Below are 55,722 nucleotides of genomic sequence, written 5' to 3'. Positions count from 1 at the left end.
GTGTCGCTTGTGCTTTATTTGAATAGATACGAAATTTATATGCTTTATTGATCATCATTCATTTCACCCCCATTTCGATATGGTTCTATTATACAACAAACATACATTCGGTTGGTAGTGAAGTAACAGTTTATGTATGTCGAACAATTAAGATGGCTTTCTGCCATCCCTTGTCCGAAGCCAATTCATCTCCCACCTACTCACTTCGCGTTCCTTGAGGAAGGAGTCTTCTTGGCTAAAATGATAAAATTTTCGTTTTGGGGATACTTCAAAATATTAGCTTGATGGACATGGGACGGCACCCTAATATGCTTGAATTAAAAAGAAAAAAGGACAAACACTCCAATGTGAGAAGTTTGTCCAAAACCATAATCTCTTTGGTTTAACAATATAAGATTAAATTCCGCTAGGAATCTTTCGTTCTTTTTTCATATCCCACTATTTTTGCATGAGAACCAACAATAGTGAATTAGAATAATGAATTAATACTCGCTAGGACAGTAAGGATACCTATAATAATGACAAATACATTGCTCGTTTTCCCTTTATATTTAGCTAGTACTGGTACTTTATGAATCGCATACATTGGTAATAGACATAAGATAGCAGCAACTAACGGACCGCTAAGGGCATCAATAAGTCCAAGAATACTTGGATTTGTATAAGCAACAAACCAACATGTTAATACGACAAAAGTAAGGATCATTGTCTTAACTGTTTTTTCTCCTATATCTTTCCCGCGTGTTTTACTGGACTTGATAATCATGTCGCGCATTACCTCATACGCTCCTATATAATGGCCAAGGAAGGACTTTGTTATGGCCGTAAAAGCAATGATAGGAGCTGCAATAGTGATTACAGGCGAATTAAGCTCATTAGCGAGATATGATAGGATTGACAAGTTCTGTTCTTTTGCCATCATAAGATCATTTGGAGTCAAACTCAAGGTACTGCTCCAAACAAAGAACATAACAACAGCGAATGTCATGATATAACAAACTTTTTGAATTTGAGCACACTTGGCATCAGTAGCTTCTATTCCGTAAGTAGCTCTCTGTTTCATAACAAATGACGAAATCATAGGAGAATGATTAAACGAGAATACTATGATTGGTAGTATCATCCATATCGTTCCGAAATATCCTGTTCCTGTTGAAGCAGTAGAAACACTTGAAAAACTAAGCATTGACGTATTCCACTGTGGAATCAAAGATATTGCGATAAAAAGTAGAGAAGCTATGAAAGGATATACTAGCATGCTCATTATCTTTACAGTGATATCTTGACCAAAATTTAGTATAGCTATAAGACCGAGTACTAATACAAGCGATAAAATGGCCCTTGGAGGCCCCTGCATATGCAATTGATGCACGATAAAACTACTTGCAGTATTTGTAAGTGCAACCGAATACATCAGCACGATCGTATAAATTGAGACGAAATATACGATGTTAAAAATGATACTTGCCTTATTTCCGAAATACTCTCTTATTGTGCCTGTAATCCCCTCATCAGCAGAATTTGAAGCGTATATCATTTTAGCAAGCGCCCTATGTGAGTAATACATAACTGGATATGCAAGTAATGTAATGAGTAGTAATGATAATAAACCACCTGAACCTGCATTAATCGGTAAAAAGAGTACTCCTGCTCCAATTGCTGTTCCAAAAAGGCTCAGTGCCCAAGTAGTATCCTGTTTATGCCACTTTTTAGGATCTGGATAGTTCTCATTTTTTACTACAGTATTTTCAGCTTGAAATTCTATGTGTTTTGCAGTATTCCCGTTCATATAATAATTCCTCCTTGTGTCCTATTCTTACAGCTCTTTTTAAGACTTAAGAATATAGACCGTTCTTGAAAAATGATTTGCTTACAAAGTGCGCCACATCGTGTGCCCTTCTTCTAAGTTGATCAAAATCGAAAAATTCGCGAGGTACGACCTGATGGGTTTGGTTGCATTTACAATATATTATAATGATTTAGTAGTATATTTTAGTGATATTGGCTCTCAATATACAGACATCCTTAGGAGAACAATAGAGAATAAAATTGTTAACTATTTCACAATGTTTCCGATAACTGTTTATTGATTTGATTGTTTCTCTCCAAAGATTTTATTTTTAATCGCAACCCCTGTAGGTGTGGCCGCAATTCCGCCTAAACCTGTCTCTCTTAATTCACGAGGCATCTGTCTTCCAACTCTATACATCGCATCAATAACTTCGTCAGCATTGATGATATTATTTACGCCGGCTAATGCGATATCCGCTGCTGCTAAAGCATTTGCCGTCCCAATGGCGTTTCTCTTTACACAAGGAATTTCTACCAAACCAGCGACCGGATCACAAACTAAACCGAGTAAATTTTGTAATGCGGTTGAGAAAGCTTCAGAAGATTGCTGTGGCTTTCCTCCAGCAGCTTCTACCGCTGCTGCAGCCGCCATTGCTGAGGCACTACCTACTTCAGCTTGACATCCTCCGTACGCTCCTGAAATACAAGCGTTATTTGCGACTATCGTTCCAAATAACGCTGAAGTGAATAGAAAATGGATCATATCTTCATGACTTAACTGCAATGTATCCTTAATACTAAATAGGACTCCCGGGATCGTCCCACTCGCACCTGCTGTTGGGGTTGCACAAATAGCCCCTAATGCAGCATTTACTTCATTAACACCGATAGCACTTTGGATCCCTAACACCATCAAATCTCCAGAAAGAGTTTTCCTATTTTCTCGATAGTTTTTCATTTTCACAGCATCACCTCCGGTTAAACCGGTCGGAGAGAATACCCCGTCTCCCTCGATGCTTTTATTTATGGCATTTTCCATAGTCGTTAAATTTCTTTCCATTTTACTCCAAACTTCTTCATAAGAAGTTTTCGTTTGTTCGATTTCCTGTTCGATTGCTAATTCATAAATTGGCTTTTGGCTTTTATTAGCTGCATCTATAATTTCTTCTATGGTCATATACATATTTTTTCACCCCTTAAAGTAACTAAAGAATAATGATATTAGCTATATTGCTTAGATTTCCTAATTCATTCTGAACATTACCAGGCAATAGCGAATCCAAAGCGAATGCGTATAAATATTTTCCGTTTTCTTCTAAACTATGAAAGTTGTTAATTTCCACATCATATTGTTTGAAGATCCTTCGTAAGACAAATTCAAAGTCAGCTCTTTCGGAAATCGCAATAATAACTGGCAATGGCCCCTGCAGATCTAAGCTAAATCCGTCCATTTCAACATGTTTAACTTCAATTAATCCACCGCCGACCGAAATACCCATCGTTCTAATACTTCGGCTTTCATCCTCTACATATACATCTGCCGTATTTGGATGACCAGCAGGACTATCACCCGCTTTTTCAATAAAGGTAATGTCAATTCCTTTATATTCTGCTATTTTAATGGCATCTGGCACTTTGCTGTCATCAGCAGCAAATCCTAATATCCCAGCAATAATTGCAAAATCAGTTCCGTGTCCTTTATGGGTTTCAGCAAATGATTCATAATACCTTACCACGACTTTTTTTGGAAGACCTTGAAATAATTTATTGGCAACTGTTCCAATAGCCAAAGCACCTGCAGTATGTGAACTTGAAGGACCTATCATTACAGGCCCAATCACGTCAAAACAACTTTTGTATTTAACAACCTTTTTCTCTTTAATAGATGCTACATTCATGTTCATATAAGCACCCCCATAATTTATTATTTTTCATTGTAGTTGAATCTAAGTTATTAGAATGACCAATTGAAAATAAGTTCCCATCGATAACGCTTTCATTTTTATGTTGAATAACTTTCCCTCCTGATCACAGACCTTTCTTAGAGTAATCGTATCAGTATGTCCAATTGTAGAAGGTTACTTGTAAGGCCTTTAGAATTTTTGCACCAGAACTAGGTTTGATATTTTCTCTAGAGGTAATAGATTATCTCTCGACGCCCTCATTATAACTTGTATATTTATGAGTTTAATGTTTTTTTATTTTTAGAAAGATTGAATACACAGAATCTTGAATAGATAATAAATTACACTTGGTATGTAGCAATTATGTCCATTGTTTGAAGCTGTATTAGTTAGTAGAAAAGCAAAAATAACACAGAGTTTCTTTTATTAACACATTGATTATATTGGAAAATCATTATAAAGATACTTATACTTTCCTTTGTTGAAACATCTTATCTTAGACGTAAAGACTGTTACAATAAATGATTAATGTAGATGGAAAGGAATAAATTAATGAAATATAAAACCCCTTTTGGATATTAATGATACATTTTGAATTTTTATACGTTTTCAGAAAAAAGGAACTTCTTTTTATAAATCTTGGACATAGTAATATTATTACTTTACTGCTGTTCCGAACTAAAGAATCAAGCGATAAGGCTTCTAACCGCAAGGGCTGTGGAGATAGCCTAATAAATTAGAGTTCGATAGAACTTTTTACTTAGGAATCCCCCTCTGCTAAACGAAGTGAAAGTGGGGGTGTTCAATCTACAAAGAATTCTTTTACTTCATAATCCATATGAGTAGATACCTTAACAGAAAAACCCTTATTTTTATCATTAGAGATGTATCCATCAACAAAAACCTTTAAACCTCCCATTTCACCTGAAAATTCAGCATTTGTTATAGTAACATCAACATTTTTTTCTTTCTTAAAATATTCAATTGTAGCCTTCTTAGCTTTATCTTTAATTTCTTGTTGTTCTTGAGACGACATCGCCCATATGGGATTCACTGCATCTATGAATTTTATTACTGTACAAGAACCAACTCCTAAAATAAGCAAAAACGTAACTAATAGTATTTTTTTCATTTGTTATCACCTCTACTTCTATTTTGTAACCCATTATTTATCATCTCTTTCGCTATTCATTTAGTGATCAGACCAGATACCAAGGTTGATTCCAACTGAGGAATAGAAAAAATTACCATTTTTTTATTTTCTTCTATTATAGTATAAAACAGAATAGTAAGCTGAACTATTTTAATTCAACATAATATGTACTAATTGAAAACTAATAACTAAAAAAGAAAGAGAGTGTATGCACGAACTTACACTCTCTCTCTTTCATTTAGTTTGTTTCAATTCTATATGTGTTTGGCTTTTCTAATCCAACTTGAATTGCACCTTTTTGAGTGTATGAAATAAATGAATGTGCCTTAAATTCTCCGAAAGTATCACCTTTAGGACTATGTATAAATAAATGCAAAGAATCTAATCCTTTTCCTTTATATTGCTCTTGAATTTATTTTGTAATTTCTTCCAGATCTTTTTCGGATGTTTTTTCTGTAGTTACTCTAACTTGACGTTGCTCAGTCTTTTTAAACTTGATATCTTTAACTATTTTAAACTCTACACTTTCTTTTGCATTTTTCGCTGGAGCTGGTGACATAACTATCATTACAACAAATAAGATAAATGCTGCTAATGAGAAAAAGAACATGTTCTTTTCCTTACCCTTTTTCTTTACTTTAAATACAATTCCTGCTAGTAACAACAATAAACACGCTACAAAACTAAAAGCACCTATAACCGCCATTAATTACTCCTTCCGTCCAAGCAAATATTCTTTAAATATTCCTCTGCCTAAACTCAATTTAATATTTATAAATCCCAATGTGAAATTATAAAAATGTACAGTAAATATTACAAGTCTACAAAAAACAATTTGTAATTTAGTTGGATTAAACAAAGAGTGGGGTTCTATATTTAATAAGAATCTCGTTAGAGATACACTATATTTTTTTATAAACAATACCAACCTCTCTAAAGTTTGATATAATCATACAGTTATTAATAGCAATTAGGGAGATATAAAGCATGAACGATACAAATATGCCAAAAGAAATAGGAACGGCTAAGCGGACTCCATTCGCTACGATACCGAAGAAAGTCATCGGTATTGGTAAGATTGTAAAAAAACAATCAAAAGTGGAGCGTCCTACATTAACCCAAGACGAACAAGAAATTATTGAAAACAAGTTAATATGTTCATTCCTTTCTGAAGAGAAGATATTGATTACTTATTATAGAGATGGTCATTTGCTTACTAGATATATGACTGTAACTGACATGAATCCGATAAAGAATTTAATAACTTGCACTGATGCATCCTATAACAGAATTTTTCTTGATTTTATAGATATAATCGATTTAAGATAAAAAACATACATTTTTCCAAATATAGCGGGGAATATCAGACTTTGAATTAGAAAATCTGATATTAGGAAACAATACTATGAAGATTATGAGGTCTATTTTTAAAACTTTCTCTTTAATTGGTTCATAAAATCATCTATGGAAATAGCTTGGAATATACGTAAATGAGGAGAATGAATCTCGTACTTTTTATCTGTAATTATAAGGATTGAAGGAAAGAATTTAGAACCTTTCGGTTGCCAGGATTCATTATGCCATTCTTGGCTATGGAAATATAACTCATATCTGTTTATCTTATCTTGCATTATCTTTTTACTATAAACCGAATTTTGAACTTCAATAAAAAATGGGGATCTACGCCATATAGTAAAAGCATCTGGCTCCATATATTCTTTCCCATACTTTGATTCAACTTTGAATAGTTTAGGATTTTCATAATGAACGAGTTGTTTGTATACATCCACAATACCAAGGAAATGAGGGATTTTTTGACTTGTCTTTCTGATAGAGCTTGGCTGCGGAAAATAAATGTATGGGTGCTGCAATACGTTAGCATCAACATGGCCGTCTCTTCTTAATCGTTTCATAACCGTATTACAGCAAGTTACCGCATTCTTTAAGCCTTGAAAATGCAAGTCAATAATATCGTCACGGGACATGCATCTAAATCGATTCAAATCATTCAAAATTCCTTTATCTCTGCTCTTCATCATCTAACACCCCAAATAACGGAATTTCTTCTTGCGATGAATTCTGGAGTATTTTCTCCTCTTTAGACGCGCGATATGGTTCAACAATTTGTTTCGCCTTACTTAATTCCAAATAAGGAGCTTGCACTTTCTTTAATCCATTTCGTTTTAAGATCATTTGGCCCGATTGCTCTAAATGCTCTGAACCAGGAGTACCCATGATATTACTATTAATTGCACTATCACATTTAAAGCCGATTCTTACGGTCATATTGAGCTTTAACTTACCATCTAACACTTTCGCATCCGGCCGCTGCATACTAAGCATAAGAAACACCCCAAGGGATCGGCCGACTGCTGAAATTTTTTCAATTGTAGCCATACACTCTTTTTCATCTTGGAGCATAGCCACTTCATCGATAGCAAGTAGAATATATGGTTTTTGATGATCTGGATTTAATTTGTTGTACGCATCAATATGATCAACCTCATATTCTTCCATAAGTTTTCTTCGCTCTCTAATTTCCTTCCACACCTTTTGAAGCATTATTCTCATTTCAATTTCTTCCATACAAACTTCTTTTACATGCTTCACTCTTCGTAAGAAATGAAATTCAGAGTTTTTTAAGTCTCCAAGATACAAATGCAACGCATCAGGAGACATATATTGGATGAGTGTAGATAGTACAACACGTACCATACTACTTTTCCCGCTTCCCGTTTCCCCCGCTATTAATAAGTGTGGTGTATTGGAATCAACCATATCATACGTAATCGTTTTTCCAAATTGATCCCGGCCAACCACAACAGGAAGACGGTACCCTTTTAATAAGGGCTGCCATTCTTTATAGCGGTACTTGTAAGGTTTTGTTCCAGCATCTGAATGGAAGACATGTAGTACAAACTTTTTCACATCCCCTTCAATGGTAATATTCCGTCCTAATATTTGCTGAAAACAAAACCATTTCTTTTCAATCTTCTGTGGATCTAATCCGTTTGGTATGGTGAAAACATACCTCACACTTTCTGCTGAAGAAGAAACATTGTGGACCTTGGGATAAATAGGCATTTTCCCCCCACGTGTTTGATGTTCCGTATATAAACCTGCTTTTCCGAATACCTCCATAAGCTGATTCCTTAGCCTTTGTGTACGAAGCCACTCCTTTATAATCCCCATTACTCCCTTCCCCCCTTAAAACATGATTACAATACGAACAAATATATATCCAATCAAGCAAACCCCACTAATTCGCGTGCCGTGATACAAAACTTCACTTACAAATTTAGCTGCTGATATATAGTCCTGTCGCACCAAATATTTTTCTAACATGACTGCTCCAATTAAAATCATTCCCATAACTCCTAATCCAATGTAAGTGTGTAATACCTGATCCGGCATATGAAGGAATGCGAAAGGACTTAATGAATTGTATTTACGAATGTTCTTTTCTTTATCTTTGTATGATCGATCCATAAACTCGCGAAAAGGAATTGTTTCTTTCCTAGAACGCATTTAAATCTCCCCTTTATAAACAGAATGAACAAACTAGATGAAATATAGGGTTTATAAGCTTATTACCTTGATAGCATTACTTTGCTAGTTAACGTGGTAGGTACTTTACTAGTCCAAAGGCTAGTTGATTTGGTATCTACTTTGATAACGACCTTGATACATCATATTGTGAAAGGCTTGTACATTATTAACACTTTTGTTTAAAAAAAATGAGCCTTGGCAAAGATAGAATTATACAAGTATAAAAGAATGGGAGTGTAAAAGGTGTTCGGATTAGGAAAACCTTTATCAAAGTTTGGAAAATTTCTTAAGAGGAATGAAATTACTCAAACAGAATTAAAAGAATGGAGCGGAGTAAACCAAAATACAATTAGCCGCATTACACGATCTAATGAGAATAGGCCATCATTAGGTAATGGCCAAAAGATAATTAGAGCTTTAAAAAGAAAAGGATACCGTGTAGACTTTGAAGATTTTTGGATGTAAGAATCAGCTCGATAAATCGGGCTGATTCTTTTTTGAGAAATTTATCATCCTTTTTGACTTTTTAACACGGATTAAATTCAATACTAACCGGAAGAAAATCAAATTCCATGCAGAGGTAAACAAGCCAAAGTTTAACCTTAAACAAAAACACTGGTTAATGTTACTGTGGGTGTTCGAAATTACTACGATGATATCTCGTATCCTCTTTTAAGAAAAAGCTAACTAATTAAGTCTAACTTCTTATTTTTTTACAAAAAAAAAACTCTTTATAAAAGAACATATATTCGTATATAATAAGAACAAACGTTCTAATTATATAAGGAGGCGTAAAGGTGTATGACTACTCAATTTTGCCAAATTGAATTATTTTATGTGTAGATCTTCGTAGCTTTTATGCAAGCGTGTCCTGTATCAAGATGGGCTTAGACCCACTGCATACTAAATTAGCTGTAGTAGGAGATGTGAACAGGAGTGGCTCCATTGTTTTGGCTGCAACACCACCATTAAAAGCACTAGGCGTTAAGAAAATGGCAAAGTTGTATGAAATACCACGGCGTAAAGACATTCTTGTTGTAAACCCAATTATGGGAACTTATATCAAATGCTCAAATTACATAACAAAATTAGCTTTACAATACGTTCCAATTGAGGATTTTCACCAATACAGCATCGATGAATTCTTTATGGATATTACAAATAGTATCCATCTTTTTGCGAATGAGCCTTATGAATTTGCGCTGAAATTCAAACGTGAAGTATATGAGAAAACAAGAATTGAATGCACGATTGGGATTGGACCTAACCCTTTAATGAGCAAGATCGCTTTAGATGTGGAAGCGAAGAAGACAAAAGACTGCGTCGCGTATTGGAAATACGAAGATGTCCCCATAAAATTATGGCCGATACGACCACTTAGTAAGTTTTGGGGAATTTCGAGTAAAACAGAAGTTAAGTTAAATCGAAAAGGAATACATTCAATTGGAGACTTAGCGCAATACCCACTCAAATACTTAAAACAAAGTTTTGGAGTTATTGGTGAAGAATTACATTTACATAGCAACGGCATTGATTTTAGCCGTATTGCAGAAAAATACATACCAGCAACAACTTCTATTGGTAAAAGTCAAATACTCATGCGTGATTACACAATAGAGGAATTCCCAATTATTCTACTGGAACATATCGAGGAAGTTTGTTATCGAATGCGAAGGCAAAATAAACTAGCTCAAACTATCCATTTTTCTATTGGTTACAGCAAAAATTACGCTGGTGGTTTCAGAAAAACTCACACTATGAACCGACCAACCAATTTAACAATGGATATTTATAAGATTTGTACATACTTTTTACATGAGTTTTATACTGGGGAACCCATTAGAACCATCAATGTTTCTTTAACTAACTTAATCAATGAAGGCGAAGAACAAATCTCACTATTCGATAATGTAATACAACGAGAAAAAGAAATACAACTAACTAAAGTAATGAACGAAATACGCACTAAATTTGGAAAGAACAGCATATTACGAGGAATTTCTTATACAAATAGTGCAACAGCAAGATATAGAAACACATTATTAGGAGGACACAAATCGTGAGTGCGAGACGTTATCGACTAAGTAAAAACGTTGGTATTACAACGTTTTTAGCGACAAACGATGACTGTTCTTTAAAGAAATAAGCCAAGGCTACAAGAACAGGATAACTGTTCAGACAAGTGAGAGGAATGAAGGAGTAACGACCTGAAACTCTCCCAGTGAGATTCCCGACAGCATACGTTAGGCATAGCGTGATGTTGGAAGCAGGGTAAAACATGCAATCATTATCCGAAGTACCCTACAGGATAACCGAAAGCCATTCGGAATAATAAACCAAATGGAACTGATAAAGTATTGTATGCTGTCAGCCGACATGGTGAGAATGTGTAAACACTGACGAACTTGCGAATGTACGCCTCGATATTGTGACGGGTTAGAAATGACTCGGAGTCTGAAAATAAGACTTGTCTAATGGATTGGAATAATTCATGTTGTAACAATCCTAACGTTGTTATAGGCAACGGAGCTAGGCACGGGGTATAGCAAGCACCTAAACCGGAGGTCATATGACCTTTAAAACAATGATAGTCTGAACGGAACGTCGAAAGCTACTAACGTTGAGAGAAATCTCTATCGGCGGATATAGTTGAATGCGAAACGGATAACCGAGTGAAGTATTCTCAATAGTAGTGAGAGTAGTGGCACGACCCGAGAAGGTTCTGTAATGGAACTGGAGGAACAGCCACAAGCCTACATTGGAGGAACTGAATTTCCATCTAATCTTGCATGGATTCTGGTAAGACTCAAAAGGTCCCCAAAAATCAATATAAGAGTAGGTGATAGACCATGAATGGCAAATCTAAGCCCACGCTAAAGGATAAGAAACTTAGACACAATGAATACTACGGTATTCAAACTGTCCTAGACGGCTTATACCAAAAAGCAACCAAAGGAAATTCTTTCAATAAACTGATGCCTACTATCACATCAGACGAAAATATACTCCTCGCTTTTCGTAACATAAAAGGAAATAAAGGGAGTAAAACATCTGCCTGTGACAACATAAACATCAAGGATATTGAAAGAATGAATCAGAGCTATTTCTTGAATGAAGTTAAAAGACGCTTTCAAAACTACCAACCACAAAAGGTAAGACGAAAGGAAATTCCTAAGCCCAACGGAAAAACAAGACCTCTGCTCTGGGAATACCAAGTATGTGGGATAGAATTATCCAACAATGTATTCTTCAAGTTTTGGAGCCTATTTGCGAAGCGCAATTTTGTAATAGAAGTTATAGATTCCGTCCGAACCGAAGTGCAGAACATGCCATAGCAGATAGTACAAAAAAGGTAAACCAACAAAACCTTACTTATGTGGTAGACGTGGATATTAAAGGATTTTTCGACGAAGTAAATCACGCCAAACTCATGCGTCAAATATGGACAATGGGTATACGGGACAAACAATTACTCTTCATTATCCGAAAAATATTGAAAGCACCAGTAAAAATGCCTGACGGTACAACAATGTTTCCGACGAAGGGAACTCCGCAAGGAGGTATCCTCAGCCCTCTGCTCGCCAATGTTAATCTTAATGAATTTGACTGGTGGGTTAGTAAACAATGGGAAACATTCAAAGCCCAAAAGGTAAAGCCTAGATACAAAGATGGAATCTGGAGTAACGACAACGTAACATACGTCCTATCCAAAACATCAAAAATGAAACCAATGTACATCGTAAGATACGCAGATGACTTCAAAATCTTCACAAACACACGAAGTAATGCAGAGAAAATATTCGAAGCATGCCGAATGTGGCTAGAAGAACGATTGAAACTGCCTATCTCAACCGAGAAATCCAAAGTTACCAATCTGAAAAAGCAAGAGAGTGAATTCTTAGGTTTCTCTCTCAAAGCTACAAAGAAAGGAAAACGGAAAAACGGGAACACACGATACATTGCAGAAACACATGTATCACTAAAGGCACTGGAAAAGACGAAGCAAGATTTAGCAAAACAAGTGAAAAAAAATACAGAAAACCCCGAACTCTATTGAAGCAATCAAAGGAATTAATTTATACAACAGCATTGTCATTGGCAAGCATAACTATTACAGAATAGCAACGCATGTCAGCATAGACCTCGATAAAATGGGTTTAGAACTCGACTGCATGATGTATAACCGTTTCCCTAAGGCAATAAGAAGAGGAAAAAGCAACACTAATGGATACACGAATATAGGAAAATATGAAGGAAAAGACAAAGGTATAAAACCCTATCTAAAGTCAAAAAGGATGAGGTATCTCATGAGACGTCCTATCCTACCAATCGCCTATATTCAACACAAAAGTCCGTTGATGAAAAAGCAGGCCATTAACAAGTACACCGTAGAAGGACGAGCCTTGATACACAAAAACTTGGCAGACATAACCGAAACAGAACTTAAATGGCTAAGAGAAAATCCAGTCATAAATGGGCAGACAACCGTTGAATACAATGACAATCGAATCTCTCTTTACGTAGCTCAAAAAGGTAAATGTAGTGTGACAGGCGAGAAACTCCTGCCCTGGGATATCCATTGTCACCATAAGCGATTATGGAGTGAAACAAAGGATGACAGCTACAAAAACCTTACCATCATCAAACCAAGTGTTCATAGACTAATACACGCAACCAAGGAAAAAGTCATAAATCAACTACTCAATGAACTTAAACTCACTGAGGAACAGCTAGACAAACTTAACAAATTGCGAAAGCTAGTCAAAAACGAGGAAATCTGTATTGAATCACAAACTGAAGTGGGATTAAATCATGAACAACTAGCGTTGTTTGCTTAGAATTTATCATTATTAGATGGAAAGAACACTACAATATAGGTGGACCGCGGTATGCCGTGAAAGTGGCACGTACCGTGCGGATCGGGGGAAAAGTTAGAGATAACTTCAAAAACTTACCTATCGATATACAACGCTAATATGCCAAAGGGAAGAGGAATGATGAAATGGACGCCATTCGCTGCGATGCCTGAACAGTTTGCTGGTATCCGTGAAATCATTAAAGAAAAAAATAAAATAGCACGTCCAATATTAACATCAGAAGAAAAAGAACTGATTGAAAACTTATTATTATGCTCATTACTTTCCGAAGAGGAAATACTGATTACATATTATGAAGACGGTTATATACTCTCTAGTTATATGACTGTTGTTGATATTGATCCGCTAAATACCGCTGTCATATGTACCGATGCTTTTTATAAAAAGATGACACTACAATTTTCGAATATACTAGACGTAAAATAGAATAGATTTAAATGATCACGTTTGGATTGTTATAAAGGAGTGTATGAAATGCAAGAGAATCAGATAAGAAAGAATACAGTAAGAAAAGTTATTCATAATGATATAAATAACTATCCCTACCTAAATATACCTATGATCATTAATGAAAAAAACGGAATGATTTACGAGGTTTTAAGTGTTGGTTTTCATAATAATGATGCAGCAGCAATAATCACAACGGATGGCTTTGCTACTACTAGAGTAAATACACCGATTGTATCAGTAAACAACAATGATGGTAGCATTCAACTATACCGCTTACCTTTAGAACTGGAATATTGGGTACTTTCTTGTATGCGTGCTGCTTCAACAGGGAAAAATCCATTTCCATGTAAAGTTTCTTTTGGAATCATTGATACTAAATTTCATGTGGAATTCAAGTGAAAAAGGAGCAATATTTTTTGCTCCTTTTTATTTTTAAGGAGATGCTATTCGTCCTTGTGAATAATCTAATTTAATTCATATAACTTTGAATGGATAACTTCTACATCGACATCAAATTTTCCAAGTGTCAAAAGATATCGCTATGTTGCAAGAAATACTCAATCACAGCACACCACAAATCACATTGACTTACATTGGAATCAACAAAGAAGAAAAAGATAACGTTCTAGATATATTTTGTATTTAATTATGGACAAATGTATTCTGTCCAGCAGCGACCTGCCACGTTCCGAGTTCTTTGACCATCACATAAATGGCAAGACTGCCTTGCCCGTTTTCTATTATTGTCCCTTCAGAAGTTGTCGGGTATTGCCTAATATGTGTAACAGCTACACCCGAACGCACAAAGTTAATGCTTTCAACTGTATAGGAAGCATATGAGTTGCGAAGTGGTCCTGCCAAGATAATCTTGTGTACTTCATTGATTTGCTTCCAACCTGATAGCCGTTCACCAAGCACATTTACCCATGTAGCGTCTGAAGTAAAGTGACGATCTAATTCATCCGTATCATGTTGATTAAATGCAACCTCAATCTCAGTAATCGTTTGTTGAATGGCTTCAATTTCTTCCTACTGATTCTCTTTTAAACCGTGAACTTTAGACTTGTTAGACATATTCGTTTCTCTTCCTATGTTAGTTTGATATCTATAGTTTATTCAAGTAAAGTTTTAATAACATCCAACAATAGTAGTATCTTTCTAAAGGGGAATTCATACCACGGTAGGATGGTAAGAATTCTCCTTGTATATTATATACATGTCATGTTTACATAACTTCACTTATCAGTAGTCCATGTATTTAAAAATCTCAAAAAGTCCCTTCAGATCTTCTGAAGAGACTTTTTATTCATAAAACTATTAGAAAAGTTACTTAAAAGATTTTTTCCAATTTGAATAATAATAAATGAACTGAATTAATAAAGTTATTACTGCAATGCCAGTAAAGGTTACAAAATAAGTTAATCCCAAATCTAATAAATATATTACTATTAGCGTGTTAACTACAAGAGGAATTGATGCTAAAACATTATAAAAACGTTTTTTATAAAAAAGATGATCTTTTTCATTAATATAATTATCGACCATAAAAATCCTCCTTTTTCTTTTCTGAACTTCATGTATATTCACATTAATGCAACTCCTAAATTTTACCACATCGTGAGGTGTTATTAACATAATTATCGTTAGCAAGAAAAAGACTAATTCCTTTTCATATATTCAAAAATTATATTTAGTTACAATATGAACTTCATTTTATTATAGTTAATTGATCCTAAATATAAATATACGTCTTTCGTAAGAATCCGCCATTCTTCACTATTTACCTATACTTATTTTTTACTAATTTATTATGATGTAGATATTTATTTAAAATTATTTATACGAAATAAATAAAATGGATTTTTTAGGAAGAAAAAATGATATATCATTCTGTTTTCTTAATTCACATAATTTTCAAAATTAAAATCTATGGATGTTAATATTTGTTATATAATATACTTGTCAAAGCATTACCCCTGTAAGATAGTTTATTTCACCTTTTGTACATTATCTAAAAAAGAACTTGTAGTGATTTCTGCAAGTTTTTTTGTCTTTCTGGTTCTGGTGCAAAAATTCCATGAGATTTATTTAGTAACAGTCTCTGAGAGAACTTCCATATTAAAAAATGCGATATCAAGGAGTAAAGACTTCTATTAGTTTTTGCTCCTTTTTTAAAATTTGGAAATAACTTATATGGTAAAATTTGATCATTTTCTGCCTGTGTTACTCCACAATCGCGCCCTTTAATGGAAGATCGTTTAATAAGTTTCTGAGATATACGTCTGCTATGTTATTGCAAAAAAGTCCCAGTATGTTAAAAGCATTATTTCACTTCTTATTAATAATCTTCAAATTTATTAACTACTAGTTAGAGGCTACTAGTAAATCTATGTAAGAAGAGGTGTGATAAAGTATGAATCCATCATTAGCCTGAAAGTTAAGAAAGGAGACAGTCAAGTTCAACCTTTTACCTTCGGTTCCTAATATTTAGAGCTTTAGGCTGATAAAGTTCGAATCTAAACTAAAGGTTAATTACTTCCTTAATTCAGTAAAGCTCTGGACAAAAAACTCCCGAAATTTACGTTCCGCCACGGACATATAGCGCCCTTCAAGCCATGCGATTTGATAGGTACGCTGACAAATAGGATTATCAATATGCACTAAATGAAATGACGTCTCTATTTTTTCTATTAAGGTTTCCGGCATAAAAGCAATACCAATTCCCATACGGATGAAATAACTTACTGCAGAATGTTCGTCAACTTCACATATAATATTCGGAGTAAATCCTGCTTTTTGACAAAATTCATCCGTCATTTCTCGGAATGGATTCCCTTGCTTTATACAAATAAAAGGATCATTAGCCACTTCTCTCAAGTCTATGTTGCTCCGATTAACAAATCGATGTGTATGAGGAACAGCTAGTAAGATTTTTTCAGTGAGAAAAGACAATCCCTCTATCCCCGTCTGCTCAATAGGAGGGAAAGTGATACAAAAATCGATATCTCCATTTCGGAGCTGTTGCACCTTTTCCCTCTCTGAAGCTTGAGTGATTTGAAGTTTGATATCAGGGTGTAAGGATATAAAAGTACCTATTACATCAGAAAAGCATTTATGAGTTGTTGTTGCTAAAGAAACACGCGCTCTTTCCATTCCCGCAAGATCTTCAACTTCTCTTCTGCCCTCTTCAAGCAACATGAGTGCCTTTTCTACTTTCTTTAGATACGCTTTTCCAAATGAGTTGAGTCGAATCCTCCTTCCTTGGCGATCAAATAATGGTACACCCAAATCCTCTTCCAACCTAGCGATGGTTTTGCTGAGAGCAGGCTGCGCGATGCGAAGCTCTTGCGCAGCCTGCGTCATATGCTCCAACTTAGCGACTTTTAGAAAATAATGCAGTTGCAGTAGTTCCACGTTCCTCACTCCTTTGTTCATATACTCGAGTATATAAAGAGATATATTAAAATGTCTTTTTATTTATTAATAATCAATTATAGAATAAAACATGTAAGCACTAAAAGCTTTCAAAGATTTTAAAGGATTATACTGTTTTGATTATGAGTATTTTTTCTTAACTACTTCCCATTTTGGGAGGGCATTTTTAAAAAGTGAATATAGGGATGAAGGTATTATACCTATAGAGAGGAAGTGGAACCTTTGAAACTAAACCATATCAATCTAACGGTCACTGACGTTAACGCTGCTCGAAAGTTCTTAGAGAAATATTTCAACCTACAAACTAAGAGCACGCATGGCGATTCATTCGCTGTACTATTAGACGAAGATGGATTATTGCTCGCTTTAATGAAAGGTACTCAGGTCAGTTATCCGAAGTCATTTCATATCGGTTTTTCACAGGAGAGCGAAGAACGGGTGAACGAGATCTATCAACACTTGAAGAATGATGGATTTGATGTAAAACCGCCAAAAAGGGCCCATCGCTGGACATTCTATGTTAAGGCCCCGGGTGGATTTACCATCGAGGTTCTTAGTTGAATGAAGACATTCAATGATCGTTCAGTAGCAGAACATGTCAATTCGTAATCCTGAGATTACATTTTAAAATAATGTAAAGGGATGATTATCTATGAATAAAGATCAGACGATTCGATCAATTAATCTTTTCAAACAAGAAAAAGAGATTTTAAATTTCGCCTGTCTGGGTGGTAAAAAGTTTAATTACCTAATTCATGCTCAATTCCGCTCCACCATAAGCTGGAACCCCTACCCTTTAAGGAGGGATATAGCATGAAAGCCGCTGCAATTTCTACTTCTGGTCCTCCAAATGTTTTGAAAGTAATGGAATTTGATAACCCTCATGCTGGTGCAGGGCAAGTTCGGGTCCGGGTTAAGGCTGCTGGAATCCAGCCGTTCGATTTGGCGGTGCGTAGCAGTGGCTGGGCACCACCCGGTTTGGCGGTGCGGTATCCACAGATTCTCGGTAACGAATTCGCAGGAATTATTGATCAAGTCGGGGATAAAGTTACAGACTTCTCTATCGGCGATGAAGTACTTGGATGGGCTTTACTGGCCTGCTATGCAGAATATGTGGTGGTTAGTGTTGACCAGATTGTGCATAAGCCACAGAGTATGCCTTGGGAGGAGGCTGGTGCAATAACAGCTTCTGGTCAAACCGCTCACACCGCATTACAGGAACTTGGTGTTGACAAGGGAGACACCATATTGATTCACGCTGCAGCTGGTGGAGTTGGTACATTCGCTGTACAACTGGCCCAGACATGGGGAGCAACTGTCATCGGTACGGCCAGTGAACGCAACCATGATTACCTTCGATCACTGGGTGCGATCCCTGTCACTTATGGAGACGGCCTTGCTGATAGAGTTCGTGCTCTAGCACCGGATGGCGTGGACGTAGCCTTTGATGCCGCTGGGGACGATGCTCTGCGCGCATCGTTGGAGCTTGTCGAAAACAAAGACCGAATCGGCACAATTGTTGCTTTCGACCTTGTAGAGGAACTTGGTGTTCGCCCTATACGCAGCCAAAGGTCTGTGGATCGGCTTGCTCAGCTGGTAGAACTTTACTCCAAAGGGAAATTGCACATCCACATCAGGAAGTCATTTCCGCTACACCAAGCCGCAGACGCACATCGAGAGATCGAAAGTGGCCACGGCCGAGGAAAAGTGGTTCTTACAATTGGCTAAAGCGTACTACGGAAATGGATTTGGGGAATTTACGAAGAGGCTTCTCCCACTATTTGGTAGAAGCCTCTTTTTATTACTTTTTAATTTAATTCTTTTCTTATTCCCAATATCATCCTTACACTTTCTATACGTTTAATCTCCTTTTGGTTTATAACCTTCAGCTGTAAAATGACAATAACGTTATTTAATTTCAATATCTAAAACACGTATAACCCCGTTCTGACTTTAAGAAGGGGTTAAAATAAAGTCTTTTAATTTTTGATGTGAAATACTTTACTACACTTAAAAATGCAACAATAAAGTTGTTTAAATCTAAGTGTTATTGTACAAACGTGCTCTATTCTAAAATAGTCCTTTACTATTACCTCGTGAAACCCTTTTCACTTTTCTTGTTCTTTTCGTCTCCAGAGTAGTAGCAGAATTTCGAACAATTGAGGTAAGCATCACATAACTCGAGACAGCTGCAACTGCATATCTGCATAAATAATCGCTATCCTCCACAGTGCAACTTACCAAGCCTCGGTGAACTGTGAAGTTACGTTTTTCTAGTCGAACCCAGAACCTCTAAATAATGCTGATTGTACATAATCCCTAAGATGTTCCCAAAGGGATCGACCACGGAAGCAGTAATAAAACCCTCGCCACGCTCTGTGGGTGCCTCGTATTCTTTCGCTCCCATAGACAGCAGATTTTTGAAAGTTGCTGTTACATTATCGACGTGCCAGTACACTACAGCACCGGCCGGTCCGGTCGCTGGACCATCGGGCGCATAGCGGCTATCAATCAGCCCCAGCTCGTGCTGGTAATCGCCAAGACGAAACTCGATATATCCTGGACGTTCGAAGTAAGGTTCGATGCCCAACAGTTCGGCGTACCACTTCTTTGCTGCTGCTAGATCATCCGTCCAAAAACTGACTGTGGTTAATCCTCGTAATGTCTGTGTGTCACTCATATTCGATTTCCTCCTTAATGTTGAGTAGTACGTCCCGATGCTATACTAAATAACAGCTTCTGAATTAACTTCGATTTACTTATGAATATTCCTTTCTATTATTCAAGAAAATGTCCCTTTAACCGAATAATATGACTGACATTTTTAAACACCTTTATTGTAAATGTAACAATTTTATTTGTAATTAAACAATTGTATTATTACTTAACATCAGCTTTTAACGTTTTATTTGTGCTACTTCGTTTTTTTGGAAAGAATCCAGTAATCAATAACGCTATTATCCATGCCATTATGAGCATTATATTTATTCTATTGCTTACACTTAAACTTAAAGTACTCCACATGTAGGTGCGACAAAACAAGTACAGAGCAATATTAAAAAGTAGAAGCGTTCTAACTCCAACTCTGATGTAAGGCTTTTTCTCGTGCTTCAAAATGAAAGTTCTTTTCCCTTTGTTCAAACTAATTACAAATAGTAGCAAGTATATACCAAGTGTTGCCCCAATAACAACGGATATAATAGCATTGATTTTTCTTTGCTCTTTGAAGGCGAAGTAACTTTCAGGGAACTTCCCAGTCTCGTATTTTATCCATTCGTGGTAAATATCCTGCCTTAAGTCTTTACCATTCTCACCATTCGTGAGAATGATTAATCCATCCTTTGTATTCGGAATGTAGCCATAAAAGGAATGCCACCCTCGATTATCACCAGAATGATACATCATTTTCCATTGATTAGATAACTGAATCTCAAATATACCTAAACCATTCTCGCCTAATACCGGATTTTGCATTTCCTCCACACGTTCACTTTTGATAACACCATACCCCTTACCTTTATGATCATTAGTGTCCATACTTGCAAGTATGAAAGTCATCATATCCGTAACATTTGTTTTGAGACCTGCAGCAGCCTGTTCTGTATATTGATAATTCGGTATTTCCTGTCCAAAGTATCCATACGCCTTCGAAAGATTAGAATTCTCCAAATTTTGTCGGAATGAGCTAGATTTCATCCCTAATGGTTTCATAATTTGTTCCTCCATGTAACGGTCAAAGGGTTTCCCAGTCACCTCTTCAATAACAAGCTGTAAAATCGTATAGCCAATTCCAGAGTATATCGCTTCTGAACCAGGTTTCTTAATTATTTCAACCGGATCATTATGCCATCCTTTCCCAGACAGTGATTCTTTAATAGAATCAAGTTGTTCTCCAGGTATCACTCCTAAATACCCTTTATGTGTGGGTAATCCTGCCGTATGGCTTAGTAATCTTCTTATCGTGACTTCATTATTATCGAACTTCGAATTTGGTAATTTCCATTTGTTTAAATACTTGTCAACCGGATCATCTAATGATAAAAGTCCTTCGTCTGCAAGATGTAGAACTCCCCAAGCAGTAAGACTTTTGGACACCGAACCCGCCTGAAATAAAGTATTATCATTCACTTCTTTTCTCTTCTCTTTATCTGCATAACCATAATTAAGTGTATAAGCAATACGCCCATTATTTACAACTCCTATTGCAACCCCTGGTACATCATAGTTCTCCTGCCATTTAGGTACTTGCTTATCCATCTTTTTCTTAAAGTTTTCTATGCTCCTATCAGCCAATATGTTCGATTCTGCCCTTGCTACTTTCGTGGAAGTCAATTCACTCATAATGAATATGAAAATAAATATGCATACAACATTTTTAAGAAAACTAGATGTTCTTTTACTTTCCTTCATCCATCCCACTCCTTTTTTCAGAATTTTCTATCCGCTAACCAGGTTATCTTATTCAAACATCCAATTCTATCGATTTCTATTACATAACCTTACAAATTCGTAATAAACATCAACATCACTAATCGCTTTCCATCATCAGTAGATAGTAGTACTTATTTTTGCGGAGCATTATGACCATTAAAAATAAAAATAGAAGCCGGTCTCAATTAAGAGAACTGGCTTCTATTTGGGTAAAACTTCTTTTCACTTTACTTCACACATATACAGAGTCTTCACTTATTTATTCTACATCGTGCTTACATACTTGATAAATTCATCTTCATTTACAGGTTTACTGTAGTAATAGCTCTGAATTAGATGGCATGCATTATTTTGTAATACTTCTAATTGTTCTTTCGTTTCTACCCCTTCTGCTATCACTTTCATGCTTAAAGTATGAGCCAGTGAAATAATGGTATGAATAATTTCATTTCCATCAGTAGAATTTTCAATCCTATTAACAAATTCTCTTGGAATTTTTAAGGTATCAATTGGATACAAAGGAAGATATGCTAATGAAGAATATCCTGTACCAAAATCATCAATTGATAAATGTACGCCATATAATTTTAATGCTTTTAACTTCGCTAACGTTTCTTTTTCATCTACCATTGCTATCCGCTCCGTTAATTCTAAATCGATCGAACTAGCAGGTACCCCTACTTCTTCTATGGTAGATATGATTGTTTGAACAAAGTTCTTCTGTTCAAACTCGATAGCTGATAAATTTATCCCCATTTTTAGATTTGCATAGCCCGCAGAATGCCACTTTTTTAATTGTTGACACGCTTCCTGTAACGTCCATTTTCCAATTGGAATAATTTGCGAAGTTTCTTCCGCAATAGGTATGAACTCAAAAGGTGAAATAACTCCCAGCTCTGGATGTTGCCAACGAATTAAAGCCTCTGCACCAATAACCTTACTGGTCTTACTATCAACTTGTGGTTGATATAGTAAAAACAACTCATTATTTTTTAATGCATTTGGTAAATCTTGTTCTAATTTTAATCGTCTTGTTATTTTTTTGGATAATGTCTCGTCATACATGCAAACAGCATTATTACCTTCTTTCTTAGCACTATACATAGCAATATCAGCATGCTGTAAAAGTGTAGTGGTATTTATTCCTCCAAACGGATATACTCCTATTCCTATACTAAGGGATAAGTAAAAACTATGTTGATTTACTACAAATGGTTCTTCAGTTATACGAAATAGAGTTTCACACAAATCCAATAGCTGTTGCTCTGTATGGTTATGGACTATAATTGCAAACTCATCTCCCCCTATTCTCGCTAGAGTTATAGCCGGTGATAGACATGCCCTAAGACGTTTGGCAATTTCTTTTAAAACACTGTCACCAATTGAATGTCCAAGTGTATCATTAATCGTCTTAAAACGATTTAAGTCTATATATAAGAGTCCAAATTCAACCTGATTTTATATGCACGCTTAATGGATTTTTCTAATTCTTGCTGGAAGAATATTCGATTTCCAATCTCCGTCACTGTATCATGGAATGCTAGATAGTTTATCTCATCCTGCTGTTTCCTCATTTTCGTAATGTCTTTTACCATTACATAACTCCCAAAAGTTTGTCCTTCTATCATAATAGGAACAATGGTGACATACCAAAAATGTATGTCCTTCTCATTATTATTTTTCACACGTAACTGTAGCGAAGCCGAACTACATCGTTTACCTTGCTTTAGAGCTGCTTCCAACTCAGATTTATCTTCATCTAAAAAAATAGAGACGCATTCTTTACCTATTAATTCAGCACTGCTTTTTCCTAATATCATACTTCCAGCCTGGTTTATATTTAATACGATGCCATTTGGATCAATCGTTAAAATAGGATCTGGATGATACTCATATAAAGACTTAAATCTCTCTTGATTTTTGACCAAATCATTAGATTTGGTGATTAAATCAGCAGTTCTTTGAGATACTTTTTGTTCTAGTTGAGTATTAAACACTTTTAACGTTTCGGTTAAATCTCTGTTTTGCATTCGTACGATAGTATGACGAATCAGCACAAATACAAATGCAATACAATTTCCAGTAATCAGTGTAGATGAAGAAGTTTGCTCCTTAAAAGTAAAACCAATTAAGATTACAACTGCAAGATAAGGAAATATGACAAGAAGTTTCTTTCCAAATGTCGGATTGATAATGAAATAATTCCTTCTAGAAGATGCATTTTTTGGTATAGTAGCAGCAATGGCGATGAAGAAAAGGAAAACCCTATAAAAACATCTTAATAATGTGACTATACGGTCTGATAAATCATCTTGTAAGTAAAAATACAAGTAGTCCGTAATAGCCAATCCAGTTAATACTAGGATAAAAATATATAATTTACTTTTTGCATTAAAAATAGCTGGTCGAAAGATAAGGCTAATACCAAGTAAGAGAAGCAATAAATCTATAATCGGAAAAATAAATGAAAGAAAAAAATCTCCGACTGATAAGAATAAGATGTTTGCAGAAGGTTCATTAAATAGGTACCACTCTAGTGTAAAAATAGCAGTAACAACAATACATAAATCACAAAGTAAATAAGCTTTTTCCCACTTGTTACATTCCATAAAGATTTTATAAAAGAACGCAAAGAGAAAGAAGAATAAGAAAAACAACAAAAACACATCAGATATATTAAAATTTTGTATTGGTAATTCTACATTAAGTACTTGAAAAGCGGATATAAAATTCCCTATCAAGAAACAACCTACTGCAATTGTAATGCAAACCCAGAAGACTCCAAATTTAATTTTTCTGGATAATATAGAGTAAAGTAATGAGATAAATACAGTAGTTTCAACAACTAAGGATGATAGTCGGATATTAATATCAGATACAAAATAATGATTCGGAAAAACAAATAAAAATATAAAGCAAAAGCTTATATAGAATATTAGAGCTATTGTTAATAAGATAAATTGAAAATGTGAATGTTTGAGCAATATATTCACCTTCTTAAGTATTTCTTCATTTTTTATTAAATTTGTTTCAAATTATTATTCATATTATGACCATTTCAAAAGATTTCTTTCAAAATAAAGGTAACAAGTTGATTGAATTAATTGTATACTGCCTATATGAATCATATAGCTTAACTATTTTTAAATTGAAATTTTACGCAAAGATGATGGATGTAAGTGTGCCTCTATCTATTTTTTATAATCTTGAACAAGGACAAGAAAATCTAAACTATGTAGACATGAGAGTACTTACAAAATTTCTAATAGTAACTATATATAGATTTTTGTTCATAACTTTCCATAGTATTCATTAAGGACGCTAACTAAAACACCGACTTATTTATAATTCTTAATAAGTCGGCGCTAGTATACACTATAAAACTAAAAAAACATTTCAGATAACAAATCTACACTTTAGTAATTTATTGCTTCCACAATTTTAACGAATTCCCCGAAAGAATCCTCCTTCCTCAAGCGTGTGAAGGGCGTAATCCAACAGTAGGTGGGAGCTGATTTTCGATTTGGCATATACAAGTTCAATGTGCAAATATCATTTTAGTGGTTTTCTCCGGTTAGCTTGGTAAACATAAATGGCTAGTGAAATCATTTATCCCCATTTATAGTTTCCTCTATAAATTGCTTATTCCTAGAATTACTAAATTTCCTTTTACTAATTACAACCTATATTCAGATACATTATTTCCTTTCCATTCATAATAATCTAAAATCCCTTCATAAATAGCTTCTGCGGCAATTTGTCTGCCGTTTGCCGTAGATAATTTACTGTAATCGATACCATTATCTATAAAAGCAAGCTCCGTTAACACAGCTGGCATATCATTTTCTCTTATAACGTGAAGATCTCCATGTTTAACACCCCTATCACGTGTTTGAAGAGCATCCACTAAACGTTTTTGAATTTTTTCCGCTAAAACATGACTTTCTTCCACATGAGGATTTGTTTTTTCGAATTCAGAAGATTTATAGTAGTATGTTTCTGTTCCTTTTGCATTACCATTAAAAGCATTTGCATGAATGCTGATAAAGATATCACCCTGATTTTGCTTAGCAAATTTAACACGTTCCTGTAAAGAACTTTTTTGATCATGCCCTGGTCTAGTATCAGACTCACGAGTTAGTAAGACTGTAAATGGTGAATGTTTTTCGAGCAATTGTTGTAAGCGTAAGGAAGTGTCTAATACGATTTTACTTTCAGGCAATCCCTTTGTAGGCTTTCCAGGATCTGCACCACCATGTCCAGGATCAATAATTATTGTTTTATTTTCTAAAGGGTTTTTCGGACTATGTTGAAGCATATCTGTTTTTGCAGTTAGTTGTGCGGCTTCAGCACGTGTTATGAATCTATTTGGTTGCCAACCGTTATCTGTCCCAACTGAAATTTTCAAATCAATTAAAGTATTTGCGAACTTTTCACCCCAATGTCCTTTTAAATCTTCAAATTTACTTTGTCCATTGCTAGTGTTTATATTTTGTAGTTTATATGCATTCACTAGCATGGTAGCCATAGCAGCACGAGTAACTTTTCCAGAAGGATTGAATACTCCATTTCCTTCACCTTTAACTATCCCCGCTTTTTCAGCAGCAGCAATATAAGAGGTTGCCCAATGATTTTGAGAATCTTTAAAAGAAGGTTTTGCATTTGTATCAACTTGTATACCTAGGGCTTTTGTCATAATTGTTGCCGCAGAAGCTCTATCTAATGTATCGCTTGAACCAAAAGTTCCATCTGGATAACCACTTAATACTTTTTTATCAACTAAATAATTAACGGATTTGTCAGCCCATGCAGGAACATCTGGGAATTTGTGAGTATTTGCAAATACACTAGATGAGTAGGATAGTAGACTTCCAGCAAGAATTCCTGTAGCAATTAATTTGTATTTCAAAATTTAACACCTCTAAAAAATTATTACACGTAGGTAAATATATCATTTATAGCTAAGCTTATAAGTAATACGACCTAGCTTAAAGAATAAATTAGATTTTTTATCACTATATTACATATAAATAATATTTAATTAATTTAAACTATTATTTCGAAAAAAATCCACAGACATACACTTATAGTAAGAGACTATTCGATATATTTACCAACGTTGTGTAACCAGTATAGTTACTTATATACACGAGTGTCAATTAAAAAAAACTTACATTTCTGTAAGATAACCAAGTTAATAATATAGTAAGTAATTATTAACAAAAAACCGCCCCTTTCTTTATTATACAACCCGTCCAATAACAACCACTCTGCATCTCAACTATTATTTCGAAAGCGCGATTCTTGTCTTCTTCAAAGATCAATACCGTGACCTTTTCTTCTTTGCTGTCTATAAGATTAATCTACAAAAAACACAGATATAGTCTCAATTTCCCGGTAAAATTTTGATATGATACTATTTGCTAAATAATATCTTTGGAGAAGATGAGATGCGATAAAATAATGAATGTTCATATATAAGAGAACGAGCAAATAACTCATTTACTAATTAGATTACCTTATATCGGTATTTGATGTATGCAAAATTACATATCAATCTCTATTGAAAACCATTATCGTTGTAACTATAATAGTTTCAGGTGTTGGTATTTTCATTTCTTTTTCAAATTTCACAACATATTAAAGGAGGAATTAGCATTATGAAAAAAGTTATTTTAGCAGGGGCACTAGGGATTGGAGTACTGTCAGGTATGAATTTACTAGGGGCAGAAGCACCAAAAGCGAGTGCAGCAACTACGAATTTAGAAATTCAAGAAGTTACAAAATATTACTCTATGAGTTCTTATGAAGTCTCTCAAAAGGAATCATTTAATCTAAAAAAAGGAGAAGAACTTACAGTCTTTGCACAAAATTCAGGGTTCCCAATTTCTTATACGGTCTTTGATGCAGATAACCAAGTAATTGGCACATATAATGCTAATTCACCATATGGTCGCGTATTCAAAGCACAAAAAAACGGTAATATTTCTGTACAATTTCAAGCAGGTGCAAATTCTTCTTACATGAAGAAGATGAATTTCACAGCTAAATTTGCTGTTTCTAAACTTAACTAACAATAAAAATTTAATTATTCTCTTTAAAAAAATTAAAAAGGTATATCCTTTCAATAGGATATACCTTTAACTTTAGTGAATTTTATATTGACCTGATAATTGTTCTTGCGCCATACGAACTAAGCGTTTTGTAATTTCTCCACCTACTGAACCATTTGCTCTTGCTGTTGAATCTGGTCCAAGTGTAACCCCAAACTCCTGAGCAATTTCATGTTTCATTTGCTCAATAGCACTTGCTGCAGCTGCTATTAACATCTCGTTTGAATTATTATTTTCACGAATTTGCATTTCTTACACACCTCCATTTATTTTGGTAATATCATGCTCTTTTTCCAGTAAAATATACAAAAAATATTCCTTTATCCTTATAATTTATTGGCCTCTCTAAAACATTCTGTCCCCTATTGTACGTTTTTATTTCTCAACAAAATCAACTGAATATTCAACTTATTTTAGTTTCATTCTCAATACAGCTCTGATAAGATATGAAACATAACGAAATATCCCTTATTTGACACCTGTACCTCCCCGTACAGGTTTTTTTATTCTATTTTAGATTTAGCAGATACCTCTCATTTTCTATCATGATGACAAACACAACACTTTTCTTATTCCTTTTAAATTATGTGATTGTTAATAAATTATTTAATTCATCATCCGTAGAAAAACCGAAATCTAAGTTCAGATTTCGGTTTCTTTTAAATAGGTCATGAACGGCTTCAATGCCTTTCAAGGTTCGGAAATCATAACGAAAATTTTAAAATCCTGCAGATTTAACAGGACATCGCCTTAACTGTCTATGATCTTGTTCTATAAGATTGTTCAAATAAGCTCGAAAATTAATTTGAGCAAAATGAGATAGACATTTTTGATATTGAACGTGAGTCTATACTGTAATAACATGCTGAACACTCTAAGCAAAAGAGTATATTGTATCTACAAATCATAACTCTCATTAAATAGTAAATTCAAATAAATTAGGCACGTGGAAAACCACCTTTTGTTACCTCTCCTTTGACCTGCTTTAACGTCGCTACTATAAGAAAGCTAACAATCACTAATAAGAGCCATGAACTCACCTTCCCTAGATGAACGAGACTCCATGTATCGGTTTGGTTTGGGTATTGCCAAGCTCCAAAGAACGTTGCGATATTTTCGGCTATCCATATAAAAAATCCGATGAGCACAAAAGAAAGCGCGAGTGGCATACGGTAACGAGTTCCATTAACCTCGTATGTGACCCATGATTGCCAAAAAACAATAATTACAAGTCCAGATAACCACCAACGAACATCAATCCAATAATGGTGAGTGAAAAAATTCAAATAAATTGCAAATGCAAGAGGTACAACTATCAAAAATGGTGGCCACTTAACCAGTTCAACCTTTAATCTTCTCCACGCCTGACAAAGAAAGCTCGCCACACTTGCATACATGAATCCGCTATACAAAGGCACTCCAAAAATTTTGAAATATCCTTCCTCTGGATAAGACCAGGATCCCATATGTACCTTAAAAAGTTCAAGAGCAAGTCCAATAAGGTGGAACAATGTGATAACCTTTAGTTCATCAAGTGTTTCCAGCCCCGAGCTCACCATCCACCACTGCATCAGAAGACAGATGATAAGTAGCCAGTCATAACGTGGCAGGAAGGGAAGTGGCAGGAATTTTGTAAAAGCCAAAGAAGCAAAAATAACGAGAGGAAACAAACATGATAAGGCCTGCTCCCAACCAAAACGTACGAGTTGTTTTAGTGCTCTCATGATTTATGCCCCCATTTTCGAATGGTTAAATTCATAAGTAACTCCCCTTTTATAAAATCACTGAAAAAGAAATCTTTCTTTTCCTTTTAATGCTAAATGTCCCCACTTCATTAATCTTGGGTGTCTTCATCAATTCGATATTCTAAAATATCTCCGGGTTGACATTCTAATGCTTTGCAAATTACCTCTAAAGTTGATAGCCTAATAGCTTTTGCCTTTCCATTTTTCAATATAGAGAGGTTAGCCATAGTAATTCCCCCCTCCGAAAGCTCCGTTACGCTCATTTTTCGTTTTGCTAACATCACATCAATATTAATAATAATTGTCATATCCTCCACCACAGACCGTCAAATCATTTTCTGATTTTATGTTAATCGCTTCATGTAGAAGCCGTTGGAGGATAGTAGCAAAAACGGCGATAACCAACGAAGCAAAAATGATGAGGAGTCCCATTAATGCAATAGGAAGGTCAACTTTCTTCGCTATAAAATGAAAACGTGGCAAATTTAATACATACAAACCACTGATTGTAATCGCATAGCACTTTATGTTCTTTAACACTTTTATAGATAATTGCAAGAACGTTGTGTTCTCGTCAATGTAACGTAAAAGATTGAAAGCCTGATAGAGAGCAAAGTAAAAAGGTATAGCCGGTCCATACTTCACCATGAAAACGAGATATTTCATTGGAGCAATATTTGGATACAATTTTGCTGCGAAATTCAACATATTGGGGCACTAATAATATACATAAGTCAAGAATTGTTAGTCCTATAAAAAAACAGCTATCTTTAAAAAGAGCGTTGATACTCGTTTCATAAAAGCACCTCACTTAATTAGTGTGAATTTGATTTTAACACCATATTTATTGTTTATCAATAAATAATTATTTTTTTAAATTATATTTTTATTGATATGAGAATGTCTTTTAATTTCAGACAAAGAGAAAAAGCCTTTCTCATTACAAAAGAAGGCTCTCTCTTTCAACTATTTTCTTTTTCTTCCCTTAACAACAATTAAGACGCTAAGCCGATCACGGCAGCGTCTTAAATAGTAAATTTATTCGCAACTAATTTACAATCACATTTACTTGTTTTTTTATTTTCAAACTCCATTCTTCTTGTGATAAGTATCCTTGCTAGTCATGAACTGAAATGAGCTACCAGGAATATAGTATTTCTTACACTTCTTTTTTCTTTTCTCTCTCTCCTTTTCTTTAGCAATTTTCTGTAAATCCACTTTCCATTATCTTAATAAATCTTTTTTTCGCATCGGACTGTGTTCCCCTTGAATTGAATTAATCACCCAAGATATATATATTTAATCCAATTGTCTATCTTATTTGTATTACTATTTATTCTGTAATTTATATATAATAAAAGGACACCCGTTATGGTTGCTTAACTTTTCTATCGTTAAATAAAGTCAACATCATCTTCATTAATACTTTTAATAACAACGACATTCCTACTTTCTATTGGAAGCTTCGGCTTTTGTTTTCTTTTTATAACTGAAAATTCACCCTACTCATTTTCAGTTAAATCGCTTCAAAGTCTTTCATTATAATATATTGGTACTTTAAATACATTTTTACTTTATTTGGATATGTACAATTACATAAAAATATGTATTATTTGGTCTAAAAAAGTCTTTTCATGTCGATTCATGTAGATTAAACTTTAAATATAATGGTTTTATGTTTTTGCTTCACCCTCTTCATAGGAGAAATGAAGGGTTGTTGTCATTTTCGTAATAGTAAGCACTTACAAAACGTCCAATCATTTCGATATGTAATATTTCATAAAACATTGTTGGTTTATTTTTTAAAATATTCAGGGGAAATAGATCCAATGCAACAGAATAATTTATCAGACAGGGAGAAAATGATCGTATGTATCCAAAATTTATTGATAAAATAGCGTTTTCGAAAGCGCATAAAGAGTTATTAATTAAACTGTATAATAAAGAAATTTCAAGAAGCGAGTATAATCAATTGGTAGATGTTTTTTATCGTCCACAACAAAAATAAATATGAAGTACATGTTTATTTTTTTATGTCTATTATAATAAGAAAGTTTGTTTATATCATTTTTGGGGCAAGCTCATCTGCTAGGTTGGTAGGTATGTGGCGGTAGCCCTACTTCAGAATGTTATCTCAAATTTCTTGACACATTGTTTTTCATAGAAATCACGTCACTTCAAAAGGTGTATCCTTTGATACACAATGGTGATATTCAGTCTTTGTACAATTGGATTTTTTAAGTAATGTAGTAAAAATAATGAATGACACAGCGAAAATATATAACTATGTATTATTTGTATTTATCTTGCCAGCAATAATTTATTATTTATAAGCTTCTTATCAAGAAGGGAAAAACACTAGCTTAATGACAGTGTTTTTTCCCTTATAATCTACGGAGCAATATATATTATTTAGGAAAAAACGGGGTTAGTATGCTTAAAAAAAATAGAATATGCACAATTATATCGATTATAATACCGATTTTATTGATTTTATCCATTGTTAATGTTGCATACAAAATTATTTTAACTGAATTTTTTGGAGTCTCTATACTTTTACCTGTATTTCTTTGTCCAATTGGATTTATTCTAGCTATATTTTCCTATCAAGTAGATAAAAATAGCAGAGCGAAAATCGGGATAATATTAAATGTGGTAGTATTTTTGATTCCTTTTATTTGGGTAATTAGAAGAATTATGTAGTTGAAATATATTCCGGACATATCTCCTATATCACTAAATCTATGGAGAAATAAAAAAGGAAGAGAATTTTTATAATTCTCTTCCTTTTTTATTTACGAGAAATTTCGTTTTCAATTGTTGTTTAGTATTTCGAAAAATGCTGTAGAATTTTTCTCTATCATTATAACAGTATAAAAGTTGGTTCTAAGATGCAATATTGCATATAGGAATGTATCGATAACAACGCAAGCGCTTACCATAATGAAAAACATAAAGCTACATCACATCTTAAAGCATAAGTAGAGGAGGAAATAAAATGCATAAAATAACTAAGAAACAAATTCGCCATATAAAAAAACGCCATTCATCATTTCACAAATGACTCCTTGTTATCGAAATATATTTTTTTGTTTAAAAATCAACCCTTCATATGCAACATTACATATCACAATCTTTATTTGTTCTGCTATAATTTAAAGAGTAAATTATTCATCCATTAATTTACACCATCCATATCTACAGTTATGGAAACCCTAATTACATATAAAAAAGAGAGAAGAACATTGGTGAGTTCTTCTCTCTTTTTTATTTACCCTTCCGCACTAAATTAATTTTCACTTTATAACTTGTTTGCAATATTTACACATACCACGCCTCCGGTAATAGTACGCAATCGTAGCACCAAACAGAGCTACTCCCCAAATTGGCCATAATAACTCTGGACCTTCCAATGCCCATCCCCTATGATCTAGGCCCCCTTTATTAATAAACCCCCGGATGTACATCAAACCAGCCGAAGTAACCATAATGGAAACCAGTGAAGCAGGAATAATTGCTAATGACAAAGGTACACGCCTACCAGCAATAAATGGAAACCAACGCGGGAAAATTTCTCCCCAGGGCTGAATAAGTCCCAGCGTAAGAATTGCCCCTCCGAGCGCTACAGTAGCTAAAGATGCGCCCATTAACCAAATTCCAGGTGAATCACGTTCAAAAGAATCCAGTAATTCTTTGGTAGTTCCCAGTGGAATGCCTATCGCCCAACACCATCTTGTTATGGAATAACAGATAGGAATTATTATGGCAATGTAAGTGCACCATTTCCCCCAAGATGCTGCTGAGGACTGTGTTGTCCATTTTGAATGATTACTATTTCGACCACAATACGGACAAGCATTTCGTGTTTGACGTTGATAGACTAAAGCAGTCGCACTCCATAGAAACGCCCCTAGCATACTAATATATTGATTTACAATCGTCCAGTACATCATCTGTTCAAAAAATTTCACTCCATGCGGAAAATCAAATGGTGCTCCAATCAAAAAGATAAATCCATATGCTGCAGACGCTAAAACACGGTAGTCAATAACAGCAAACAATAAAATCGCTACTAACATATATACAAATATGAGTAATACGATTCGTAACAGGCCCTTGCCCCAGCCACGAATCATCATGACAGCTACAATGACCCCCATTAATCCAAAGCCAATCATTATAGGTGCACCAGTCTCAGGCCTCAAACCAGCTAGCATTGAGTATTCAGGTTGTGGATCCCCTATTCCAAATGGAAACCCCTTGCCTCCCAACGCCCAATACTGACCTAATATCACATACATCAACGACCAAATAACCGCCGTATACCCAATCCATTTGGGCCATAATGATAACCATCTAAAAATATGAATTCCAGTTTCGCTTTTCTTCTCAGTATTTGACATCGCGAAAGAACAACTCCTTTTTTTAGAAAGTGATATTGCTAGAACCTTCTACAATAATTACACTGTCCTCGCCTCCTTTGATAGTAAGAAATAGTCGCTAGCCCTAATGCTATTCCCCATGGAAGCCAAAATAGTGAGGGCCCTAATTCTCCCCAATTTCTAATATTGATGGAACCGTCCACTATTTTTGAAATGATAATTGGGCTTATTTTTAATCCTGCGAGAATGAGAAGAACAGATGCACATGTTGCTGGTATCACCGCGAACCAAATAGGAACACGTTTGCCACCCAAATAATAGAACCAATGAGGAAAATTTTCTCCCCATTTTTGGATAAGCCCCAATGTCAGAATAGCACCGCATATGGGTAATCCACCCAGAACAACCTCTATCATACGTTCTGCAAGTGATTGGCTACTAATTGTCATTGCTGCTGTATTGCTCATCCCCAATGGAATCCCTGCAGCCCACGTTAAACGAACAATCGCATAAGGAAGTGCCATAACGATAGCAATATAGGTTGCATATTTCCCAATTTCATTTCCTGCAATTGATATATCTTGAGTCTCTTTTTTCCGCCCACAAATCACACATGCACCTCGGCTCCGCCGCTGATAAGCTAAAGCTGTGGCTCCCCATAAAAATCCTCCTCCCATACATAGAAGTTGATTTAAGACAGGCCAATCGATGAGTTGAAAATGTAGCATGAATGAATAAGCGAAATTCTGTAATACTCGGACATCAGGAATCACAAATACTAAGGTGATACACATTATCCATGCGAAAATGAGCAGGATTGCACGTGGAATTATTTCTCCCCATATTCGGATTGTTGCCAATGCAAAGATTGATCCAAGCCACCCGATGCAAGCGATTGTTACTCCTCCCACATCTGATTGTATGTTTGCTAAAAATGATCCCATCATACCCCCTCTGGAATCATTCTCACCAAAAGGGAATCCTGCGCCTCCTAAAGCCCAATAAGCCCCCATAAACCCGTAAGATATGGACCAAACTGCAGTTATATAGGCAATCCACCGATTCCAATTTGATAGCAAAGAATTCCGCTTTTCCGCCCTGTCTTTCAATGTACCTTGTGAATCGTGATCTTTCGACCGTCGTATATGATTTAACTTAAAAACCATATTCTTCAACTCCCCAGTGTATATTGATGAATAAGTTCATATTATGATAAGAAAGCTAATTTGAAACGGACCTCTAGAACTGTTTATAAACAGTTCTAGAGGTCCGTTTAGTGAAGAAATTCCATAATCACATTTGTAAGGGAACAACCTGGAAATATTGAAAAACAAAATACCAATTCCATATAATGGAATTGGTATAAAAAATCTTCTAATCTATATTAAAAATTTTTTTCCTGATTCGGACGCATAAACCCTTGTTCCCAAGCAAAAACAGCAGCTTTTGTGCGATCAAGCATATGCAGCTTACTTAGAATGTTACTAACATGACCTTTAACTGTCTTTTCACTAATGAAAAGCCCTTCAGCAATTTCAGCATTCGTAAGCCCTCTAGCAATCAACCTTAATACTTCTAATTCTCGTTCACTTAGCTCAGAAAACGGATTGGGAGATGTCTGTTTCGTAGCACGAATCTCATTAACCACCCGTGCAGCAACCCGTGGATGCATAATAGATTCACCTTGTACACCTCTCCTTACAGTTTCAACCAATTGATTAGGCTCAATGTCTTTAAGTACATATGATATTGCACCTGCACGTAATGCCGGAAAAATGTATTCATCCTCATGATATGAAGTCAACACAATCACTTGAGAACGAGGACTAACTTGCTTAACTCTTCGAATCGCTTCTACACCATTGATACCTGGCATCACTAAATCCATTAGTACGATATCTGGCACAAGTTCAGTAGCTAAAGCCGTAGCCTTTTCACCATCTTCAGCTTCTCCAACTACATGAAAATCAGGTTGAATTGTGAATAGAGCATTCAATCCTTGTCTTACAATGGTATGATCATCAACTATTAAAATCGAAATTAGATCTCCCTTTCCCATGATCTATCACCTCTTCTGAATTACAATTTACATTCGGCTTGTTATCTTCTTGAATGTCTGATTGTTTACACTGAACAGTAATTTTCACACCTTTCTCCATCTCACTTTGGATATCAATATACCCCTTTAACGTATGAATCCGTTCACGCATAGATGACAAACCTATTCCTTGGCGATCCAGTCTTTGAATATCAAACCCGCAACCATTATCATGAATAGAAAGAGTTACAACTTCTTCACAATCTAGATGAATCATTACCTTATTCGCCTGACTGTGGCGTGCAACATCATTCAGTGCCTCTTGTGTGATGCGAAAGAAAGTCTCCTCAATAATGGGAGATACTTGTCGCTGTCCACTTATCTTCAAATTAACTATGATACTTGTTTGTTCTTGCCACTTCGCCACATAATCCTTTAATGCATATGCTAAATCCTTCCCCTCAAGTGCGATAGGACGTAATTCTTGAATCAATGCATTTAACTCGTGCTGAGTTTGATGTAAAACATTCTCTGCTCTTAACAAATGCTCTTTAGCTTTGCCTTCGTCTTTTCCGATAAGGGATTTGGTAGTGTTCAGCCAGATTGATGTAGCAAATAATTGCTGCTTAATACTATCATGTAGCTCACGGGCTAATCGATTTCGTTCCTCTAGTGTTGCTAAATCTTGACGGATTTTAAACAAGGTGCGTAGTTGTTTCGCCATCTGATTCAGCCTACGTGCCAACTGCCCCAATTCATCCTTTGAAGGATCTTGTACAAATGTTGTGAAGTTTCCATGACTCCATTGGTCTGTAGAAGTTAATATCTTTCGAATACGACGAACGAGACTTCGAGACGTTATAATTCCAAAAGTAATACCAACAATTGCTGCACCAATAAGGAAAGCCAACATACTAAATCCAAAAAACTGAAAAGTAGCCTCCCAAAAATTACTGAGTGAAAAATGTATGTTTTTTGCTTTAACCACTAATACCCCACGTACATCCTTCTCATTTGCTAATGGAGCAACAATATATAAAATCTCATCCTTATAGTAACTATATGTTTTAAATTTACGCGCTTCAGATGGTTTCAATGACAACGCTGTATATATATGCCGAGAAACTTTCGCAGGAAATTCCGCTTTATAATCAATAAACTGCGGCACATCTTCTCCAGCACTTGCAAGTATATTACGATTAGAATCAATGACCACAGAAAATCCATCGAATTCAGTTCCTACTTCAATGGGCCAATCATCTAATGCTTTCTTCAGTTGATTTTGATTAATAAATGTTCCGTTAAAGTTAGAAGATATATTTTGAGCTTGTATACTTATCTGTTGTTCAAACATTCGATCCGCATTATATTTCACTAAACTAAGTGATATAAGAAATCCCATCACTTCAAGTGTCAATAGTACCCCAATGGTTGTTAATACATAAAATAAAGTCAGTTTCCACTGTAAACGTTGGAAATGTCGGCCAAAACGAGATAAAAATTTCATGTTCTTTCCTTCCTACTTAAAAATGTAGTAACCATTGTATCATTCAACTTTTACTAAAATCTCCCCCTTACTAAAGGATACGTTTTGTAATTAAACATTCCTCCCCTCAAGTGGCTTCTGTATATAATGCATTTTAAATTTAATTTTTCTTGATAAATCAAAGATTTCCTGGCATACTCTTAAAATTATTTGTGCACGAATTAAGAAATATAAAAAAGACACTCTTATGAGTGCCCTTCTTAGCAACTAAATCTGCTGCAGTTAGCTCCAACTATGATTAATAAGATAAAGAGCACGACCAGTAAGGCGAATCCGCCACCGTATCCACAACCTCCGTCGCAACTACCACCATACCCCATATGAACCTCTCCTTTGAATAAGAGGAAAATTTTTAAGTCCATATTTAACTATTAAAATAAACCGCACCAAAGTTTTCATTAAATCTCTTACACCAAACAGAAACCGAACCATATACACTTACATCTACCCCTTCAGGAATTTCGTAGTTTTGGTCTCCTTTATTTCCCTTTAATTTTCCTAATTCAATATACTGATAGTTTTTCACGTCTTCATTATTTTTCAAACGATTTGTAGGAACTAATACAACTCGTACATCTGGCCCATTAGATGTTGCAAAATCAGAAAGTCGTAAAACACGTTTTCCATCCGCTAATTGATGAATTTTTGCCGTTCCAGTTGTTTCATGGACACCGTTTTGAAACTGCCCTTCGCTTATTACTCGATCACTTTGTTGCTTTACTTCAGCTGATTGTACCTCTGTTTGTGGCAATGCTTCATTGACGTGGTTATCAATAAATAATTTCTCTGGTCGGAACAATGACCATAAAATCCCCAATACAATTATCAAACCACCTATAAACCATACATATTGTCTTTTCATAAAGTAAAAAACCTCCTGTAACATACTGTGTAGTAGTATGTTAACAAGAAGGTCTTTCATTTTTCTAACGTAAATGTTACAAAAGTCTTTCAGCCGTCTTATTTTTTTCTGATGTGATGGGAAGAGTAAACCAAAATTCACTTCCTTGCTTACCATCTGCGCGATTCCTCACACCAATTTCCCCTTTGTGCATTTCAATCAATGATTTTGCAATAGCTAATCCAAGTCCGGATCCTCCAGATTGCGAACTTCTTGATCGATCTGTTCTAAAAAAACGTTCAAATACGCGTAATTGATCATTTGGAGAAATCCCCATCCCTTCATCTCGCAAAGTGAATTGGACCTGCTTAGTTTGTTTATTTTCCTCTACAGTCAATTCAATTGTTCCAGATACAGGAGAATATCGAATTGCATTATGTAATAAATTACCTATGACCCTTTCTATTTTACAAGGCATAATCAAAAGTCGAGGTAATGTATCTGGAACATCTAATTGCACATGGATTGTTTTGTCTCCTAATAAGACAGAATGTGACTCTAATACATCTAATAAGACTGTATCTAAATGTGTGAAACTTGGGTGAAAATCTACTTGCTCAAACTCTAACTTTGAAAGATCAAATAAGTCGTTAATTAATCCACTTAATCTTTCTATTTCTTTTAAAATCGTCGCTAAGTATTGCTTTTTCATTTCAGGATCTTCAATCAGGTTATCTTGTAATGCTTCTATCATCAATTGCATGCTAGCCATAGGTGTTCGTAAGTCGTGTGAGATATTGGTAATTAGCTCCTTACGGGATTTTTCCTGTTCCTCTAACTTAGTAAACCCCTCTTCTAATTTTTTTGCCATCTGTTGAAAGGCTGTTGCTAATTCTTTAAACTCCCGTGGTTCTTGCCCAATTATATACATCGTTTCAAAGTGTCTATCACTAAATTGTTTCGTCAATTTTATTAAATTTTGTATAGATCTCATGATAGGACGTGTCATTAACCAAAAAATAAACGTTGAAATAATAAATGCCACAAATGCGATCACTGTTAATAACCGCGTTTGTTCCGGTTCAAGTAACATTTTCGTCTCACTATACCATATAGCAATTACCATAATACTGGTACTTAATAAATTCATGAGTAACAATTGAATACGTAATCTCATGCTTCATTTCCTCCATTTGGCTCAAAGCGATATCCTATACCCCAAACCGTATGAATCCAACGATTCTTTATTGTATGCTTCTCGAGCTTTTCACGTAAACGACTCACTAGCACGGTAACTGTGTTTGATGCACCTTCATGCCCAAAATCCCAAATTAGTTCAAGAAGCTGCGAGCGAGAAAATACTTGTTTTGGATGCTTTGCCATGAGATAAAGTACCTCAAACTCTTTCACTGTTAACTCCACTTCCTTATCACAAACAAGTACATATCTTGTCTTTGGATATATTTTTAAATCTGGAAATTCTATCACTTCCAATAGAGATTCTTTCGCTTGTATCGGTACCTGGCTTCCTCTTCTAAGTATAATTTGGATCCTTAATACTAATTCACGAGGGGAAAATGGCTTTGTTACATAATCATCTGCCCCTATTGTTAAGCCTAAAATTCGATCCCTTTCCTCTCCCTTAGCAGTTAACATAATAATAGGGACAGTTGATTGTTGACGAATTTCCTCGCATAATTCCCATCCATCTTTTTTTGGCATCATCAAATCTAATATAATTAAATCTGGTTGATGTGTAAGAAATAAATCCCAACCTTCTTTGCCATTTACAGCGGTATATACCTCATATTCTTCTCTTTCTAAATACCGTTTGCATACTTCTCGAATATTTGCTTCATCTTCTACGATTAAAATTCTTTTCTTCATATACTATCCTCACTTCTTTTTCACCAATAACAAAAAAATTCTATTTTTCTGTAATTCAATAAATATATCTTTATAGGTAAAGATGTAAAATCTGATCGCATCAATAAATCAGAATTCCACATCTCGGTCTCGAAACGAATGAAAATTCAGAAAAATATTTATGTAATACAGATAGTAATCTTAACATTTGATTACTTATATGACTAGATAAACAATTAAAATAGTAGTATCTAAACGAAATAAATTAAAAGGAATGAGTCCGATTCAACATCGAACTCATTCCCTATTAGTATCCTAAATTTTTGCATCTAATTTTTCGGATCCAGTTCATTACCGGTTCTTTTTTCAAACTTAGCAACAGAACTGTTACCTATTACTGAACTCTTGATAGATTCCATGCTATAGTATCAGTCCCATTCTCTCCATTGCCATATTTCATATAATCAATTAAATATCCTACCTTTAACTTGTTACCATTAGATAGTATGTTCCATTGCTTATGGTATCCAGTGAAGTTCTTTGGGTATGCATGATTAAATTTAAAAGTACTTGCGTTCTGTTTTTGATCTAAATGGATATAACTATCTTGAAGCTTTAAATATGCATAATCTGAATAAATAGGATTCTGGAATTTAATTAATACCTCTTCATCCTTTTTAATTGGTTTTCCAGGTTTAGGTTGACCTACTCTTTCAATAATTACATTCACTTTTTCATCGTTAGATTTCTCAGCCCAAAGATACTCCCATTTATTCCCGGCGTGATGACTTCCCCAATAAGTTGTATTTCCATATGAAGCTACAGTATATGGAACTCCTTCTGTAACAAATTCACCTGAATTATCTACTACATAATCTTCAAATTCTTTATTAGCTTTAATTTCGGCATCAATATTTTGTGTAGGCGTTAGATTGTGTGCGTCATTGATATCAAATCTAACTTTTCTGTCCGCTGCAATTTCAGATTTAATAGGGTGTATATTTTCTCTAGACTCATATGTATATCCATTCTCGCGTTTAACTAGTGTTACTTTTTTTGAGGGACCACTCCATTTTGTCCTATAAGTAGCAGAGATTTCGTTGCTCACCCCAAATAAACCAGGTAAGATTGATGCCCGAATCTTTTGTGTAACAGGATCATAGCTACCTTCTACTAATGTTGGTTGCTGTAGTTTTGCAAAGGCACCGTGTACAGAGTCTTTATGTAAATAACCGCGATCTCCCTGCCCCGCTTTTAAAGCGTTCAATGCATCAGTTCCATTATTATCTGAAACCACTGATACTTGATTATTACTTTTTGCCTTGTTTACAATATGCTTTACTTTATTCGTATCTATATTAATATGTTGAAAAACTTCATTATAAGATAAAACTGGCTTATCAGCAAGGGATTTGTCTTTAGGAGTATACACCCTAAACTTTGGTATATTCCCCATATCTGTTTCTAATTGTTCTGTAGCTGCATTTACTCTAGATTCATATCTCCCTGAATCCCCCAAATGCATAACTTCTTCACCTTTTTCGATGGATAAATCCATTGTACTTGTAGGTAAAACTTCAATCGAAAGAATTTCCCCTTGTTCAACAGCTTTCAATTCATCCAATGATAAGACAATATTCGCATCTGCTTGTCCCTCTAAACTGTCAATTACTACTTCTGTTTTATTCCGTCCACCTTTTTCTGTACTTAAATAGTTTGCCTTATAACGATCTTGTGTTGCCTTTACGGTATTAATAATTTTGTTTCCTAAACGCATATTAAAATGAGGCGAAACATTTTCAGCGGATGCTGTGCCTACATTCTTATATTCCAGATGTACCCGTACTTTTGCTGCGTTCGCTGTATCCACAGTTGTTGCGGTAGACCAATCAAAATTATTTGTATAACTCTCTGTTTCAGTAGTTGTTTTTGAATATCCGTATCCCACGTTTGCTGAAACACTTCCGGAAGGAACAGGACCGGCTGCTGAGCCTTCTACACCACCTGAACCACTTAGACCTACATTAAATGAATGTTGTGTAGATACGCTTTTTTCCCATCCTCTGCTAACTGATCCACCATTATTATCCGTAATGGTTGCAATAGGAATTACTTCAATTCGTTTGACACCAATTTGTAAATTTGGCATATTGGCAACTATCGGATTGAAATTAGTATCAGAATCATTGTTATAATTCTCGACCTCATACATATCAGTAAAAGGGTCACCATCCGTATTTGCATTCATAGGATTCGATATAAATTTTGGTTTCCCTTTATCCTTCTCAGGATCCCATGCTTTCGCTTCATTTTTCCCAGTTTGTGAATTGAATTCAATTTTATATCCATTAATCTCTAAGTCGTTAAAAATACCATCTTTGTCCCAATCATTGTTTGCCATTTCAATGTTTTGTGTAATGAGCGAACCTATTTCCCCATCAGATCCGAGCGTGAAATTCTTATCTTCTTTTTTTGCATTTGCATTCTCTTTGAATATTTCAACTGTACTTCCTGGATTCGGCTGTTTTACATCTGCTAAAGCAGGAGATGCTAAAGTCAGTGCCATCGATACACTACCTAATACACTAAGTGCTGGCTTCAATTTTTTCATTGTTATTTTTCCTCCTTGGTAAGATTAATTTCATCATATATAACAAATCTTTCATTTCTCTCTCATAACTGTTAAAAAAATCTCTCGTAAATATTACAAAACACTTACAGAGTTTTGTAAGGCTATATAATTTGTATATGAAACATCAAAAAAGCAGCTAGCTAAAAAGCTAACTGCTCACTAACAATAGATTTAGTTTTTAGATGTGTCCTTAACTCGATAATCTTCTAAAGTGTTTACAGTAGAAGAAATCTGTTTCTGCTTTAAAATGATCAATAGTTGCTTGTTTAGCTGTTTTTTTAGTCTTTGGCCACGCTTCTTTACTAAATTCACCTGGTGTTCCGTAATCCATAATTTCATATACATAAGCACCTAGTGTTAGTAACATGGCACTTCCTAATACAAATAGAGAATTCCACTAATTTTTTACTCATGTTCATCCACAATTCCATTCTATAGTTTCTAACAAAATTTCAGTAAAAGAATGTATTAATTTTGAAGTGTACAAATAGGGAGAGTGACTTCAACTATAGTTCCCTTATTCACTTCACTCTCAATAAATACCTTTCCCTGATGTGTTTCGAGAATTTTATAACAGATCATTAACCCTAGGCCAATCCCATCTTCCTTAATACTATAAAAAGGTTCTCCGAGATATGGTATACGTTCTTTTGGAATCCCGCATCCTTGATCGATAAAACGAATGCTTATTTGATCATTTTCAAGTTTATCAATTTGAATCAGAATTTCCCCTCCCGTTGGCATGGATTCAATTGCATTTTTCAAAATATTAACAAATACTTGTTTTAATTGATTTCCCTCACATGGGATCAATGGAATACCAGGTATAAAATCTGTTCTAATTTGTATATTATTCATCAATGCTTGAGGTTGTAGTAGTATTAAAACTTGATCCATTAGCACACTAATATCATTAGGTTGTATCTTAACCACTTGTGGTTTGGCTACCGCCATAAATTCATTTGTAATACTTTCTATACGCTCAATCTCTGATGATACTATATTTATATACCCCTGATTATTCTCATTTTCCGTTGATTTTAGTAATTGCATAAACCCTTTCATTGCGGTTAATGGATTATTAATTTCATGAGCCATCGCAGTCGCTAATTGTCCTACGACAGCAAGTTTTTCAGATTTCCGTAATAATTCTTCTGTTTTTAACCGTTCAGTGATATCACGAGAAATGCTAAGGAAAACTTTTTTACCATTTAAGTTAAAAATACGAACACTAAACTCAGTTGTTATTACTTTTCCTGTTGGAAAGACATATTCATCTTGCAAAGTGAAGGAAGTTTGTCCCTCTCTAATTTTTTCTAACAACCTTATAATCATTGGAGAATCTTGTGGTACTACATTTGGAAATGGTAAAGAGAGCAGCTCTTCTCTACTACATCCAAATCTTTTACACCCCACAGGGTTTACCTCAACAAATCGACTTGGAACATAATCTTCATTCAGCTCTACTACATATACTGCGTCAGTTGCTTGTTCGATTAGTGCACGGTACTTCATCTCACTATCTCTTAATTGTTGGTGTAATCTATGCCGTTCTCTTTCTGCTTGTTTTCTTTCAGAAATGTCTCTACATATTGCTGATAAAGCTATCACATTAGCCCTTACATCTAGTATAGGAGAAACTGTCAGACTAACATCAAGAAGACTTCCATCGTTACGTTGTCTAACAGTTTCTAATCTAGTAACTACGGATTCCCCTGTTAGAATTTTCTGAATATTTTTAAGCGATTCATCCATTAAGAACCCTGGTACACAAGGTAATCTCTTACCTATGATTTCTTGTGATGACCACCCAAATATCTTTTCATAAGCTTTATTGGCTTGTAAAATATGCCCTTCTCGATCAGATATGGTAATAGCATCTACATTATGCTTTATAAATGATTCCAGTAATTCTTTGGTAGCTCTTAATTCTGATTCTACCTTTTTCCTTTCGGTTATATCGACTGTAGAACCAACAACTTCAATAACTTGTCCATTTCGTTTAATCGGCCTAAGCGCAATAAGAATAATAGTTTTATCATTCGGCCAAGGTAATTCGAATATAATTTCTTTCCCTTCCCAAGCCTGAAAATAATACTTCATTAATTGTGGAACTAAATGGGGTGGAATAATAGAAGCATCAATGGTACGTAAGCTTTTTCCTACCACCCGTTCAGGATAAATTCCGTTTTGATAATAAAACTGTCCATCACACAAAGTGTGTATAAAGTGCTTATCCACTTTTTTAAATTTAAAAATCCCCCCTTGAAGCTCATGTACGGTATCTGTGAGTTCTTGCTTCGATTTTTTTAATTCTTGATTCATTTTAGATAAGTCCTGTGTTAAATAATACAATCTCTGGTAAGCTTCCATAAGAAATAGCCCGATTAAAAGTCCTAAAGCTATATATAATAAGCCTTGAGTGTAAAGCAATGTAGTATTAAAGAACACACCAATTAACCACTTTATTCCGGCAAAAACAAAATAATATAAAGATGCACTTTTAAAAGGATGAAGGTTTTTAAAATATGTTTTAAAAGTAGCAAATAGTATACTCATACCTAAATAAGCAATCACAGGAGGCTCCCAATACCCTCCAATGTAAAAGATGCGCATTATAATAATGCTAATTAACGTAATCCAACCAGCAGTGCGACCAAAGTAAATAAAAGATAGAATAAGAGGAACAACTCGAAGATCGTAGGAAAATCCCATGTACGGAAAAGAAAAGAACATCAAAGTAACTGCGATAATCCCTCCATAGAATTTTTCGAAATATCGCCTGGAATTAATTGTAAATACTTGAATAAATATTGCTGCGCTAACTAATAAAGAAAAAATAGATAGATTGATGAAATAGTCTTTAATAATCATGTAATGTCCCTCCTTGCATTAAGTGTATTCGACAAAAAAGCAAAAAATCCTACAAAAAATATAATCGGTTCAGGTGCAAAAAATTCAAAATATGTGTAAGTAATCTCTAAATCTTGGACATACTGATACTGTTACTCTAAGAAGTTGCGGAGTCGGTATAAATATTAAAGAATTAGTACTCCTTATAAAAGATTCTTCTCGAAGGATATCAACATAAGATTAACATTTTGCAAAATAGGATCAAAATGCAGATCTGAATTGAGATTAACATATCAACAGGCATTAACATGTTAACCTTAAAAAGAATAAAAATGTCAACTTCATTTCAACCTCCTTGATATTAGCGTTAACAAGAAACTAACAATACATGGATAAACCTATGGTTTGTTAGAACGGGAATTGCAATAAATAGTTTTTTGTAACATGTAACTTATAGATTCCCAATCCGATTTTAGATATACAATTCAAAATTTAGCACTCCTTACAAAGATATTCTCCATACAGGGTGTTGATATAAGATTAACATTTCGCAAAGTAAAATTGGAATACATAACAGGAATGAGATTGACATATCAACAAGCATTAACATGTTAACCATTAAAAGAATATGAATGTTAATCTCATGTCAACTATATTCGATAGTAATGAAAACAAGACATTAACAACACATCTATAAAACTATGGCTTTATTAGGACGAGAATTGAAATATGGAAATCCACATTAGTTAAGAATCGTACTTTATAAATCACTAGAAGTTCCGATTGGAAAATTATTAAGAAATATAGACTATCAATCAAAGTTTTATCCATTATGGTGAATTCAATTCAATAGAATAATACATTGATATGAGCAAAATTACTTTATAATATACGACTTAGAAATTTTAAATCTACTCTTGGGCATATAATTGAAGGATCTATACTTTAAATGAAGAAATTCTCCCTATAAGTATTGACATGAGATTGACAGTGTGCGGAACCGAATTTGCACACATACCAGAAATGCACATTAACATATCAAAGAACATTAACATGTTAATGTCTCGAATAACATAATTGTTAATCTTATATCAACTAGTCTTAATTCTTTTGATAACAAGACATTAACAAAACATCAATAGATGGGGATTTTTATTAATGAAAGCATTACTATACCAAGAATCTATTAAAACACTTATATACTAAGTACTGCAGCTATTCAGCAACGAAGTGAATAGTACCTTGAATAGCCGATAGCTCAACTAACTATTAGTAGTTAACGTTCATATAAACCTATAATAGTTATTACCGAAAATTACTTTACTAGTCTTAGAATCAGTTAAAAAGAGACAATACACTCTATTAGCCACATAGATATCCGTTCTATATTCTCAAGTGTTATCAATGGAAGAGGCTAATACTACAATTATTAATAATATGGACTCTTTTTATCATATTTATACCTATTATTTTTGAAAGTTCAATGCTATATCCTCATAATTTATTTACAAATCGGTTATATTTACTTATCATTAATAGTATGTGAATAAAACTGTCAATCTCATAGCAACAATTTATAAGGATATGAAGACAAAAGTTACTTCATTAATCCTATATAACATTGATGCATTTTAAGTCCCAGTTAACAAAACATTGCCATTTAGCGAGAGTAAACGCCGCTTTGTTAATGTGCTGTTAACACTTCGGATTCAACATGTTAATGTCATCTTTCATGTTAATATCAGATAAGGAAGGGATTCCTATTAATATCGTCGAAAAACACTTAACATATCAATCTCATATTTCATGTTAATGTCATTTATCAGCACAATTACATACTGTTAAGGAGGTAATACTATGATTAAACAGGAAAATCAATCCGAACAAACCATGGTAGATGATGAGAACTCATTACACGAAGACGCTTTTGAAAAAGCCTGGCGAATAACAGAGTTTTCTAAGTTAGTAGGTAGACACCATAATACTGTTTATAATTGGTTTAATACGTTAGAAGAGAAGGGATTGCACGGGACTCTTAGAACCAATAATACAAATGAAAAGCTATATAATTCATTAGATTTAAATATAGCTCTTTTCATAAAGCAGAAAAGGGATGAAAAGTGGTCTTTAGATGCCATAATCGAACTTTTACCACATCAATTCGAACTAAGGCCAGTATCTCCTGAAAATCACTCTAACGAAATATTATCTCAAATTGATTTTCAGGACGCGGCTGAGACAATTGAAAAATTGGTGGAACAAAAAGTCCAAGCACATTTACAAAACATCGAAATAGAATTTCAAGAGAAATTTGAAAATGTATTAAAAGCATTACCTCAGCCTGAAGATCCAGTTGCTATGAAAGAACGCCAAAGACAAGAAAGAATGGATAACATAATAATTGAACATAGAGCCCGTAAAGAGTTAAGAAGACAAGCTGAAAAACTCTGGAATGAAAAACCTGAGGAAGAGCGTGTGAAAAAAGTTGGTTGGTTTAAAAAAGAGGAAGATTTAGCAAAAAAACACCTATTTATAGAGAATTATTTAAACGAAAATATGATAGAGTATATGAAATCTATTATGGCATCAGAATAAAAAAGAGGCCCGGGACATTCCCAGGCCTCTTTTTTATTATTTTGATGTACCAAACATTTTATCTGGATCCATAAATGCAGCTAATTCTTCATCATTCTCAGCATCTGCTGATGGCTCCTCATTACTTGTTCCCATATCGATGTAATCACCGAAATTAATACTGAAATCATCATCTTGATCTTGCATTTCAATTGTACTAATTTGGGATTTTTTAAACTGAATTTGGTTTTGCTTCTCTTTAAATTCATTGAATTCTTCAACTAATCCTTTGGACAAACGAGATGGTAATGCATCAGTTTTATAGAACGTGTAAACACTGCCCATAAAATCATTTTTACTAATTAAATACCCATTGAATACCGTACCGTTGATTGGTAATGTATTTGTAACCTCTACTTTTGCATCATCCATAAATGAATCATCAATATTCTTTTGTTCATCTAGAATTGCAAGCATTCCAAAATGATGCACCTTAGAAGCCTCTAGCTCACCATCATCGTTCTTTTTCATTAACTCTATAGGATGGTGGAAAGAGCTTCCTTTCAACGATTCTGAGAACATATCTACTATTTCTTTACTATTTTCTATTTGATTCATATTGCGAGAGATTTTATTAATAACTAGACAACCAGTTTTCTCTAATAAAATACGTTTAAAGTCCTGTGAGTCTAAAATAACAGATGTTCCTGCGCCATTAGAAGCTGTATTTAATTCATGGATGATTTCACCAATGCGCTGATTTGCATAGTCTCGTGAATTAGCAATACCTTTTTTCTCATTTTCGTTTAATCCCTTAAATTCATCATAGAAATGTTGGTTATCTGCGAAAACAACGAATGCAACACCTTTTGCTGGGTCATTTGCTAACTTCCAAATCTCTTGAGAGAATTTATTTACTTGTCTTAGTACATCAGGGCCATCGGCTCTTACAGGGAGTGTCACAACAATACCCATTTTAATAAAATCTTTACGCTCAATTGCATTACTAAATGCAATTTTTGCATACTTTTGTTGATTTGCTATTAATTCCTCTCTAGGAATTTTCATTGCCATACTTTTAAGTTCTTCAGCGATGACAGGCTTATTATGAAAAGCGGAGAATTCTTCAATTGCTTTAATAATTGTAGAAGTACCCGTTCCACCGCCTAAGCCAGCAAAAAATAGAACCAATTCATCTGTTGGTCTTACACGCTCTGTGATGAATTCTTTTAACTTTTCTTTCGCTTCATCATTTGATTCTAGTATTTTTACAGCACGTTCTGGATTCTTCCCTAGTCCGCCTAATTTTAGTGATACTTGATTACTTGTAGGCACATTTTTTAATTCGGCTAAATCACCATCGTTACTATTTAGGGCAAGGCAGTTGTACACAGATGTTCCATCCGTATGCTTATATTCAGCAAATTTATCTACCATTCTAGTTCCAGCCTGACCAAAACCAACCATTGTCATTTTTACTGCTACTTCGTTTTTCAGAAAGTTCTTCGCCATTATTTTATCTCTCCTTTTTCTTATCCATTGGTTTGTTTACGTCTTCCGAGTTCAATTAACACCTGTTGTCCTCTAATTGTTGAGATTAAAAATTTATAAGGATGCATAATCTTTTCAGTTATTAATGACATTGAAGATAATGTACTAACACTTACTTCAGCTGATCTTCTTGATATATTGGTTCGTTCAACCTCTAATGAGTACGATTTTCCCTTTAATTTCTTAACTCTCCTATCAATTACAACATTACCTACTATTTCATTTATTGAGATGCCTCTCATATATTTTGTCTCTTGGTATTGTTTATTTACCTCAGATCCTATGTAATGAAATACATTATAAAGTATTTCGTCTTCTTCAAGAATGTCTGCAAACATGTTCACAACTTCATCAGGAAATTTAATTACTTTATATTTTTCGCTCAATACCTCGTTCAAGTTGCCTCCCCCTTAAAACGTTGGTTAATTATTCCTACGAATATATTACATTATTATAAAGCGTATATCAAGTCATTATATACAGCACTTACATATAAAGCGTGTAAGTATTAAATTAGGCTGAGATGTTGATATATAAACACAAATTTATACGACGTATATGTACGATGTATGTTGTATATGTCAATTATAAGTTTCATGTAATTAACAATATCATTTATAAAACTATAAATTCATTATTTAATTTGACATTCTTTTAAATAATCCTTTATAAAAAATATCAAATTACAAACATTTCAAGTTAAAAAACTTCACAAAGTATCCATACGCTTTATTTATAAACTGTATTTATAAGCCCTATTTATAGGATGTATATATAAACCTTTAAAAACAAAGGTTTTATAGTTACTATATCAATTTCATATTAACATATTTAACACATTCTATTTCTGCACATCTTATATATAAACCTTATATATAAGATGTGCATGTAAAGGGTGTATATAATGAAAAAAGCATTGCTCTTTTCATATCAAATGGTTTGATATGAACTTACTAGTTTAATAAAGATATCTTCCTATTCATTTTTTCTACCATTTATATCTATTGATAAAGAAGCTCTGTCAATGTCATGAAATAAGTTCTCTTATTTGTTATTACCTTACATACTTACAAATTCAGTATCTCTAGTGTTAGGTTCTACACATTCACTTGTTAATCTCATATGTACACTATCTTTATAATTAACATGTAGGGTCATAATATTAATAAATTCAACTAAATTTATTATAATTTTATTTAAGTATAGATTTACTAATTGAATTATACATATCACTGTAAAACAGCTATCCACTTAACAAAGCAATAGATACATAAATGACAGTTAATTCTGATCAAGAACTTGGATTTGATGTATATCCTGATAAGAAAGAGGAAGAGGGGGATTTAAATATGAAAATAATAAATAAAGTTTTAAGCGATTTTGCTAAAGCTAATGCGGAACTACATGTGAGTAATTATTATGAGCTTACTCTTTTATCAGAAAATAAACAGGAAAGTATATATAAGCTTGCAAAAATGGCTACACATGCTACTAATAATGACACAATAGAACTCATACAGTTGAAAGAATGGGAAAAAGATTTCCTTATTTGTCAATACCCTGATGGGGAGACAGCTTGGTTTGGAACAATACCAAATGGATATGATTTACATGGATTGACAGCGAAGGAATATATAATAGAACAGTTATTGAATGAATTCGAACAAGAACTTGAAGAAGTTTATTGGGTTAAATTAAAAACAGAAGATTATTATGCATGCTGTTATGAGGAATATATCTTTAAAACGAATAGGGGCATTTATTTTTTTAGTATGCAAGTCCACGATTAAAAACATGAAAACGTTGCACCATTTGGTTAAAAAGGTATCTAGATGAAAGAGATGATGAGGGGCTGTATTCGTCGTGCTTTCACGCCTAAATATTCCGAGTTTCTCCGCAATAATATTTTCAGGTGCCATAGCTTTGCGCGAAAATTTTCTTTTGATACGAAGATTCTTCTGGAACGAGTCGCTAAAGAAATCACTGGGGCAAACGCGATACAGATTTTAGATAGCATCTGCGAAACACTTCGTGAAAAATGAAGCAATGCTAAGAGGAATAGAGAAAAAAGCTGGTACATTTTTCGGTAAGAAAAACTTTAAAGCGAGCCTTATGCAATCTATCACCATGCTTACTATTCAATAGGAAAAAATGCCTGTCACTCCCTGAGAAATGTCGAAGCTGCAAAATTCATTCGACATTTCCAGGATGATGACAATGGATTGTTTTTTATAATTCTATTTTCTGGTCACCACGTTTTTCTAGGTTTTTAGCAGTTTTACTTTGGGCAACATCCTTTTGGTCCTTAAAGGTGCCCATGAGAAAATCAAAGGCTGGATTCGTAACACCATACCAGTAATTTTCATTTTTAAAGTGATGCCATAAATGAACTTTTTTCATCCATCGTCCCCATGGTGATATTGGTTGAAGGGGGCGATGCGCAATATAATGCTTCCACTCATAAAATAATAAAAAGAGCATAATACCTGCAATAAATGCGTTTGTCATGACAAAGCTGGATGAAAGAAAATAAAAAATTGCTCCTGAAATTGCAATGTTTGGCACACTATACCATAAGGGTAAAAATAATAAATGTAATTCATTCGGATTTGTATGGTGGTCATAATGTAGACGCTTAAGCATTTTTAATAAAAATGCATTCTTTGGTGGCTTTAGATGAAAAATAAACCTGTGAGTAGCATACTCAGCTAAGGAATACATAATCATTCCAAAAATAAAGGCACCCCAACTTCCGATAGAGGTTAAATGTAAAATCATAAATCCAAAGCTAGTGAGGAAAAGACAGCTCATGATCAAAATATCAGGATAGGAAAAATATTCTTTAAAATATTTTAGTTTCATTTATCACGCCTCCAGCTTTCTTTATTTTTTTCTATCTTTCCAGAGAGCCAAGCTTTTCTCCAATGTTGTCTTACACAATCTTTCTGCTTCAATTGCATCTCCCTTTAATGCAGCTTTTAATAAGTCCTGATAATAGTTGAAGGATAACTCACGATGCTCTTTTACAGAAAAGTACCTTTTTGCCATATCTACATAAATAGAATCGAAGCTATTTAAAATGAGTAGAAAAATCGGATTGGCAGCAAGCCCAGCACACCTTTTTTGCAAATCCCAATCAAATGCTGCATAGCTTTCTGCACTATCTTCAAGTTGCTCTAGATTAGCAAGGAGAGCAACCACTTTAGGTTGATTAAACGTAACAGCATTACGAATATAAGTCGGAGTCAACGAACTTCTAAATTCTAATAAATACATAATAAATTCATCTGTAATGGTATGATGATTCTCAACCATATTAATAAGTGTCGTTAGATTACCATTGCTCCAATAATCATTAATAATCGATGGCATTCCTTTTCTCCCGGTTATCCATCCACTCCTTCCTAAACGTTGAAGCGCCTCACGAATAGTTGGGCGACCAACACCAAATTTTTTCGCAAGCTCTCTTTCCGGCGGTAAAGTACTTCCTACAGAATAAACACCCGCCAATATGGATCTAATTAATTCATTCTCAATTTTATCTGAGGAGCGTTCCTTTTCTTTCAAGCCATCTTCCCCTTTATTTTGTGGTAATACATGTTAAATATATTGGTAATACCAAAAATTATATAACGAGTTTGAATTTTCCGTCAATAAAAAGGAGCGAATTTTTATAAATAGAATTATCGAACAAGCCCTAAAAAAGAGGAAACCATTTTCAAAGTGGTTTCCTCTTTTTTGCTTACATAGACTCGATTATCATTTGTCTTTCATACCATTTGGTTAATTTATCATTAACACTGTTTGAGATGCGTTTCATTTTCTTATTACAGAATCTTGATAGTGTAGCAGGGGATAAACCTAACTCATCTGCTATTTCGCGCATCGTTCTATTTTGATACATATGTTGGTGCATAATTTTCTCTCTAATTAGCTCCTCAGTACTTACTGTACTTTGAGCTATCGTATTTGTAATCAAATTATTTTCTTGCATATCCGGAGTAGCAGTTACCTTTTTCTTTGCCAAACTCCCGATATTATCCATTAACTCTTTTGGTGGTAAAATGATGATTCCTAATTTTGAGTAATAATTCTTAAACCAATTCCGTTCTCCAATTCTTGATTCATCAATTTCCTCAGCGTACTCCCAATGTGAAATAACCTTTTCTTTTTCTAAATCTATTAATACATTTTCTAATTGCTCACGAATACGGTGCGGGCGTCCCTTAGCTATATTAATCCCCATAACAGACAATAGTCCTTTTTCTCCACCAATTGAATATGGTCTTTTTAAATTACTGTACTGTTGTCGAATTCTCCACTGCCAAGATAAGTAGCGAATTAGTCGCTTATGGAACTTGTGTCGATAACTATTATACTCCAATGCTTTTTTTGATAGTAACGCTGTTGTGCTACTAGATCCGTATAAATACATTGATAAAAAGCTACCCGGCTTTATTCTACAAGATTCAATACCTACATAATCATTGGTATTTTTATCTCTCCAAAGAACTACAGAATCTAAAACAAACAGTCTTTTAATTATTTCACGTTTCATTTCAAATTGCTCACCAGTTTCTGCACGATCATTTAAAACTACGACCTCATTATCATCATTTAAATAAATAAAGATACTTGCCAAGGCAGCTATACGTTGTGCAATTTTAATTTTATCTTCTGCGCGATAATACTCTATACCGTTTGCTGATGCTTTTGGTATATTACACATATCTAGGACATTTTCATAGCTGAAATCAATAAAATCATCTGGAGATTTCGCTTGATTCAACCACTGTATTGTAATTGTATCTAGACAGTCTGCAGTAAGATCATCCATGTTGCTAATAACACCATCGACTAGTATTGACCATCTTTCTGCTTCATTAGTGTTTACAAGCCTTAAATCTTCATCCTTGTGCGACGATAGCTGGGCAACTCCACTTGTATTTTTCGTTTCTAATGGTAAAACAGGTACTGCTCCTACTTCATCTTCTTCAAAGTGATTCTTGGCTATACCATCTCGTAGTTGATAATATACCGCATCATTGCTTACAGGATAGTAATCTTCTTGTAGTTCAATTGAATGCTCTTTTAACTTTTCATCAGTTGTATTAGATATTATAGTCGTTTCAACTTCTTCAGGCGTACCTCCAAATTCTTGCTCTATTATTTTATCGAGGACATTTTGAATCTCAATTTTATATTTATCTAGATTTGCGTATATATTCAATAATGAAATCCCTTGTTCTTGTTTCTGACCTAACCAAGAGACAAGAGCTGAAAAAGAAGGGGATATATTAGCTGAAGTTACTACTTTGTCATGATTTTTCTGTACTTCCTCATAATATCTATTCCACTTTTCCCATAGCTGCGTGTTCTTTTCATACATTGGAGCAGCAAGTAAAAGGGCATCGCTAAATAACACCAATACTTTCTCCATATTCCAAAACCTCCTTACAAAATTACCACCAATTAAAAATATAAATTATAGAACTTGAGACGTCATAGCTATATGGTGGCAACATAGTATATAGCTTGAAATGTTATCAGAATAATCTATATTGAAAAATGATTTACTTAACAGTATTTGTACTATCAAAAAAACATCCATGTACTTGTATTATATAAAACTGTGCTTATTTGTAAAATTACTACTTTACACCACAATCTCTGCGCCGGAAACCCATTTCATATTAAATAATGTAAATCGTACTTTTGAAGCGAAACTAGAATACCCATTTTCTTACAAATGAAATGAAACATTATGGCTGTATGATAACAATTACTTTCTTAACAAGAAACATCATTGAAATGTAGGTTTCATCTAAAAAACTTTGAAAGCCATTCTATACAACGATTCAAATACCTCTACTTTTATGAGACACCATAGCTGCATTGTGGTAGGTACTATTAAAAACTTAAAACGGTTTAGATTTATGGTGACAAGTCTGTTCTGAACAAGAAACGCCAATGGATTTCCGGGTTCCAGTT

Annotated in this window: 46 protein-coding genes and 5 pseudogenes; 13 read left to right on the top strand and 38 right to left on the bottom strand. The window is 34.3% G+C overall.

What is annotated here, in order from left to right:
- The 7 genes from ACYVEC_RS28845 to ACYVEC_RS28815 all read right to left on the bottom strand — a co-directional run.
- On the bottom strand, positions 1–58 hold a 58-nt coding region (locus ACYVEC_RS28845), incomplete at its 3' end, for a helix-turn-helix domain-containing protein (RefSeq protein ID WP_460509429.1).
- A gap of 411 nt (positions 59–469) precedes the next feature.
- Positions 470–1,789 (bottom strand): aromatic amino acid transport family protein, encoded by a 1,320-nt coding sequence (locus ACYVEC_RS28840; protein ID WP_275718805.1) that lies wholly within the window; start codon positions 1,787–1,789, stop codon positions 470–472.
- Between the two features lie 294 nt (positions 1,790–2,083).
- The gene (sdaAA, locus tag ACYVEC_RS28835; protein WP_063222626.1) at positions 2,084–2,974 is read right to left on the bottom strand and encodes an L-serine ammonia-lyase, iron-sulfur-dependent, subunit alpha; all 891 of its coding nucleotides are present in this window, start codon (positions 2,972–2,974) and stop codon (positions 2,084–2,086) included.
- A 22-nt stretch (positions 2,975–2,996) separates the two neighbouring features.
- Positions 2,997–3,695 (bottom strand): L-serine ammonia-lyase, iron-sulfur-dependent subunit beta, encoded by a 699-nt coding sequence (gene sdaAB, locus ACYVEC_RS28830; protein ID WP_063222627.1) that lies wholly within the window; start codon positions 3,693–3,695, stop codon positions 2,997–2,999.
- A gap of 802 nt (positions 3,696–4,497) precedes the next feature.
- On the bottom strand, positions 4,498–4,827 hold the full coding sequence (locus ACYVEC_RS28825; RefSeq protein ID WP_064774806.1) for a hypothetical protein: 330 nt from the start codon (positions 4,825–4,827) through the stop codon (positions 4,498–4,500).
- Positions 4,828–5,086: 259 nt separating this feature from the next.
- Complete coding sequence (locus ACYVEC_RS28820) at positions 5,087–5,224, bottom strand: hypothetical protein (protein ID WP_161940517.1); 138 nt, start codon at positions 5,222–5,224, stop codon at positions 5,087–5,089.
- A 36-nt stretch (positions 5,225–5,260) separates the two neighbouring features.
- On the bottom strand, positions 5,261–5,554 hold the full coding sequence (locus tag ACYVEC_RS28815) for a hypothetical protein (protein WP_063222628.1): 294 nt from the start codon (positions 5,552–5,554) through the stop codon (positions 5,261–5,263).
- A gap of 281 nt (positions 5,555–5,835) precedes the next feature.
- Here ACYVEC_RS28815 and ACYVEC_RS28810 point away from each other — a divergent pair, with 281 nt between their 5' ends.
- Entirely contained in the window at positions 5,836–6,177 is a 342-nt protein-coding gene (locus ACYVEC_RS28810; RefSeq protein ID WP_063222629.1) for a YolD-like family protein, read from the top strand.
- A 98-nt stretch (positions 6,178–6,275) separates the two neighbouring features.
- Here the strand turns inward: ACYVEC_RS28810 and ACYVEC_RS28805 are convergent, their stop codons facing one another.
- From ACYVEC_RS28805 to ACYVEC_RS28795, 3 genes are read right to left on the bottom strand one after another with little or no spacing between them, the layout of a single operon-like run.
- Positions 6,276–6,851: a replication-relaxation family protein gene (locus ACYVEC_RS28805; RefSeq protein ID WP_275718810.1), complete on the bottom strand. Its 576-nt coding sequence runs from the start codon at positions 6,849–6,851 to the stop codon at positions 6,276–6,278.
- Positions 6,852–6,867: 16 nt separating this feature from the next.
- A complete protein-coding gene (locus ACYVEC_RS28800; RefSeq protein ID WP_460509421.1) occupies positions 6,868–8,040 on the bottom strand; it encodes an FtsK/SpoIIIE domain-containing protein in 1,173 nt (390 codons plus the stop codon).
- 15 nt (positions 8,041–8,055) lie between these two features.
- A complete protein-coding gene (locus tag ACYVEC_RS28795) occupies positions 8,056–8,376 on the bottom strand; it encodes a hypothetical protein (protein WP_063222631.1) in 321 nt (106 codons plus the stop codon).
- A 264-nt stretch (positions 8,377–8,640) separates the two neighbouring features.
- Between ACYVEC_RS28795 and ACYVEC_RS28790 the strand changes: the two genes are divergently transcribed.
- The 6 genes and pseudogenes from ACYVEC_RS28790 to ACYVEC_RS28765 form a co-directional block, all read left to right on the top strand.
- Positions 8,641–8,862, top strand: a complete 222-nt coding sequence (locus ACYVEC_RS28790) for a helix-turn-helix domain-containing protein (protein ID WP_000467339.1) — start codon at positions 8,641–8,643, stop codon at positions 8,860–8,862.
- 362 nt (positions 8,863–9,224) lie between these two features.
- Positions 9,225–10,460 carry a Y-family DNA polymerase gene (locus ACYVEC_RS28785; protein WP_460509426.1) on the top strand — a complete coding sequence of 412 codons (1,236 nt, stop codon included), beginning with the start codon at positions 9,225–9,227 and terminating at the stop codon, positions 10,458–10,460.
- A gap of 786 nt (positions 10,461–11,246) precedes the next feature.
- Positions 11,247–13,235: pseudogene (ltrA, locus tag ACYVEC_RS28780) on the top strand (group II intron reverse transcriptase/maturase).
- 123 nt (positions 13,236–13,358) lie between these two features.
- Positions 13,359–13,700, top strand: coding sequence for a YolD-like family protein (locus ACYVEC_RS28775; protein WP_063223173.1), 342 nt, complete (start codon positions 13,359–13,361; stop codon positions 13,698–13,700).
- Between the two features lie 48 nt (positions 13,701–13,748).
- Entirely contained in the window at positions 13,749–14,123 is a 375-nt protein-coding gene (locus tag ACYVEC_RS28770; protein WP_063223174.1) for a hypothetical protein, read from the top strand.
- A gap of 130 nt (positions 14,124–14,253) precedes the next feature.
- Positions 14,254–14,370 (top strand): annotated as a pseudogene (locus ACYVEC_RS28765) (integrase); the annotation flags it as partial.
- Here the strand turns inward: ACYVEC_RS28765 and ACYVEC_RS28760 are convergent.
- The 3 genes from ACYVEC_RS28760 to ACYVEC_RS28750 form a co-directional block, all read right to left on the bottom strand.
- On the bottom strand, positions 14,367–14,747 hold the full coding sequence (locus tag ACYVEC_RS28760; RefSeq protein ID WP_063223175.1) for an SgcJ/EcaC family oxidoreductase: 381 nt from the start codon (positions 14,745–14,747) through the stop codon (positions 14,367–14,369). The pseudogene ACYVEC_RS28765 and the gene ACYVEC_RS28760 overlap by 4 nt on opposite strands.
- Positions 14,748–15,050: 303 nt before the next feature.
- Positions 15,051–15,269, bottom strand: a complete 219-nt coding sequence (locus ACYVEC_RS28755) for a hypothetical protein (RefSeq protein ID WP_063223176.1) — start codon at positions 15,267–15,269, stop codon at positions 15,051–15,053.
- Between the two features lie 987 nt (positions 15,270–16,256).
- Positions 16,257–17,138 carry a LysR family transcriptional regulator gene (locus ACYVEC_RS28750; protein WP_063223177.1) on the bottom strand — a complete coding sequence of 294 codons (882 nt, stop codon included), beginning with the start codon at positions 17,136–17,138 and terminating at the stop codon, positions 16,257–16,259.
- Positions 17,139–17,381: 243 nt separating this feature from the next.
- Between ACYVEC_RS28750 and ACYVEC_RS28745 the strand changes: the two genes are divergently transcribed.
- Together ACYVEC_RS28745 and ACYVEC_RS28740 are read left to right on the top strand one after the other, a co-directional pair.
- Entirely contained in the window at positions 17,382–17,720 is a 339-nt protein-coding gene (locus ACYVEC_RS28745) for a VOC family protein (protein ID WP_000773069.1), read from the top strand.
- Positions 17,721–17,972: 252 nt separating this feature from the next.
- Positions 17,973–18,887, top strand: a complete 915-nt coding sequence (locus ACYVEC_RS28740; RefSeq protein WP_098556118.1) for an NADP-dependent oxidoreductase — start codon at positions 17,973–17,975, stop codon at positions 18,885–18,887.
- Between the two features lie 535 nt (positions 18,888–19,422).
- Here the strand turns inward: ACYVEC_RS28740 and ACYVEC_RS28735 are convergent.
- From ACYVEC_RS28735 to ACYVEC_RS28720, 4 genes and pseudogenes are all read right to left on the bottom strand, one after another.
- Positions 19,423–19,839: a VOC family protein gene (locus ACYVEC_RS28735; RefSeq protein ID WP_063223179.1), complete on the bottom strand. Its 417-nt coding sequence runs from the start codon at positions 19,837–19,839 to the stop codon at positions 19,423–19,425.
- 200 nt (positions 19,840–20,039) lie between these two features.
- A complete protein-coding gene (locus tag ACYVEC_RS28730; RefSeq protein ID WP_063223180.1) occupies positions 20,040–21,569 on the bottom strand; it encodes a serine hydrolase in 1,530 nt (509 codons plus the stop codon).
- A gap of 285 nt (positions 21,570–21,854) precedes the next feature.
- Positions 21,855–24,574 (bottom strand): annotated as a pseudogene (locus ACYVEC_RS28725) (putative bifunctional diguanylate cyclase/phosphodiesterase).
- A 692-nt stretch (positions 24,575–25,266) separates the two neighbouring features.
- Positions 25,267–26,499: an N-acetylmuramoyl-L-alanine amidase gene (locus ACYVEC_RS28720; protein WP_063223182.1), complete on the bottom strand. Its 1,233-nt coding sequence runs from the start codon at positions 26,497–26,499 to the stop codon at positions 25,267–25,269.
- A gap of 751 nt (positions 26,500–27,250) precedes the next feature.
- Between ACYVEC_RS28720 and ACYVEC_RS28715 the strand changes: the two genes are divergently transcribed.
- Positions 27,251–27,664, top strand: coding sequence for a hypothetical protein (locus ACYVEC_RS28715; RefSeq protein ID WP_063223183.1), 414 nt, complete (start codon positions 27,251–27,253; stop codon positions 27,662–27,664).
- Positions 27,665–27,736: 72 nt separating this feature from the next.
- On the opposite strand, the gene ACYVEC_RS28710 is transcribed toward ACYVEC_RS28715, so the two are convergent.
- The 5 genes and pseudogenes from ACYVEC_RS28710 to ACYVEC_RS28690 form a co-directional block, all read right to left on the bottom strand.
- Positions 27,737–27,952, bottom strand: coding sequence for an alpha/beta-type small acid-soluble spore protein (locus ACYVEC_RS28710; RefSeq protein ID WP_063223184.1), 216 nt, complete (start codon positions 27,950–27,952; stop codon positions 27,737–27,739).
- A 334-nt stretch (positions 27,953–28,286) separates the two neighbouring features.
- A pseudogene (locus ACYVEC_RS28705) lies at positions 28,287–28,493 on the bottom strand (IS6 family transposase); the annotation flags it as partial.
- Between the two features lie 148 nt (positions 28,494–28,641).
- Positions 28,642–29,427 carry a DUF817 domain-containing protein gene (locus ACYVEC_RS28700; protein WP_063223185.1) on the bottom strand — a complete coding sequence of 262 codons (786 nt, stop codon included), beginning with the start codon at positions 29,425–29,427 and terminating at the stop codon, positions 28,642–28,644.
- A gap of 110 nt (positions 29,428–29,537) precedes the next feature.
- Positions 29,538–29,756, bottom strand: a complete 219-nt coding sequence (locus ACYVEC_RS28695) for a helix-turn-helix domain-containing protein (protein ID WP_063223186.1) — start codon at positions 29,754–29,756, stop codon at positions 29,538–29,540.
- Positions 29,740–30,246: pseudogene (locus ACYVEC_RS28690) on the bottom strand (DUF2975 domain-containing protein). The gene ACYVEC_RS28695 and the pseudogene ACYVEC_RS28690 overlap by 17 nt, the downstream one beginning before the upstream one ends.
- Positions 30,247–31,881: 1,635 nt before the next feature.
- On the opposite strand from ACYVEC_RS28690, the gene ACYVEC_RS28685 reads away from it, so the two are divergent.
- Entirely contained in the window at positions 31,882–32,151 is a 270-nt protein-coding gene (locus tag ACYVEC_RS28685; protein WP_063223187.1) for a hypothetical protein, read from the top strand.
- Between the two features lie 593 nt (positions 32,152–32,744).
- Here the strand turns inward: ACYVEC_RS28685 and ACYVEC_RS28680 are convergent.
- From ACYVEC_RS28680 to ACYVEC_RS28630, 11 genes are all read right to left on the bottom strand, one after another.
- Positions 32,745–33,851, bottom strand: coding sequence for a hypothetical protein (locus tag ACYVEC_RS28680; RefSeq protein ID WP_063223188.1), 1,107 nt, complete (start codon positions 33,849–33,851; stop codon positions 32,745–32,747).
- Positions 33,852–33,889: 38 nt separating this feature from the next.
- Positions 33,890–34,996, bottom strand: a complete 1,107-nt coding sequence (locus ACYVEC_RS28675; protein ID WP_063223189.1) for a hypothetical protein — start codon at positions 34,994–34,996, stop codon at positions 33,890–33,892.
- A gap of 218 nt (positions 34,997–35,214) precedes the next feature.
- On the bottom strand, positions 35,215–35,889 hold the full coding sequence (locus ACYVEC_RS28670) for a response regulator (protein ID WP_063223190.1): 675 nt from the start codon (positions 35,887–35,889) through the stop codon (positions 35,215–35,217).
- Positions 35,852–37,375, bottom strand: coding sequence for a sensor histidine kinase (locus tag ACYVEC_RS28665; protein ID WP_460509413.1), 1,524 nt, complete (start codon positions 37,373–37,375; stop codon positions 35,852–35,854). Before ACYVEC_RS28665 ends, ACYVEC_RS28670 begins: the two co-directional genes overlap by 38 nt.
- Before the next feature lie 239 nt (positions 37,376–37,614).
- Positions 37,615–37,734, bottom strand: coding sequence for a YjcZ family sporulation protein (locus ACYVEC_RS28660; RefSeq protein WP_080468519.1), 120 nt, complete (start codon positions 37,732–37,734; stop codon positions 37,615–37,617).
- Positions 37,735–37,778: 44 nt separating this feature from the next.
- Entirely contained in the window at positions 37,779–38,276 is a 498-nt protein-coding gene (locus tag ACYVEC_RS28655; RefSeq protein WP_063223192.1) for a DM13 domain-containing protein, read from the bottom strand.
- A 76-nt stretch (positions 38,277–38,352) separates the two neighbouring features.
- Complete coding sequence (locus tag ACYVEC_RS28650) at positions 38,353–39,432, bottom strand: sensor histidine kinase (protein ID WP_063223193.1); 1,080 nt, start codon at positions 39,430–39,432, stop codon at positions 38,353–38,355.
- Complete coding sequence (locus ACYVEC_RS28645) at positions 39,429–40,142, bottom strand: response regulator transcription factor (protein WP_098556124.1); 714 nt, start codon at positions 40,140–40,142, stop codon at positions 39,429–39,431. Before ACYVEC_RS28645 ends, ACYVEC_RS28650 begins: the two co-directional genes overlap by 4 nt.
- Positions 40,143–40,515: 373 nt before the next feature.
- The gene (locus ACYVEC_RS28640; RefSeq protein ID WP_063223195.1) at positions 40,516–42,732 is read right to left on the bottom strand and encodes a binary toxin-like calcium binding domain-containing protein; all 2,217 of its coding nucleotides are present in this window, start codon (positions 42,730–42,732) and stop codon (positions 40,516–40,518) included.
- Positions 42,733–42,943: 211 nt separating this feature from the next.
- Positions 42,944–43,120 carry a hypothetical protein gene (locus ACYVEC_RS28635; protein WP_162532044.1) on the bottom strand — a complete coding sequence of 59 codons (177 nt, stop codon included), beginning with the start codon at positions 43,118–43,120 and terminating at the stop codon, positions 42,944–42,946.
- Between the two features lie 101 nt (positions 43,121–43,221).
- Positions 43,222–45,627, bottom strand: a complete 2,406-nt coding sequence (locus ACYVEC_RS28630; RefSeq protein WP_063223196.1) for a PAS domain S-box protein — start codon at positions 45,625–45,627, stop codon at positions 43,222–43,224.
- A gap of 1,836 nt (positions 45,628–47,463) precedes the next feature.
- Between ACYVEC_RS28630 and ACYVEC_RS28625 the strand changes: the two genes are divergently transcribed.
- Positions 47,464–48,201: a terminase gpP N-terminus-related DNA-binding protein gene (locus ACYVEC_RS28625; RefSeq protein ID WP_063223197.1), complete on the top strand. Its 738-nt coding sequence runs from the start codon at positions 47,464–47,466 to the stop codon at positions 48,199–48,201.
- 36 nt (positions 48,202–48,237) lie between these two features.
- Here the strand turns inward: ACYVEC_RS28625 and ACYVEC_RS28620 are convergent, their stop codons facing one another.
- Both ACYVEC_RS28620 and ACYVEC_RS28615 read right to left on the bottom strand, forming a co-directional pair.
- Positions 48,238–49,692, bottom strand: a complete 1,455-nt coding sequence (locus ACYVEC_RS28620) for an FtsZ/tubulin family protein (protein ID WP_063223198.1) — start codon at positions 49,690–49,692, stop codon at positions 48,238–48,240.
- 20 nt (positions 49,693–49,712) lie between these two features.
- Positions 49,713–50,129 (bottom strand): hypothetical protein, encoded by a 417-nt coding sequence (locus ACYVEC_RS28615; protein ID WP_063223199.1) that lies wholly within the window; start codon positions 50,127–50,129, stop codon positions 49,713–49,715.
- Positions 50,130–51,080: 951 nt separating this feature from the next.
- Here ACYVEC_RS28615 and ACYVEC_RS28610 point away from each other — a divergent pair.
- Positions 51,081–51,521, top strand: a complete 441-nt coding sequence (locus ACYVEC_RS28610) for a hypothetical protein (protein WP_180230808.1) — start codon at positions 51,081–51,083, stop codon at positions 51,519–51,521.
- A 439-nt stretch (positions 51,522–51,960) separates the two neighbouring features.
- Here the strand turns inward: ACYVEC_RS28610 and ACYVEC_RS28605 are convergent, their stop codons facing one another.
- The 3 genes from ACYVEC_RS28605 to ACYVEC_RS28595 all read right to left on the bottom strand — a co-directional run bounded on the left by ACYVEC_RS28605 (position 51,961) and on the right by ACYVEC_RS28595 (position 55,171).
- A complete protein-coding gene (locus ACYVEC_RS28605) occupies positions 51,961–52,593 on the bottom strand; it encodes a sterol desaturase family protein (RefSeq protein WP_063223202.1) in 633 nt (210 codons plus the stop codon).
- A 21-nt stretch (positions 52,594–52,614) separates the two neighbouring features.
- Complete coding sequence (locus ACYVEC_RS28600) at positions 52,615–53,298, bottom strand: GntR family transcriptional regulator (protein WP_063223203.1); 684 nt, start codon at positions 53,296–53,298, stop codon at positions 52,615–52,617.
- Between the two features lie 175 nt (positions 53,299–53,473).
- Positions 53,474–55,171 (bottom strand): helix-turn-helix domain-containing protein, encoded by a 1,698-nt coding sequence (locus ACYVEC_RS28595; RefSeq protein WP_063223204.1) that lies wholly within the window; start codon positions 55,169–55,171, stop codon positions 53,474–53,476.
- Positions 55,172–55,722 lie beyond the last annotated feature (551 nt).

Source organism: Bacillus sp. MN7755, assembly GCF_054771475.1.
This window is presented reverse-complemented; position numbering and strand designations above follow the sequence as displayed.

Bases quoted from the DNA above. Each gene is read 5' to 3' on its own strand.
- sdaAB (WP_063222627.1), bottom strand. From the start codon at position 3,695: ATGAACATGAATGTAGCATCTATTAAAGAGAAAAAGGTTGTTAAATAC.
- ACYVEC_RS28675 (WP_063223189.1), bottom strand. From the start codon at position 34,996: ATGGTTTTTAAGTTAAATCATATACGACGGTCGAAAGATCACGATTCA.
- ACYVEC_RS28665 (WP_460509413.1), bottom strand. From the start codon at position 37,375: ATGAAATTTTTATCTCGTTTTGGCCGACATTTCCAACGTTTACAGTGG.
- ACYVEC_RS28650 (WP_063223193.1), bottom strand. From the start codon at position 39,432: ATGAGATTACGTATTCAATTGTTACTCATGAATTTATTAAGTACCAGT.
- ACYVEC_RS28755 (WP_063223176.1), bottom strand. From the start codon at position 15,269: ATGGTCGATAATTATATTAATGAAAAAGATCATCTTTTTTATAAAAAA.
- ACYVEC_RS28815 (WP_063222628.1), bottom strand. From the start codon at position 5,554: ATGGCGGTTATAGGTGCTTTTAGTTTTGTAGCGTGTTTATTGTTGTTA.
- ACYVEC_RS28635 (WP_162532044.1), bottom strand. From the start codon at position 43,120: ATGTTACTAACACTAGGTGCTTATGTATATGAAATTATGGATTACGGA.
- ACYVEC_RS28640 (WP_063223195.1), bottom strand. From the start codon at position 42,732: ATGAAAAAATTGAAGCCAGCACTTAGTGTATTAGGTAGTGTATCGATG.
- ACYVEC_RS28660 (WP_080468519.1), bottom strand. From the start codon at position 37,734: ATGGGGTATGGTGGTAGTTGCGACGGAGGTTGTGGATACGGTGGCGGA.
- ACYVEC_RS28685 (WP_063223187.1), top strand. From the start codon at position 31,882: ATGCTTAAAAAAAATAGAATATGCACAATTATATCGATTATAATACCG.
- ACYVEC_RS28715 (WP_063223183.1), top strand. From the start codon at position 27,251: ATGAAAAAAGTTATTTTAGCAGGGGCACTAGGGATTGGAGTACTGTCA.
- ACYVEC_RS28800 (WP_460509421.1), bottom strand. From the start codon at position 8,040: ATGGGGATTATAAAGGAGTGGCTTCGTACACAAAGGCTAAGGAATCAG.
- ACYVEC_RS28670 (WP_063223190.1), bottom strand. From the start codon at position 35,889: ATGGGAAAGGGAGATCTAATTTCGATTTTAATAGTTGATGATCATACC.
- ACYVEC_RS28625 (WP_063223197.1), top strand. From the start codon at position 47,464: ATGATTAAACAGGAAAATCAATCCGAACAAACCATGGTAGATGATGAG.
- ACYVEC_RS28825 (WP_064774806.1), bottom strand. From the start codon at position 4,827: ATGAAAAAAATACTATTAGTTACGTTTTTGCTTATTTTAGGAGTTGGT.
- sdaAA (WP_063222626.1), bottom strand. From the start codon at position 2,974: ATGTATATGACCATAGAAGAAATTATAGATGCAGCTAATAAAAGCCAA.
- ACYVEC_RS28740 (WP_098556118.1), top strand. From the start codon at position 17,973: ATGAAAGCCGCTGCAATTTCTACTTCTGGTCCTCCAAATGTTTTGAAA.
- ACYVEC_RS28630 (WP_063223196.1), bottom strand. From the start codon at position 45,627: ATGATTATTAAAGACTATTTCATCAATCTATCTATTTTTTCTTTATTA.
- ACYVEC_RS28840 (WP_275718805.1), bottom strand. From the start codon at position 1,789: ATGAACGGGAATACTGCAAAACACATAGAATTTCAAGCTGAAAATACT.
- ACYVEC_RS28710 (WP_063223184.1), bottom strand. From the start codon at position 27,952: ATGCAAATTCGTGAAAATAATAATTCAAACGAGATGTTAATAGCAGCT.
- ACYVEC_RS28770 (WP_063223174.1), top strand. From the start codon at position 13,749: ATGCAAGAGAATCAGATAAGAAAGAATACAGTAAGAAAAGTTATTCAT.
- ACYVEC_RS28810 (WP_063222629.1), top strand. From the start codon at position 5,836: ATGAACGATACAAATATGCCAAAAGAAATAGGAACGGCTAAGCGGACT.
- ACYVEC_RS28695 (WP_063223186.1), bottom strand. From the start codon at position 29,756: ATGACAATTATTATTAATATTGATGTGATGTTAGCAAAACGAAAAATG.
- ACYVEC_RS28700 (WP_063223185.1), bottom strand. From the start codon at position 29,427: ATGAGAGCACTAAAACAACTCGTACGTTTTGGTTGGGAGCAGGCCTTA.
- ACYVEC_RS28605 (WP_063223202.1), bottom strand. From the start codon at position 52,593: ATGAAACTAAAATATTTTAAAGAATATTTTTCCTATCCTGATATTTTG.
- ACYVEC_RS28735 (WP_063223179.1), bottom strand. From the start codon at position 19,839: ATGAGTGACACACAGACATTACGAGGATTAACCACAGTCAGTTTTTGG.
- ACYVEC_RS28610 (WP_180230808.1), top strand. From the start codon at position 51,081: ATGAAAATAATAAATAAAGTTTTAAGCGATTTTGCTAAAGCTAATGCG.
- ACYVEC_RS28655 (WP_063223192.1), bottom strand. From the start codon at position 38,276: ATGAAAAGACAATATGTATGGTTTATAGGTGGTTTGATAATTGTATTG.
- ACYVEC_RS28795 (WP_063222631.1), bottom strand. From the start codon at position 8,376: ATGCGTTCTAGGAAAGAAACAATTCCTTTTCGCGAGTTTATGGATCGA.
- ACYVEC_RS28645 (WP_098556124.1), bottom strand. From the start codon at position 40,142: ATGAAGAAAAGAATTTTAATCGTAGAAGATGAAGCAAATATTCGAGAA.
- ACYVEC_RS28620 (WP_063223198.1), bottom strand. From the start codon at position 49,692: ATGGCGAAGAACTTTCTGAAAAACGAAGTAGCAGTAAAAATGACAATG.
- ACYVEC_RS28595 (WP_063223204.1), bottom strand. From the start codon at position 55,171: ATGGAGAAAGTATTGGTGTTATTTAGCGATGCCCTTTTACTTGCTGCT.
- ACYVEC_RS28680 (WP_063223188.1), bottom strand. From the start codon at position 33,851: ATGTCAAATACTGAGAAGAAAAGCGAAACTGGAATTCATATTTTTAGA.
- ACYVEC_RS28730 (WP_063223180.1), bottom strand. From the start codon at position 21,569: ATGAAGGAAAGTAAAAGAACATCTAGTTTTCTTAAAAATGTTGTATGC.